The sequence below is a fragment of the Streptomyces sp. NPDC056169 genome, assembly GCF_042268445.1.
Classification (GTDB): Bacteria; Actinomycetota; Actinomycetes; order Streptomycetales; family Streptomycetaceae; genus Streptomyces.
Map to the genome: position 1 here is coordinate 55,554 of NZ_JBHJUO010000017.1, position 57,671 is coordinate 113,224.

General features: G+C 71.7%; 44 protein-coding genes (2 of these 44 cut by a window edge). 21 read left to right on the top strand and 23 right to left on the bottom strand.

All coding sequences use genetic code 11. The annotated features are described in order from the left end of the window. Both ACFC0G_RS27330 and ACFC0G_RS27335 read right to left on the bottom strand, forming a co-directional pair. A protein-coding gene (locus ACFC0G_RS27330; RefSeq protein WP_376407719.1) for an aminotransferase class I/II-fold pyridoxal phosphate-dependent enzyme crosses the window boundary here: on the bottom strand, window positions 1–97 show its start. Its footprint begins 1,139 nt before the window's first position; 97 of the gene's 1,236 nt are visible here — the first part of the coding sequence; it begins with the start codon at window positions 95–97; its stop codon lies off the left edge, out of view. Between the two features lie 82 nt (window positions 98–179). Continuing rightward, window positions 180–1,409, bottom strand: a complete 1,230-nt coding sequence (locus tag ACFC0G_RS27335) for a sulfite oxidase (RefSeq protein ID WP_376407721.1) — start codon at window positions 1,407–1,409, stop codon at window positions 180–182. Between the two features lie 184 nt (window positions 1,410–1,593). On the opposite strand from ACFC0G_RS27335, the gene ACFC0G_RS27340 reads away from it, so the two are divergent. After that, on the top strand, window positions 1,594–2,166 hold the full coding sequence (locus ACFC0G_RS27340; protein ID WP_376407723.1) for a GNAT family N-acetyltransferase: 573 nt from the start codon (window positions 1,594–1,596) through the stop codon (window positions 2,164–2,166). A 90-nt stretch (window positions 2,167–2,256) separates the two neighbouring features. Continuing rightward, window positions 2,257–3,093, top strand: a complete 837-nt coding sequence (locus tag ACFC0G_RS27345; protein ID WP_376407725.1) for a methyltransferase domain-containing protein — start codon at window positions 2,257–2,259, stop codon at window positions 3,091–3,093. An 81-nt stretch (window positions 3,094–3,174) separates the two neighbouring features. Here the strand turns inward: ACFC0G_RS27345 and ACFC0G_RS27350 are convergent, their stop codons facing one another. Continuing rightward, complete coding sequence (locus ACFC0G_RS27350; protein ID WP_376407727.1) at window positions 3,175–5,154, bottom strand: DUF5107 domain-containing protein; 1,980 nt, start codon at window positions 5,152–5,154, stop codon at window positions 3,175–3,177. Between the two features lie 168 nt (window positions 5,155–5,322). On the opposite strand from ACFC0G_RS27350, the gene ACFC0G_RS27355 reads away from it, so the two are divergent. Then, window positions 5,323–5,655 carry a DUF6204 family protein gene (locus ACFC0G_RS27355; RefSeq protein WP_376407729.1) on the top strand — a complete coding sequence of 111 codons (333 nt, stop codon included), beginning with the start codon at window positions 5,323–5,325 and terminating at the stop codon, window positions 5,653–5,655. 22 nt (window positions 5,656–5,677) lie between these two features. On the opposite strand, the gene ACFC0G_RS27360 is transcribed toward ACFC0G_RS27355, so the two are convergent. From ACFC0G_RS27360 to ACFC0G_RS27370, 3 genes are all read right to left on the bottom strand, one after another. Next, window positions 5,678–6,244: a GNAT family N-acetyltransferase gene (locus ACFC0G_RS27360; protein ID WP_376407731.1), complete on the bottom strand. Its 567-nt coding sequence runs from the start codon at window positions 6,242–6,244 to the stop codon at window positions 5,678–5,680. Window positions 6,245–6,408: 164 nt separating this feature from the next. Next, the gene (locus ACFC0G_RS27365; protein WP_376407733.1) at window positions 6,409–6,759 is read right to left on the bottom strand and encodes a hypothetical protein; all 351 of its coding nucleotides are present in this window, start codon (window positions 6,757–6,759) and stop codon (window positions 6,409–6,411) included. After that, a complete protein-coding gene (locus tag ACFC0G_RS27370) occupies window positions 6,756–7,010 on the bottom strand; it encodes a DUF1049 domain-containing protein (protein ID WP_376407735.1) in 255 nt (84 codons plus the stop codon). The genes ACFC0G_RS27365 and ACFC0G_RS27370 overlap by 4 nt, the downstream gene beginning before the upstream one ends. A 213-nt stretch (window positions 7,011–7,223) precedes the next feature. Between ACFC0G_RS27370 and ACFC0G_RS27375 the strand changes: the two genes are divergently transcribed. Continuing rightward, window positions 7,224–7,997: a GntR family transcriptional regulator gene (locus ACFC0G_RS27375; RefSeq protein ID WP_376407737.1), complete on the top strand. Its 774-nt coding sequence runs from the start codon at window positions 7,224–7,226 to the stop codon at window positions 7,995–7,997. Between the two features lie 192 nt (window positions 7,998–8,189). Next, entirely contained in the window at window positions 8,190–9,278 is a 1,089-nt protein-coding gene (locus ACFC0G_RS27380) for an adenosine deaminase (RefSeq protein WP_376407739.1), read from the top strand. A gap of 19 nt (window positions 9,279–9,297) precedes the next feature. On the opposite strand, the gene ACFC0G_RS27385 is transcribed toward ACFC0G_RS27380, so the two are convergent. The 5 genes from ACFC0G_RS27385 to ACFC0G_RS27405 all read right to left on the bottom strand — a co-directional run bounded on the left by ACFC0G_RS27385 (window position 9,298) and on the right by ACFC0G_RS27405 (window position 16,387). After that, complete coding sequence (locus ACFC0G_RS27385) at window positions 9,298–11,046, bottom strand: CocE/NonD family hydrolase (protein ID WP_376408014.1); 1,749 nt, start codon at window positions 11,044–11,046, stop codon at window positions 9,298–9,300. Between the two features lie 186 nt (window positions 11,047–11,232). Further along, on the bottom strand, window positions 11,233–12,186 hold the full coding sequence (locus ACFC0G_RS27390) for an LD-carboxypeptidase (protein ID WP_376407741.1): 954 nt from the start codon (window positions 12,184–12,186) through the stop codon (window positions 11,233–11,235). Further along, complete coding sequence (locus ACFC0G_RS27395; RefSeq protein ID WP_376407743.1) at window positions 12,183–14,204, bottom strand: prolyl oligopeptidase family serine peptidase; 2,022 nt, start codon at window positions 14,202–14,204, stop codon at window positions 12,183–12,185. Before ACFC0G_RS27395 ends, ACFC0G_RS27390 begins: the two co-directional genes overlap by 4 nt. 22 nt (window positions 14,205–14,226) lie before the next feature. Beyond that, window positions 14,227–15,561, bottom strand: a complete 1,335-nt coding sequence (locus ACFC0G_RS27400; protein ID WP_376407745.1) for a M20/M25/M40 family metallo-hydrolase — start codon at window positions 15,559–15,561, stop codon at window positions 14,227–14,229. Next, entirely contained in the window at window positions 15,554–16,387 is an 834-nt protein-coding gene (locus tag ACFC0G_RS27405; RefSeq protein ID WP_376407747.1) for a M55 family metallopeptidase, read from the bottom strand. Before ACFC0G_RS27405 ends, ACFC0G_RS27400 begins: the two co-directional genes overlap by 8 nt. 273 nt (window positions 16,388–16,660) lie before the next feature. Here ACFC0G_RS27405 and ACFC0G_RS27410 point away from each other — a divergent pair, with 273 nt between their 5' ends. Next, a complete protein-coding gene (locus ACFC0G_RS27410) occupies window positions 16,661–17,890 on the top strand; it encodes a hypothetical protein (RefSeq protein WP_376407749.1) in 1,230 nt (409 codons plus the stop codon). Window positions 17,891–18,027: 137 nt separating this feature from the next. Here ACFC0G_RS27410 and ACFC0G_RS27415 read toward each other — a convergent pair whose 3' ends face one another. Together ACFC0G_RS27415 and ACFC0G_RS27420 are read right to left on the bottom strand one after the other, a co-directional pair. Next, the gene (locus ACFC0G_RS27415) at window positions 18,028–18,654 is read right to left on the bottom strand and encodes a hypothetical protein (protein ID WP_376407751.1); all 627 of its coding nucleotides are present in this window, start codon (window positions 18,652–18,654) and stop codon (window positions 18,028–18,030) included. A 9-nt stretch (window positions 18,655–18,663) separates the two neighbouring features. After that, window positions 18,664–26,664, bottom strand: a complete 8,001-nt coding sequence (locus ACFC0G_RS27420; protein WP_376407753.1) for a ricin-type beta-trefoil lectin domain protein — start codon at window positions 26,662–26,664, stop codon at window positions 18,664–18,666. Between the two features lie 599 nt (window positions 26,665–27,263). On the opposite strand from ACFC0G_RS27420, the gene ACFC0G_RS27425 reads away from it, so the two are divergent. Next, complete coding sequence (locus ACFC0G_RS27425) at window positions 27,264–30,443, top strand: hypothetical protein (RefSeq protein ID WP_376407755.1); 3,180 nt, start codon at window positions 27,264–27,266, stop codon at window positions 30,441–30,443. A 97-nt stretch (window positions 30,444–30,540) separates the two neighbouring features. On the opposite strand, the gene ACFC0G_RS27430 is transcribed toward ACFC0G_RS27425, so the two are convergent. Together ACFC0G_RS27430 and ACFC0G_RS27435 are read right to left on the bottom strand one after the other, a co-directional pair. Beyond that, window positions 30,541–33,075, bottom strand: a complete 2,535-nt coding sequence (locus ACFC0G_RS27430) for an MFS transporter (protein WP_376408016.1) — start codon at window positions 33,073–33,075, stop codon at window positions 30,541–30,543. 264 nt (window positions 33,076–33,339) lie between these two features. Further along, the gene (locus ACFC0G_RS27435) at window positions 33,340–33,783 is read right to left on the bottom strand and encodes an SRPBCC family protein (RefSeq protein WP_376407757.1); all 444 of its coding nucleotides are present in this window, start codon (window positions 33,781–33,783) and stop codon (window positions 33,340–33,342) included. 158 nt (window positions 33,784–33,941) lie between these two features. Here ACFC0G_RS27435 and ACFC0G_RS27440 point away from each other — a divergent pair, with 158 nt between their 5' ends. The 3 genes from ACFC0G_RS27440 (at window position 33,942) to ACFC0G_RS27450 (ending at window position 37,316) form a co-directional block, all read left to right on the top strand. Next, a complete protein-coding gene (locus ACFC0G_RS27440) occupies window positions 33,942–34,973 on the top strand; it encodes an Rv2578c family radical SAM protein (RefSeq protein ID WP_376407759.1) in 1,032 nt (343 codons plus the stop codon). Window positions 34,974–35,104: 131 nt separating this feature from the next. Beyond that, window positions 35,105–36,793 (top strand): alpha/beta fold hydrolase, encoded by a 1,689-nt coding sequence (locus ACFC0G_RS27445; RefSeq protein WP_376407761.1) that lies wholly within the window; start codon window positions 35,105–35,107, stop codon window positions 36,791–36,793. A 79-nt stretch (window positions 36,794–36,872) separates the two neighbouring features. Further along, a complete protein-coding gene (locus ACFC0G_RS27450; protein ID WP_376407763.1) occupies window positions 36,873–37,316 on the top strand; it encodes a RidA family protein in 444 nt (147 codons plus the stop codon). 24 nt (window positions 37,317–37,340) lie between these two features. On the opposite strand, the gene ACFC0G_RS27455 is transcribed toward ACFC0G_RS27450, so the two are convergent. Further along, a complete protein-coding gene (locus ACFC0G_RS27455) occupies window positions 37,341–37,943 on the bottom strand; it encodes a HEAT repeat domain-containing protein (protein ID WP_376407765.1) in 603 nt (200 codons plus the stop codon). A 311-nt stretch (window positions 37,944–38,254) separates the two neighbouring features. On the opposite strand from ACFC0G_RS27455, the gene ACFC0G_RS27460 reads away from it, so the two are divergent. The 9 genes from ACFC0G_RS27460 (at window position 38,255) to pssA (ending at window position 49,169) form a co-directional block, all read left to right on the top strand. Next, window positions 38,255–40,036, top strand: coding sequence for a 3-hydroxyacyl-CoA dehydrogenase family protein (locus tag ACFC0G_RS27460; protein ID WP_376407767.1), 1,782 nt, complete (start codon window positions 38,255–38,257; stop codon window positions 40,034–40,036). Window positions 40,037–40,151: 115 nt separating this feature from the next. Next, complete coding sequence (locus ACFC0G_RS27465; protein ID WP_376407769.1) at window positions 40,152–40,970, top strand: TetR family transcriptional regulator; 819 nt, start codon at window positions 40,152–40,154, stop codon at window positions 40,968–40,970. A 419-nt stretch (window positions 40,971–41,389) separates the two neighbouring features. Then, a complete protein-coding gene (gene ccrA, locus ACFC0G_RS27470) occupies window positions 41,390–42,727 on the top strand; it encodes a crotonyl-CoA carboxylase/reductase (protein ID WP_376407771.1) in 1,338 nt (445 codons plus the stop codon). Window positions 42,728–42,741: 14 nt separating this feature from the next. Continuing rightward, window positions 42,742–44,778: a protein meaA gene (locus ACFC0G_RS27475; RefSeq protein WP_376407773.1), complete on the top strand. Its 2,037-nt coding sequence runs from the start codon at window positions 42,742–42,744 to the stop codon at window positions 44,776–44,778. Further along, entirely contained in the window at window positions 44,775–45,740 is a 966-nt protein-coding gene (locus ACFC0G_RS27480) for an HpcH/HpaI aldolase/citrate lyase family protein (RefSeq protein WP_376407775.1), read from the top strand. The genes ACFC0G_RS27475 and ACFC0G_RS27480 overlap by 4 nt, the downstream gene beginning before the upstream one ends. Window positions 45,741–45,745: 5 nt before the next feature. Continuing rightward, window positions 45,746–46,270 carry a MaoC family dehydratase gene (locus ACFC0G_RS27485; protein WP_024759160.1) on the top strand — a complete coding sequence of 175 codons (525 nt, stop codon included), beginning with the start codon at window positions 45,746–45,748 and terminating at the stop codon, window positions 46,268–46,270. 2 nt (window positions 46,271–46,272) lie between these two features. After that, entirely contained in the window at window positions 46,273–47,478 is a 1,206-nt protein-coding gene (locus tag ACFC0G_RS27490; protein WP_356676067.1) for an acyl-CoA dehydrogenase family protein, read from the top strand. 169 nt (window positions 47,479–47,647) lie between these two features. After that, complete coding sequence (locus ACFC0G_RS27495; RefSeq protein WP_376407778.1) at window positions 47,648–48,304, top strand: phosphatidylserine decarboxylase; 657 nt, start codon at window positions 47,648–47,650, stop codon at window positions 48,302–48,304. Then, entirely contained in the window at window positions 48,297–49,169 is an 873-nt protein-coding gene (pssA, locus tag ACFC0G_RS27500) for a CDP-diacylglycerol--serine O-phosphatidyltransferase (protein WP_376408019.1), read from the top strand. The genes ACFC0G_RS27495 and pssA overlap by 8 nt, the downstream gene beginning before the upstream one ends. Window positions 49,170–49,241: 72 nt before the next feature. Here pssA and ACFC0G_RS27505 read toward each other — a convergent pair whose 3' ends face one another. Further along, window positions 49,242–50,252 carry a GNAT family N-acetyltransferase gene (locus ACFC0G_RS27505; RefSeq protein WP_376407780.1) on the bottom strand — a complete coding sequence of 337 codons (1,011 nt, stop codon included), beginning with the start codon at window positions 50,250–50,252 and terminating at the stop codon, window positions 49,242–49,244. Window positions 50,253–50,311: 59 nt separating this feature from the next. On the opposite strand from ACFC0G_RS27505, the gene ACFC0G_RS27510 reads away from it, so the two are divergent. Then, window positions 50,312–51,163: an NAD-dependent epimerase/dehydratase family protein gene (locus tag ACFC0G_RS27510; protein WP_376407782.1), complete on the top strand. Its 852-nt coding sequence runs from the start codon at window positions 50,312–50,314 to the stop codon at window positions 51,161–51,163. Here ACFC0G_RS27510 and ACFC0G_RS27515 read toward each other — a convergent pair. Genes ACFC0G_RS27515 through ACFC0G_RS27535 form a run of 5 tightly spaced genes read right to left on the bottom strand, consistent with a single transcriptional unit; the run spans window position 51,151 to window position 56,026 of the window. Then, a complete protein-coding gene (locus tag ACFC0G_RS27515) occupies window positions 51,151–52,416 on the bottom strand; it encodes an ABC transporter substrate-binding protein (RefSeq protein WP_376407784.1) in 1,266 nt (421 codons plus the stop codon). The genes ACFC0G_RS27510 and ACFC0G_RS27515 overlap by 13 nt on opposite strands. Beyond that, window positions 52,413–53,522 (bottom strand): branched-chain amino acid ABC transporter permease, encoded by a 1,110-nt coding sequence (locus tag ACFC0G_RS27520; RefSeq protein WP_376407786.1) that lies wholly within the window; start codon window positions 53,520–53,522, stop codon window positions 52,413–52,415. The genes ACFC0G_RS27515 and ACFC0G_RS27520 overlap by 4 nt, the downstream gene beginning before the upstream one ends. Beyond that, window positions 53,515–54,405, bottom strand: coding sequence for a branched-chain amino acid ABC transporter permease (locus ACFC0G_RS27525; protein ID WP_376407788.1), 891 nt, complete (start codon window positions 54,403–54,405; stop codon window positions 53,515–53,517). The genes ACFC0G_RS27520 and ACFC0G_RS27525 overlap by 8 nt, the downstream gene beginning before the upstream one ends. Next, entirely contained in the window at window positions 54,402–55,211 is an 810-nt protein-coding gene (locus tag ACFC0G_RS27530; RefSeq protein WP_376407790.1) for an ABC transporter ATP-binding protein, read from the bottom strand. The genes ACFC0G_RS27525 and ACFC0G_RS27530 overlap by 4 nt, the downstream gene beginning before the upstream one ends. Beyond that, complete coding sequence (locus tag ACFC0G_RS27535; protein ID WP_376407792.1) at window positions 55,208–56,026, bottom strand: ABC transporter ATP-binding protein; 819 nt, start codon at window positions 56,024–56,026, stop codon at window positions 55,208–55,210. Before ACFC0G_RS27535 ends, ACFC0G_RS27530 begins: the two co-directional genes overlap by 4 nt. A 205-nt stretch (window positions 56,027–56,231) precedes the next feature. Here ACFC0G_RS27535 and ACFC0G_RS27540 point away from each other — a divergent pair, with 205 nt between their 5' ends. Beyond that, window positions 56,232–57,431 (top strand): PucR family transcriptional regulator, encoded by a 1,200-nt coding sequence (locus ACFC0G_RS27540; protein ID WP_376407794.1) that lies wholly within the window; start codon window positions 56,232–56,234, stop codon window positions 57,429–57,431. Window positions 57,432–57,510: 79 nt separating this feature from the next. On the opposite strand, the gene ACFC0G_RS27545 is transcribed toward ACFC0G_RS27540, so the two are convergent. Continuing rightward, window positions 57,511–57,671, bottom strand: the final stretch of a protein-coding gene (locus ACFC0G_RS27545) for a glycerate kinase (protein WP_376407796.1). The gene runs 991 nt beyond the window's last position; only the last 161 of its 1,152 coding nucleotides appear in the window; its start codon lies off the right edge, out of view; its stop codon occupies window positions 57,511–57,513.

Sequence of the window (57,671 nt, forward strand, 5' to 3'; positions counted from 1 at the left end):
GGAGGGCGGCGAGCCCGGGGAGGACGGGCAGTCCCGCGTCGGGCGCGGGAGGGCCGTAGCGCACCGGGCCTCGGCCTTCCGGAGCCGTGTGGCGCATGTCCCGTACCTCCTGAGCGCACGGGGGCGCCGGGCAGGCACCCCCGTGCCCTTTATACGAAGGTTCGGGCGGTTCCGCCGCTTCAGGCGACGGTGATCGGGTGACGTACGACCGCGTTGAAGAGGTACCCCTGGGTGTTGTGGACGGCCCGGTCGGGCTGGGTGTTCCCGGCGGCGTCGGTGGTACGGGAGAGCAGGGTGACGGGGCCGGTGGTGTGCGGGCGCCACGGCACGGTCCAGCGGACCCAGCCGCCCCGCTTCGGGGCGTCGAGGAGCCGGGCGTGCCGCCAGTGCGCGCCGCCGTCGGTGGAGACCTCGACGGTCCGCACGGGCGCGAGGGCGGACCAGGCGCGTCCGGTGAGCCGGTGGACGCGGCCGGACTCCAGGGTGGCGCCGAAGGGCAGTTGGTAGGCGGACTTGATGGTCTGGCGGCTGATCGGCTCGCTGCCGCCGGCCGGGTGCGCGGCGCCGAAGAGGCGGTACCAGTCGGTGGACCAGGGCGAACTCAGCGGGCGGGTGGAGACCTCGATGTCGCCGAGCCACTTGATGGACGCGATGCCGACCCAGTTGGGCACCACGAGCCGGACGGGGTGACCGTGGTCGTACGGGAGCGGCTCGCCGTTCATCTCGTACGCGAGGATCACGTCGTCGAAGGCCTTGGCGACCGGCAGCGGGCGGCGGACCCGGCCGTAGTCGACGCCGCCGGAGACGTACGGGTCGTCGAGGCCGCGCGGCTGGAGGTCGACGGCGTCGTGGGCGATCCCGGCGCGTCGCAGCACGTCGGAGAGGCGGACGCCGCGCCAGCGGGCGGCGCCGACGGCGCCGAGCGTCCAGGAGGTGCCCGTGACCGGCTCGCCCTGCTGGCTCGTGTAGAGGCTGCGGCCGTTTCCGGCGCACTCGATCAGGGCCGTTCGGGTGACGGAGGGCAGGTCGCGCAGCTGTCCGTAGGTGAAGTGGACGGGGCTGCGGCCGTGGAGTCCGTCGCCCCAGAGCGTGAGGCGCCAGTCGGCGGCGTCGAGGACGGGGGTGGAGGTGTGGTTGCGGACGAAGAAGCGGTCGTTGGGGGTGAGGAGACCGGTGTCCGCGAAGGAGTCGAACCGGGCCTCGGCGTTGGTGCCCCGGACGGTGAACCACTCGGGCGGGAGTGCCTTGACGATCCCGGGCGCGGCGGCCCCGGCCGTGGTCGCGGCCCCGCCCGCGGGTGCCGCGAGCGCGGGTGCGGCGGCGGCGAGCCCACCGAGGGCGGAGACCGCGGGGGCCGCCGCGAGCAGCTTCAGGAGGGAGCGGCGGTCGGGCGCGGGCGAGTACGGCACGGGACTCCTCGGCAAGGGATGCGAGCGCGCCACCGGGCGGCGGCGGGCCGATCCTAGGGGCGGGGAGGCGGCCCGGACGGTCCGTTCACGGTGCTGTCACACACGAATCCGTCAGGTCGGAACGGGCCGGGTATTACCGCGTAATACAGGAGCGGCCCACGGCCCTCCGGGCCGAGAATGCGGCATGTCGATACGTGAAGCGATTCCCGAGGACGCGGCGGCGCTCGCCGCCGTGCACGTCCTGTCCTGGCGGTCCGCCTACCGCGACCTGCTTCCGGGGCCGTACCTGGACGCCCTGGACCCGGAGGAGCGGGCCGCCGTGTGGCGCGACCGCCTGGCGGCGCCGGACCGGCCCTCGGTGCTCCTGGCGACGGAGGCCGACGGGCGGGTGGTGGCCTTCTCCTGCTTCCGGGCCTGGACCGACACGAATTCCGCCGGGGATTCCGCCGGGGATTCCGAGGACGCCGACGGGGATTCCGGCGCGCTCGACCCCGCCACCACGGCCGAACTGGCCGCGCTGTACGCCCTGCCTGAGGTGTGGGGCGCCGGTGTGGGGCGGGCTCTGCTCGCCGCGTCCACCGAGGCCCTCGTGGCAGCCGGGTTCCGTACCGCCGCCCTGTGGGTCTTCGCGGGGAACGCGCGGGGCCGGCGGTTCTACGAGGCGGCGGGCTGGCGGCCCGACGGCGCGACCGTCCGGGACGTCACGGGCGGTCGGGAGCTGGAGGAACTCCGTTACCGGCGGGAGCTGTTCGACTGACCTTGCGTCCACATCCCAAGACGCCGGTCTCACCATGCGGCGGGAATGCGTACGGTGAGGGAACGCACCCACACCGAGGGAGTCGCTTCCATGACGCATGCCCCCGCCCCGTCCGCGGCCCACGAGACCGCCGTCTACACCCACGGCCACCACGAGTCCGTCCTGCGCTCCCACAGCTGGCGGACCGCCGCCAACTCCGCGGCCTACCTGCTGCCCGAGCTGCGCGCGGGACTGGACGTCCTGGACGTGGGCTGCGGCCCCGGCACGATCACCGCCGATCTGGCCGCGCTGGTGGCGCCCGGCCGGGTGACCGCGGTCGACGCCGCCGAGGACGTCCTGGAGAAGGGCCGGGCGGTGGCCGCCGAACGAGGTCTGGACAACGTCGAGTTCGCCGTCGCCGACGTCCACGCCCTGGACTTCCCCGACGACTCCTTCGACGTCGTCCACGCCCACCAGGTGCTGCAGCACGTCGGCGACCCGGTCCAGGCACTGCGCGAGATGCAGCGGGTGTGCCGCCCCGGCGGGGTCGTCGCGGCCCGCGACAGCGACTACGGGGCCTTCGCCTGGTTCCCCGAACGCCCCGCGCTGGACGGCTGGCTGGACCTGTACCACCGGGTCGCGCGGGCCAACGGCGGCGAACCCGACGCCGGGCGGCGCCTGTTCTCCTGGGCGCGACAGGCCGGCTTCACCGACGTCACGACGACCGCCGGCACCTGGTGTTTCGCCACTCCGGAGGAGCGGGCCTGGTGGAGCGGCCTGTGGGCGGACCGGACGACCGCCTCGGTCTACGCGGAGCTGGCCGTGCGGGGCGGCCACGCGACCGCCGCCGAGCTGACGGCGATCGGGGAGGCCTGGCGGGAGTGGGGCGAGCAGGAGGACGCCTGGTTCATGGTCCCGCACGGCGAGATCCTGTGCCGGGTGTCCTGACCGCGACGCGCCCCTGAACGGGGCCGCCCCGGCCGGAGGCGACGCGCCCTTGGACGAGGCCGCCCCGGCCGGACCCTCCCGTCAGCTCGGCCGCATCCTGAACTCGTAGGCGTACGGCAGTGGTTCGTCGGTGAGCTCCGACCAGATCTCGCCGAGGATCTCGGCGCCCTCGCGCAGGTCCGCGACCTCGAAGCCCGCGTCGAAGACGGCGCGGGCCTCGTCCGTCCTGCCCTCGGCGAGCAGCAGCCTGGCCTCCAGGAGCCGGAAGGCACCTCTCCCCCGGGCCTCTTCGGGGATCCGCTGCCACAACTCCCGGGCGCGGCCGGTCCGTCCGGCGGCGAGCAGTGCGACGACGGCCTCGCGACCGAGGGCGGCGGCCACCGCCTCGTCCTCGGCCGCGCGGTCGGCGTGGTCGGCGTGGTCGGCGTGGTCGGCGTGGTCGGCGAAGGCCTCGGCGAACCGTTCGGCGGCGCGGGCCGGGTGTCCGTCCTCCCGGTCGGCGACGGCGAGGCAGTGGAGCAGCGGCCAGCGCACGGCGGCCTCGCGCAGGCCGCGTTCCCAGCTCCGTACCGCCTGGGCGCGGTCTCCGGCGTGCCACTGGGCGATGCCGAGGTGGTACTCGGTGGAGGGGTCAGCCGGGGCGGTCTCCAGCATGTCCCGCCAGGGCGCCGAGACCAGCGGCGCGCCGGGCGGGGTGCCCTTCTCGGGGGCCGGCAGGACTCCGGTGTGCAGGAGCGCGCGCCAGGGTTCCTGCTCCGGCCCGAGCGTCGACTCGGGGAACGGAGTCCCGGGCAACTCGTAGTTTCCGCGCAGGACTTCGAGGGCGCCCCAGCCGGAGCCGACGGCGAGGACGGTCTCCGGTGCGGCGTCGGCGGACCGCTCCCGCCAGGCCGTGTACGCCTCCTCGACCCCGGCGGGCGGCAGCGCCGACGCGAGGCCGCTCTCGACCGCGGCGCGGGCCGCGTCCCAGTCGTCGCCGAGGGCCGCGGCGGGGTCGGCGGTGAGCGGTCCGTACGCCTCCAGCCAGCTGAACTCCCCGCCGCCCGGCAGCTCCAGGTGCTCCAGTTGGGTGCGGGCGAGGCCGGCCTGGATCTCGGCGTAGCCGGGGGTGCCGGGTTCGGTGAGCCACTCCTGCCAGCGCCGGCCGCCGCGCTCCCGGCCCCACACGAAGAGTTTGCGGCCGCGCAGCGTGTCGGTGGAGGTCTGGACGAGGCCGGTGCCGTCCGCGTCGAGGGAGGCGATCCAGCGGCGCTGCCCGTCGGGCAGGTCGTAGAACCAGTCGGCGGCGTGGTCGGAGCCGAGCGGGTACGAGCGGTCGACGCCGCCCTCGGCGACGGGGACGGGGACGCGGCGCAGCCCGCGCTCGTAGCCGTGGTGCCAGGCCGCGTCGGCGGGGGCGATGACGCGCCGGTCCTCGGGTACGGCGGTGTTGGACCACCAGTAGACGGGGGCGGGCCGCTCGTGGGGGTTGCGGACGCGGACGCCGACGTGGAGGAACTCGGAGCCTTCCGGGAGCCAGAGGTCGACCTGGAAGGGCAGGTCCCGCAGGCGCTCCCATTCCCACAGGCGGAGCATCGGGCCGCCGTCGGGCGCGCGGACGACCGCCGCGTGCAGGGGCGAGCAGGAGAGGGTGGTGTGGCCGGTGGCTCCGATGTTCCACTCGATGCCGCCGGAGAACCAGGCGCCGTTGAGGGCGAAGGCCGCCGGCTGGAACACCGGGTTGCGGTAGAGGAGTTCGCGTCCGGTGGGCTTGTGGTGCAGGGAGTGGACGCGGCCGCCGAGGCCGGGGAGCACGGTCGCCCGGAGCAGGTCGTTCTCGATCACGACCGCGTCGAGGTCGGTGGGTGTGCGTGCGCGCCCGTAGCCGTCCCGTACGGGCGCGGGCAGCAGGCTGCGCAGGGGCGCGTGTCCGATGCCCCGGGCCATGTCGCGCGGGAGTTCCGCGAGGGTCTGTTCGTCGACCGCGTGCGTCCCGTGATGGGTGCGCAGGGCGGGCAGGGGGTTGTCCGGGCCCAACGGGGCCGCGGGCAGCGTCAGTACGGCACGTCGTACGGTCGTCATCCACCCATGGAACACGCCGGGGCCCGTCCTGACCAGGGGCTCTCGCGCCGTAGTGTGGAAGGCCGGTGCCGGTGCCGTTATCGGTGCCGGTGCCGTCGTCGTCGGCGGCAGCGGCAGCGGCAGCGGCAGCGGCAGCGAACAGCGGGACGGGGAGGACGAGGAATGGGCATGGGTACGCAGCACACCTACCGGGTCATCGTGCGCGGCACGTTCGACGGTCTGTCGGAGGAGAGCCGGACCCGGCTTCTCGCCGAGGTGGACGCGCACGGGCTGACCGCGATGCGGTTCACGGAGGAGGGCTCGCTCTCGTACGACCGGACGCTGAAGCACTTCTCGTACCGTGTGGTCGTCGTCTCCGACGCGGCGGACGGCGACGAGATGGCGGGCGCGCTGGCGGAGGACCGGGTGGAGACCGCGCTCAAGGAGCTCGGCCACGGGTACAAGGGGCTGCGCTCGACCGTGACGGACCTCGACACCATGAAGATCAACTACAAGCGCTGACACCCGGACCCGACGGCCGCGGCTACGGGCTCTCAGGGCTCACCGGGGCGGTGATCGCCCAGCGCTCGTGGTCCCGCCAGGCTCCGTCGATGAACAGCATCGCGGGCGAGAAGCCCTCCAGGCGGAAGCCCGCGCGGCGGACGAGCGCGCGGGAGGCGGTGTTGCCGGGCTGGATGTTCGCCTCCAGGCGGTGCAGCTCCAGCGGCCCGAAGGCGTACGCCAGGAGCAGGCCGAGGGCCTCGCCGAGCAGTCCGCGTCCGGCGGCGTGCGCGAAGGCTCCGTAGCCGAGGGCGCCGCTGCGGAAGGCGCCGCGGACGATGTTGTTGATGTTGACGAAGCCGGCGATCCGGTCGTCCTCCGCGCGCTCGGCGTGTTCGCACACGAGGAATCCGGCGCGCGCGGGGTCCTCGACGAGCACGCTCGCGTAGCCGGCGTACGCCTCGGGCGTGCACGGCGGGAACAGCCAGGGCCGGTGGAGCTCGCGGCTCTCGCGGGCGCGGGCGGTGAACTCGTCCGCGTCGTCCGGGGAGAAGGGGCGCAGGCCCACACGGGGTCCGGCGGCGAGAAAGCGTCCAAGATCGTCGGGCATGGACCCAGGGTAGGACCCGCCCGGGACGGAGGCCTCTCGCCCGACGCGCACGAGGCTTACGGCGCGCACGAGGCTTGCGGGACGTACGAGGCTTGCGGGGCGTACGAGGCATACGACGCGCCCGCCGGTCAGCGGCGGGCGCGCGGTCAGCGAGGGACGGGCGGTCAGCGACGGGCGGTGCGGACGCGGGGCGGGCAGGTCTCGCCCTTGCGTACGACCCCGATCGTGACCGCCGTCCGCCGGTCGAGGTCCGCCTCCGCCGCGGGGTACTGCGTGCACACCCGCCAGTTCGGCGGCCACAGCACCCGCCGGTCCCGTCCGCTCGCGTCGTGGACGTCGAGCCGGGTCCGGCGGTCGAGCCGGGTGAAGACCCGCCACAGCGGTACGCCCAGGAGGTCCGGCATGGGCCGGGTCCCGGCGCCTTCGCCCGGCAGGGCGGGTTCCTCGGCCGAGGAGACGGCGACGGCCGCGAGTGCGAGGACGGCGGTCGCGCCCACGACGGCGGCCCGCCTCACTTCTGCCTCCGGGCCGCGGCGTAGTAGCCGCAGGCCGCGCCGAGGAGGGCGGTCGAGAGGAGCGCCAGGTAGAGCGGCATGGACACCTCCGGGATCAGGATCCGGATCCTGACCTCGCGGGTGTTCTCGAAGATGAAGACCAGAGTGAGGACCGCGACCGCCGTCATCGCGATCCGGCCCGGGGTGAAGGCTCCGCTGAACCGGGACGTGCCGCCCGCGCGGGGCGCCCCCGACGTCTCCTTGGGACTCATGCCCGGCCCTCTCCTCCGTCGTGCCGTCGGTCGTGCCGCCGGTGGTGCCCGTCGGCCGTACCCGGCCCGCGCCGCGGGCAGGCCGTGGGTCCAGAATGGGGCGAGTCGAGCCTCACCGTGACGGTGGGAAGAGCCGTACGGGTGACTTGTCAGACAACGTGGGCCGACTACGGTGGTGCCGGACACCGGCGGGGACCAGACGAGGAGGCGGCCGTGGCGGTCAGCGGACAGCGGCGGCGGCCGGTCGTGGCGCTGTACGAACGGATCGCGGACGCCGTCCACGACGGCACCTACCCGCCGGGCTCGACACTCCCCTCCGAGCCGAAGCTCGCCACCGAACTGGGCGTGAGCCGGCCCGCCCTGCGCGAGGCGCTGCTGCTGCTCCAGGAGGACGGGCTGCTCACCGTGCGCCGCGGGGTCGGCCGGACCGTCAACGACCGTCCGCCGCGCCGGGGCTTCGAGCACATCCAGCCGCTGGAGGAGCTGATCGGCGCGGGGGATCCGCTGCGCGTGCGGGCGCTGCTGCGGACGGTGGAGGAGCCCACCGACTTCACGACGCAGCACCTGCTCGCCCCGGCCCGCGCCGAGCTGCGGTTCTGGGAGTCCGTGCTCACCGGGGAGGGCACGGCGGCGGCGCTGAGCCACGAGTGGGCGGCGGCCGACGACGTGCTGGACCGGGTGCACCCGGAGTTCGCCCGCGCCCTGCGGGCCACGGATCCGGACGCCCCCGCGAGGGGCGGTCCCGCCCCGGCCGCCTCGATGCTCGCGGTCCTCGTCACCGCCTCGCGCGAGACGGCCCTGAGCGCGCACAGCGGCATCACGGCGACGCTGCTCGGGCGGCGGCGCGGCGACCAGCTGGGCCGCGCGGCGGACACCCCGGCCGTCCTCGTGACGCAAGTCGTACGCGTCGGGGAGACCCCGGTCCTGGCCGCCAAGCACATGCTGCCGACGGGCGCCCCCGCACTGCCGGTGCTCCAGTCGCACTGAGCGGTACGGAGACGGGTCCGCGCCCCGCACCGAACGGGCCCACACCCCCGTCGGGCCGCCCACAGTCCACCCACCGGCACGCCGCCGGAGGCCCGCCCTCACCCCGTCGAAGCCCCGCCGGCACCCCCTCGAACGCCACCCCTTCACGGCCGTCGCCGCACGCCCCTCGGCCGTGGCGTACACTTCCCCGCCATGCACTTGTCTGACAACCCTGCCACGCCTGCCGCCGCCACCGTCTCCGAGTGGATCCGCCGGGCCCCCAAGGCCGTTCTCCACGACCACCTCGACGGCGGGCTGCGCCCCGCGACGATCGTCGAGCTGGCGCGGGAGCACGGCTACACCGCGCTGCCGACCGAGGACCCGGCCGAGCTCGCGGTCTGGTTCCGGGACGCCGCCGACTCCGGCTCGCTGGAGCGGTACCTGGAGACCTTCGCCCACACCTGCGCGGTGATGCAGACCCGCGAGGCGCTGACCCGCATCGCGGCCGAGTGCGCCGAGGACCTGGCGGCGGACGGTGTCGTCTACGCCGAGATCCGATACGCCCCCGAGCAGCACCTGGAGGGCGGGCTGACCCTCGACGAGGTCGTCGAGGCGGTCAACGACGGCTTCCGCGAGGGCGAGCGCCGCTCCGGCGGGCGGATCACCGTCCGTACGCTCCTCACCGGCATGCGGCACACGGACCGCTCCCTGGAGATCGCGCGGCTGACGGTCGCCCACCGGGAGAACGGCGTGGCGGGCTTCGACATAGCCGGCGGCGAGATCGGCAACCCGCCGGCCCGCCACCTCCCCGCCTTCCAGCACCTGAAGCGGGAGAACTGCCACTTCACGATCCACGCGGGCGAGGCCGTCGGCGCGGAGTCGATCCACGAGGCCGTGCAGGTCTGCGGCACCGAGCGGATCGGCCACGGCGTGCGGATCACGGACGACATCGCCGAGGACGGCACCCTGGGCCGGCTCGCCGCGTACGTCCGGGACAACCGCATCGCCCTGGAGGTCTGCCCCACCTCGAACCTCCAGACCGGTGCCGCCAAGGACTACGCCTCGCACCCGATCGACGAGCTGCGCCGCCTCGGCTTCCGCATCACGCTCAACACCGACAACCGGCTGGTCTCCGGCACCACCATGAGCGAGGAGTTCCAGCACATGGTGGACGCCTTCGGCTACGGCCCTGAGGTGTTCGAGGAGTTCACGGTCGCCGCCCTGGACGCCGCCTTCCTGCCGCTGCCGGAGCGGCAGCGGCTGATCGACGAGGTCGTCCGTCCCGGGTACGCCGCGCTCTAGCGGGAGCCTTGGGAGGGTGCTAGCCGACCCTTCCGCCGACGATGGGCAGCTCCAGCGTCCCCGTGTCCTCGGGGGCGCTGGTGACGATCACGGGCTTGATGCCCCGGTTGCCGAAGTAGGCCGAGTCGCTGGCCGCGATCACGAACTCCATCCGGTGGCCGGTCTCGTAGCGGTGCACGATGCCCGGCAGCTCCACGGTGAACGGGCGCCGCACGTCCGGCACCCGGACCGGCGCGACGAGCTTGTTGACCAGGGTCTTCTTGCCGTCCGGCGCGATGTCGTAGACCTTGGCGAAGAGCACCAGCTTGTCGGCCGCGTCGCCGGAGCCCTGGACGAGCTCGGTGCTCGGCGAGACGACCTTGAGGGTGGCCTTCGGGGAGCCGACGACGTCGACCGGGGCGCTCAGCGGGGCGCTGGTCCAGCCGAGGTAGGTGCCTTCGGTGTCGGAGAGCGGGGCGTCGGGGAGTCCGATCAGACCGGCCAGCGAGACCTCGGAGTGGCTCGTCGGGATGAGCCAGTTGCTGTAGGCGCGTGCGCCGAGGGTGACCTTGGACCGGTTGTCGACGAGCTTGCCGTCGCCGGAGAGGTAGAGCTTCTGGCTGAGCGCGGGGACGGCGGTGGCGGTGCCGTAGCCGCTCTGCCAGGAGCGGTAGTAGGCGAACTCGGCGCCCGTGTCCGCGTTCCGGTTGCCGAGCAGGTAGCGGTCGAACCAGGCGAGGATGCGCTGTCCGACGTAGCTCGTCTCCAGATTGCCCTGCGCGAGGTTCAGTTCGCCCTCGCCGGGGTTCATGAGGCCGCCGCTGTGGCCCCAGGACTGCCAGATCATCTTGGTCTCGACCCCGTGGGACTCGAGCTTCTCGTAGGTGTCCTGGGCTTCGTTGAGGTTGAAGAGGCTGTCGGTCTGCCCCTGGATGAGCAGGGTCGGCGCCTTGACCCGGTCCAGGTACGAGGCCGGGGAGACGCTCCGGGCGTAGTCGAGCATCTTCTTCGTGCCGGCCGCCGGGAAGTCGCCGGAGTTCAGCAGTCGGACGGTGTCACAGGCGTCCGTGACGAAGTGCAGGCAGCGGAGCGAGTTGATCCGGCTCGGGTCGAGCGAGGGCGAGAGCAGCATCTGCCCCTCCCCCATCAGGTAGAAGCCGTTGGACCACTGCCACTTGAAGACGCCGGGGGTGGCGCGGTCGGCCCCGTTGGGGGCCAGGGCGTAGGCGAGGTCGTTCCAGGTGATGAGGGGGACGAGGGCGTCGAGCCGGGGGTCGACGGAGGCGGCGGCGAGCTGGACGGCCCCGCCGTAGGAGCCGCCGATCATGCCGACCCGGGGGTCGCCCGCCCCGTCCTTGGTGACGTAGTCGACGCGGGTGCCGTCGTCGGCGGCGCGGGTGCCCGCGAGGAAGTCGACGAGCCGGGCCGCGGCCTGGCCGTCGACGGCCGGGTCGTCGAGGGAGATCAGGCAGCCGGACTTGCCGAAGCCGAGCCCGGAGTAGACGAGTCCGACGTAGCCGCGGGCGGCCAAGGCCTTGCCGAGGACGTCGGTCTGGCCGTCCGCCTTGCTGCCGCCGAAGCCGTTGGTGGCCATGACGGCGGGTGCCGGACGCGTGGCGTCGACCCCGGCCGGCCGGTAGAGATCGGCCTCGACGGTGCAGGTGCGACCGCCGGCGTCGACGGTGAACGTGAGCGGGGTGACGGTGTACGCGCCGGGTTCGGCGGCGCTCACCGGGCCGGCGAGGGCGAGCGGTGCCGCCATCGCCGTACCGGCCAACAGGGCGAGCATCTTGCGGGATCCGGGCAGAGCACGGGACACGGGGGGCCTCCACGACAGGGACGCATGATGAGCCCCACCAACCGCTTACCTACCGGTAAGTAAGGGGGGCCGCGCCCATGTTGTGACACGTGTAAGCGCAGCGTCAATACGGGCGACAAGGCTTGCTGACGAAGATTCGGTGAAGGAGTCCGGCCGTCAGATCAGCGCGGGCACGTCCAGCTTCAGCGCGCACGCCTCGGCGTCCAGCACCCCGGGCACTCCCAGGGGGACCGTCAGCGCCGTGCCGCTGTGGCCGAAGCCCAGCTCCTCCACCACGGGTATGCCGAGACCGCCGAGCCGGTCGACGAGGACGGCCCGCACCTCCTCGTACGGGCCGCACTCCTCCCACGAGCCCAGGCCGACGCCCGCGACGCCGTCCAGCCAGCCGGAGCGCAGCAGTTGAGTGAGGATCCGGTCGAGCCGGTACGGCTCCTCCCCCACGTCCTCCAGGAGCAGCAGCCCGCCGCGCGCCGAGGGCCTGCCGTGCGGGGTGCCGAGGTCGGCGGCGAGCAGGCTGACGCAGCCGCCGAGCGTGACCCCGCGGGCGCGGCCGGGGACCAGCGGCCGCGCCGTCGCCAGGCCGAGCGTCCGCACCGTCTCCGGCTCGAACAGCGTGGCCCGCAGGGACTCCTGGGTGTCCGGGTCCGACAGGAACGTGGCCGCGGCGACCATCGGTCCGTGCAGCGTGGCCAGGCCCAGCCGGACGGCGACGGCCTCGTGCAGGGCGGTGACGTCGCTGTAGCCGACGAACGCCTTGGGTCCGGCGGCCCGGATCGCCGCCCAGTCGACGAGGTCCACCATGCGCTGCACCCCGTAGCCGCCGCGCGCGCAGATCACGGCGGAGACGGAGGGGTCGCACCAGGCCTCGGTCAGGTCGCGAGCCCTCGCCCGGTCCGCGCCCGCGAGGTAGCCGAGCGTGGGGTGGGTGTCGAGGACGTGCGGGGCGACCACCGGCTCCAGGTCCCAGCCGCGCAGGATGTCGAGCCCGGCTCGGAGCCGCTCCTCGGGTACGGGTCCGCTGGGGGCGACGACGGCGACCCGCGCCCCGGGCCGGAGGCGCGCGGCCCGGGTCAGGGGTGCGACGGCGGGGTGCGGGGCCTTCGGGGTCACGAGCGGAGCTCCAGGTCGGGGACGTCGGTACGGGTGAGGCCGAAGGTCCCCGCGTACAGGGCGAGTTCGGCCTCCAGGGCGCGGACCATCGTGTCGGCTCTGCGGAAGCCGTGTCCTTCTCCCTCGAAGGCGAGGTAGGCGTGGGGGACGCCCCGGCCGGCCATCCGGGCGAGGAAGCGCTCGGCCTGCGCGGGCGGGCAGATGACGTCGTCGAGGCCCTGGAGCAGCAGGAAGGGGGTCGTCACCCGGTCGACGTGCTCGATCGGCGAGCGTTCCTCGTAGCGGGCGGGGACCTCGTCGAGCGGTCCGATGAGGCCGTCGAGGTACCGGGACTCGAAGTCGTGGGTCTCGTCGGTGGCCCAGCCCCGCAGGTCGAGGATGGGATAGATGATCGTGCCGCAGGCGTACACGTCGGTGGCGACGAGGGAGGCCGCGGTCGTCCAGCCGCCCGCGCTGCCGCCGCGTACCGCGAGCCGGTCGGGGTCGGCGGTGCCCTCGGCGGCGAGCGCGGTGGCGACGGCCGCGCAGTCCTCGACGTCGACGACGCCCCACTGCTCGCGCAGCCGCTCCCGGTACTCCCGGCCGTAGCCGGTCGATCCGCCGTAGTTGACCTCGGCGACGCCGATCCCGCGGGAGGTGAAGTAGGCGATCTCCAGGTCGAGGACGAGCGGGGCGTGACCGGTGGGCCCGCCGTGGGCCCAGATCACGTAGGGCGGCAGTTCGCCGGCGGGGCCGGTGAATCCGGGGTGGTGCGGCGGGTACACCTGGGCGTGGATCTCGCGTCCGCCGGGGCCGGTGAAGGTGCGGATCAGCGGATCGGGGTAGTACGCGGGGTCGACGGCGTCCGTGTGCGCGGCGCCGACGACGCGGGTGCGGCCGGTGCGGGTGTCGAGCTCGACGAGCTCGTAGGCGCTGCGCGGTCCCGCGGCGACACCGACGACGCGGGTGCCGTGCGGGGCGAGGGTGGCGGCCCATTCGGTCCAGGGGCCGGCGGCGTCGGCGAGGGTGCCGGTGTCGGGGTCGAGTATCCCGAGGGCGGTGGTCCCCTTGCCGTGGACCACGGCGATCAGGCCGTTCTCCAGGGGCGTGAACCAGGTCAGCCCGATCTTCCAGAGCGGTCCGGCGAACTCCTCGTCGCGGGGGCAGAGCGCCACCGGTGCGCGGAGGCCGCCGTCCGCGGCGGTCTCCGCCCGGTAGAGGTTCCACCAGCCGGTGCGGTCGCTCGCGAAGAGCAGTCGCCCGGCCGCGTCCCAGGCGACCTGGGGGATCGACTCGGCGGGGCCGCCGGCGACGGTCCGGGCGCCGCGGAAGGTGCCGTCGGGGGCGACCTCGGCGAGCTGGAGCTCGGTGCCGTCCCAGGGCATGCGGGGGTGGTCCCAGGCGATCCAGGCCGCCCGGCGCCCGTCCGGGGAGAGCCGGGGGCCCGTCACGAACCGGTGGCGCCCGTCGGAGAGTTCGCGCACGGCGCTCCGGTCCCCGGCGGCCGATCCGTCCAGCGGGACGGCGGCGAGGACCCGGCGTACGTCGGTCGGCGCGGGCCCGGTGGACTCCTCAAGGACGCACCACACCTCGCCGCGCTCCGGGTGGAGCACCGGGTCCACCCAGCGCGGTCCCTCGCCGGCGTCGGCGAGGGGGGTGAGCGGCCGGGGCGCGGCGTCGGGTCCGGCCTCCGGCTCGTACGCGTACAGCCGCTGGTCGGGGAAGTGGCTGAAGACGACGAGCGGTCCGCCGGTGGGGCGCGCGAGCGCGGCCCAGGGCTGTCCGCCGTACTCGATGACGCGGCTGCGGACGTTCCACGGAGCGGGGAGGACGCTCTCCTCGGTGCCGTCGGCGCGCCGCCGGACGAGGGCGCGCCGGCCGCCCTCGGCGGGGCGCGGCGCGGTCCACCACAGCTCGTCGCCGACGGTGCCCGCGTACTCGGGCCGCCCGTCGTGGGCGGCGGCGAGCGCGGCGCCGACGGGCGACGGCCAGGTGCCGTGGGCGGCCGTGGTCGTGGTCGTCGTCTCGGTGGTGGCCATCTCGACTCCCCCTGTCGCTGTCCTACGCGGACTTCAGATAGTGGTCCAGCACCCGGACACCGAAGTGCAGGGCGTCGACCGGGACGCGTTCGTCGACGCCGTGGAAGAGCGCCCCGTAGTCGAGCTCAGGGGGCAGCCGGAGCGGAGAGAAGCCGTAGCCGGTGATGCCGAGCCGGGAGAACTGCTTGGCGTCGGTGCCGCCGGACATGGTGAACGGCACGACGTGTCCTGCCGGGTCGAAGCGCTCGACGGCGGCCCGCAGCTTCGCGAAGGTCGGCGAGTCGACCGGGGCCTCCAGGGACACCTCGCGGTGGTGGAACTCCCACTCCACGTCGGGCCCGGTGAGCGCGTCCATGGTCGTGGCGAACTCCTCCTCGCCGCCGGGCAGCGTCCGGCCGTCGATGTACGCGACGGCCTGGCCCGGGATGACGTTGACCTTGTAACCGGCCTTCAGCATCGTCGGGTTGGCGCTGTTGCGGACGGTCGGCGCGACGAGCGCGGCGGCGGGTCCGAGCTTGTCGAGGAGGAGGTCGACGTCGAGGTCGGGTGCGCTGGTGTCGACGTCGATGCCGTACAGCGCGGCGAGTTCGGCGAGGGCGGCGCGGACGGTGGTGGTGAGGCGGACGGGCCAGGTGTGCGCGCCGATCCGGGCGACGGCGGAGGCGAGGCGGGTGACGGCGTTGGCCGTGTTCACCTTGGAGCCGTGGCCCGCCCGGCCGTGGGCGGTCAGCTTGAGCCAGGCGGTGCCCCGCTCCCCCGCCGCGATCGGGTAGAGGGTCGTGCCGGGGTTCGGGTGGAAGCTGAAGGCCCCGGACTCGCTGATGCCTTCCGTGCAGCCCTCGAAGAGCGCGGCGTGCCGGTCGGCCAGGAAGCCGGAGCCGTCGTCGGCGCTGGCCTCCTCGTCGGCGGTGTACGCGAGGACGATGTCGCGGCGCGGCCGGATGCCCTGCCGGGCCCAGGAGCGGACGACGGCCAGGACCATCGCGTCCATGTTCTTCATGTCGACGGCGCCGCGCCCCCACACGACCCCGTCGCGGACCTCCCCGGAGAACGGGTCCACGGTCCATTCGGCGGGGTCGGCGGGGACGACGTCGAGGTGGCCGTGGACGAGGAGCGCGTCGGCCGAGGGGTCGGTGCCGGGGATGCGCGCCACGACGTTGGTGCGGCCCGGGGTCCGCTCCAGGAGGGTGGGCGCGATCCCGGCGGCTGCGAGCCGCTCGGCGACGTACTCGGCGGCGGGGCGCTCGCGGCAGTCGCCGTCGCCCCGGTTGGTGGTGTCGATGCGGATGAGCTCGGAGGTGAAGGTGACCACCTCGTCGAGCGCCGTCGTGTCCGGGCCCCGGACCTCCTCAGCCATACTGCTCCTCCACTGCGGCCGAGACGATGGTCGTGACCGCCTTGAACGTGCGAATTGCCTCGTACATCGTCTCCCCCGTGTAGGAGACGCGCCGCTCGCCGCTCCGCGCCACGCCGGGAACCACCGTGGCGGCGGCGCCCAGGTGGTCGGCGTCGAACTCCAGCTCCACCGTGAACGGGCCTCCGCGGACCGGTTCGTACCGGACGGCGAGCGCGGTCGCGTCCTTCGCCGCCGCTCTGATGTCGGCGGCGGTCCTGGCCGGGGTGCGGCACACCGCCGCGTACCGCGAGACGTGGTCCTTGACGGCGACCTTGCGGGCCTCCGGCGCGTATCCGAGGGCGTCCTCGCAGGTCAGGTCGTCACCGGTGACGAGGACGACCGGGACGCCGTACTCCGCGACCACATGGGCGTTGAGCAGGCCCTCGCCGGCCCGCTCGCCGTTGAGCCAGACGCCCGTGATCGAGTTGGCCAGGTAGGTGTGGGCGAGGACGCCTTCGGTGCCCGCGCCCGTGTGGTAGCCGACGAAGGCGATGCCGTCGACGTCCCCGTGCTGCACGCCCTCGACCATCGACAGCGACTTGTGCCGGCCGGTGAGCATCTCGGCGCGCTCGTCGAGCCGCTCCAGGAGCAGGTTCCGCATGCTCCAGTGCGCCTCGTTGATCAGGACCTCGTCGGCGCCGCCGTCGAAGAAGCCCAGCACGGCCGCGTTCACATCGGACGTGAACATCGAGCGGCAGCGCTCCCACTGGGGCGTACCGGGCAGCACGTCGGCGGGCCAGGTCACACCGGTCGCGCCCTCCATGTCGGCGCTGATGAGGATCTTCATGTCTGGCACCGTACGCGCCGCCCGGCGGCCCTACCACCCCTGTGGATAACCGCCGTTGGAGTGGACCACTGGCGGTCCCCCGAGGGTCACCGGGACGGCGGTACGATCACCGGCGCGGTTCCGGATCCCCGGCGGGTCCCTTGCGGATCCGCCGGGGATCCGCGGGGGATCGTTCTCGTCGCCACGATGGCTCGAATAGGGCGAAATATCGCCAAGGTGTGCGTATAGGCTGTCGGCCGCAGTTGTCGCACCCGACCTTCCGGAGAGCTCTCGGTGACCATCGCCATCACCCCGTCCGACATGTCCGCCGAAGAGCGCGAGGCCGCCCCCGCGGCGATCTCGGAGCCCGAGTTCTGGGTGCCCTCGGCCCCTGAGCCGCAGGCCTCGGAGCAGAACACCCCTGACGAGACCGCGCTCGAGTCCGAGGCGGACCGTCCCGAGGCGGACGAGCCCCAGGCGGACGAGCCCGAGGCTGACGAGTCCGAGGCTGACGAGCCGGTGTCGCCCGACGCGCACGACCCCGTCGTCGTCCGCGACGCCCAGGACTTCGGGATCTACGCGCGGACCGGTGGCTGGGCCTTCGCGCTGAAGGTCGCGCGGAGCGTGCGCCCCGGCGGTCAGCCCGCCGAGGGCACGGCCGCCGCGAAGGTCTCGGCGAAGGCCTTCGCCGCGCTCGCGGGGTGCTCGCCCGACCGGGTCATGCGGTACTACAAGGCCTGGGACATGGCGGCCGACGACGGCCTGGTCCCGCAGTTCGAGGTCCTGGTGCCCGGCGAGGACGTCGAGCTGCCCGACGCGGACGTCTGGCTCTCGTACTACACCTCCCGCAACAGCGCGTCCTCCGTGCGCGGCCAGGCGATCAGCGCGGCGGCCGAGGCGGAGGGCATCCGTCCGACGAAGGCCCTGGAGGTCGCCGAGAACCCGACGGCGCTGCGGGCCGCGATCCTCGCCGACCCCGGGACGGCGGAGGCGGCGCGCGGCGCGCTGCTCGACCGCATGAAGGAGGACCCGGCCCTCCAGACGGAGATGGCCCGCGCCTTCGCCCGCACCGACGACCTGAAGAAGGCGGTGGCGAGCGAGGCGAAGGCGGCCGACCGCATCGGGTACGTGCGGCAGATCGTCGAGAACGGCCAGATCAAGACCCCGGCCGGGCAGACCGTGGAAGCGCCCGCCGAGCTGCGTGCCGAGGCCGAGCGCCACCTGTCGCTGATCGACGAGCTCGACGACTCCGAGGAGGCGGGCGAGTGGGCCGGTGAGGCGTACGACGCGGTGAAGGGCCTGGTCGCCAGGGCGGTCGAGGAGGACCCGACGCTGCGCGTCCAGGAGCGGCGGACGAAGTTCTACAACAGCCTGCAGAAGGCGACGAAGGTCTTCGAGGAGCTGACCCTGGACGAGGTGATGGAGGAGGACATCTACGAGGCCGACATGCTCCAGCGCCTGGAAGCCCTCCAGGAGGCGATCGGCACCTGCATCAGCGCGCTGCGCAAGGCGTCGGATTCCTGACCCGGGACTGAGAACTCGATCACCTGAGGTACGAGAACAACGAAACGGAGGGTCGCCCCCGGCACGAAGCCGGGGACGACCCTCCGTCATGTCTACCGGATGCTGTCAGTCCGACGGGACCTTGATCCCGCGACTGATCAGCTCCAGTTGTTCGCCTCGGAGAATTCCTCCAGAGACGGTGTCACATCGTTCGAGAACGCCTCCGCGAGGTCGCGCAACTCGGTCAGGGTCGATTCCGCACCCTGACGTTCGCCTGCCTCGCTTCGCTCCCTCAGCAGGATTGCGAGCGCTCGATCCTCGGCATCCCTCTCCCCCTGGACCAGTGGCCCAGGAGCCGGCCGAGGCTCACCGCTTCGCGTGATCACGGGCTTCTCTCCGGAGAGCTTGAAATCAACCATGGAGAAAAGCGTTCGCATCGTTTTGTAACCGGTTTCGATGCGATCGACGGACGGCCTCAGGGAAACGGCCAGCGCTTCCCCGACGAGACCGACAGCCATCTCCGCGTAGAACCCGGGAGACGCGGTGGGATCCGCGTCTTCGAATTCACCCTCGTCATCTTCGACCAGGGAATCGAGGAAGGCTGCGCACTCGTCCGCGCCGTCGTGACCAGCGGCCATACGCCACGCGAGTTCCAGACCGGAATCGATCCAGTCCTGCTGCTCCTCGGATCCCAACACCCGGCAGAAGGCTGCCGACCGCTCCGCTGTTGCCGCAGCGAGGAGTTTCAGCTCGGTATCCGACGGGCTAGGAAGGTTCTCAATCACGACGTCCCGCTAATCTTCGCTCGAAATCCAGAAGTACCTGAAGGGGGAATACTTGATGGTTCCGTGCCCACCCATGAGGTTCACATCTCTCGTGTCCACCAGGGGGAGGCAGTGTTCGTTGCAGAAGTTGGTCGACGCCGCACCGAAGATCGCGTGCTCATTCGACGCCAGGTTACCGAGGATGGCTTCCTCGGCATGACCTGCGGCTTGGACGAACTCCTCGCCGTCGCGGAGCGCCCAGGCCGGCGGCTGCGCGGCCCCACCACTGATCCCGATGCGAATCGTAACGCTCCGGGTGTCGGAGTTGTAGACGCCGATCACCGCGGTGACCCCCCTGTAGTTGGCGCCGGGGAAGTCGTCTCGGGTGGACTGCAGCTCCAGCGCCCGGTCGTGCGCGAGGCGGGCATCGTCCTCGGTCGCGACACCACAGTTGTGAACCAGGACGGGTGTCGCCCCGGCCAGCACGTAGTACGTGTGGGTGTCCGAGACGGTCAGGTTGTGGACCGTCTCGCTCGGGGCCGTCCATCGCTGGACCGCGGTGACCTGGACGGAGACACCGGCACTGGTCCTGAGCCACTCGCGCGGCTGCAGGTCCGTGGCGCTGATCCACTCGCCCAGTTCGGGGACCCAGAAGGGGTGACCGTCGGTCGCGGTGACCTCGGCCGTCTTCGTGCCCTTCGGGCCGTCCGTGTCGATGGTGACCTTGACCAGGCGCTTGAGGCCCTGGCCCTTGATCTCCGCCGTGACCGTCTCGGTCCGGGTCTCCCCGGTCTTCGGGTCTGTGGCGACGATCTTGTCACCCGTTCTGACGTCCTCGATGGCCTTGACGGAGCCGTCGGCCATGAGCACCTTCGTGCCCTGCACGAAGCTGTTGTCCGCCGTCTTGCAGGACCCGCCGCTGGACCCGCCGTTGTTACGGGAGGAACCACCGGAGCTTCCGCCCGGCTTCGACGTGCTGGCCTTGCCGCCGCTGCCGCCCTTGCCGCCGCCCTTGCCGCCACCGGACACGGACGAGGACTTCGGGGCCGCCTTGGCCTGAGCCCGCTTCTGGACCGGGTTACCGGTCTTCTTCTTGGCGGCCGCCGCAGCGTCGGCCTTCCGTTTCGCGGCCTCGGCTGCCTTCTTCTTGGCCCGTTGCGCGGCCTCCTTCTTCGCCTTCTCGATGGCGGCCTTCTTGGCTCTCAGAGCCGCCGCCTCGGCCGCCTTGGCCGCCTTGAGGACCGCTTCCGCGGCCGCCTTCGCCTTCTTGAACGCCTGGATGGCGTTGATCGTGCGGTCGACCGCCCTCAGGACGGAGGGGATCTTGCCCAGCTTGGTCCACGGGATCGCCCCGATGATCATGCTGCCGCAGGACCACATGTCACCGCCGAAGCAGGCCATGGCGTCACTGAGTCCGATGAAGTCGCTCAGGACGCTCCATGCGGCGGCGAGGATCACCGAGGTGAGGGACTTGCCCGAGGTGGCCTGCGCCTGCGCGACCTGCGCCGCGGACAGGCCCGCGCCCACAAGGGCCGCCGCCTTCTCCGAGGCGGTCAGGGTGATCGCCAGACCGGTCGGGTCCGCGTAGGTGACCGGGTTGTTGTGCGCGTAGACGTATCCGTTGGCCTGCAGAGGATCGTTCAGGTCCATCTGCGGGTCGGCGGAGAGGAAACGTCCGACCACGGGGTCGTACAGACGGGCACCGAGCAGAGTGAAGCCGGAGGAGTCGTCCCTCGTCTTCCCCAGGAAGCCCGTGTGTGCCTGCAGGTTGACGCCGCTCGTGCCCGCTCCGCGCTGATTGCCGAACGCGTCCTGCTTGCGGATCCGCACGTCCATCCCGCCACCCAGCAGGACCTCGGTGTAGGTCGAGCCCTGGTGGTCCGTGGTCAGCGCGACCAGCTGGTCCGCGGCCGTGCCGTTGGCGTAGCGCATGACCGCGCCGGCGGGGGTCGTGTAGGTGCGCTGCGAGTTGACCAGGACGCCGCCCTGCTGGACGGCGACCTCCGTGTCACCCAGGTTCAGCGTGGCCGTCTTGCCCTTGATGGTGAGCAGGCGCTCGCCGGTGGGACCGTAGATGTGACGGGTGTCGTTCTGCGGCGCCCAGAGCTGCGCGGCGGAGGCTCCGTCGCACGTGGCCAGGACGATCGCCGTGCTGTTGGCCGAGTTGCCGCTCTGCACCGCGAGGCACAGGTTGGAAGCGACGTGCGTCAGCTGGCCGGCCGCGTTGCGCTTCAGCTCCTGCGCCGTCGCCGCCGCGGCGGTGGCGGCGCACTTCTGGATCTGCACCGCGGACCCGGCCGTGTTGGCGGCCGGCTGGAGGCACCAGTCGTCGTACACCGACATCGCGCCCCGGTTGGGGTCGGTCTGCGGAGTCGTCGGGGTGCTTGGGGTGGGCGTGAACTTCCAGCTCTGCGCCAGGGTGGCGTTGCAGCTGTAGAGCTGGATCGGCTGCGACGCGACCGCGAGACCGCTCTTGAGGTCGAGGCACTTGTCGGCGAGGCCCACGTAGGGGGTCTTGCCGCCGGTGCCCGCGCCGGTGATCCGGTCGATCTTGCCGTCCGGCGTCCAGGTCAGCGTCTGCTTGTCACCGTTGTCGAGCGAGGTGACGGACTTCGTCTCGCCCGTCAGCTCGTACAGGCGCTCGGCCTCGGCCTTGACCTGCGCACCCGCGGGGGTGGAGTAGGTCTTCGAGACCTTGGTGAGCGTGTGCGGCTGACTCTTGGCCGCGCCCACACCGTACTGGTACGTGGTGGTCGCGTCCTTGGCCGTGGCGCCGGTCAGGTCCTTCTCGACCAGCTTGGTGCGGTTGCCGAGGAGGTCGTACTCGTACTCCTGCCAGTAGCCGGAGTTGTCCTTGCCCGCGGCGACGTTGATCGTGCCGTCCGGGTTCTTCGGCGCGGTGCAGTTCTCCTGGTCCTTCGAGGTCCAGGCGTTCTTCAGCTGGCCCAGCGGGTCGTACGTGAAGCACTGCCGCTCCTCGATCCCGGTGGCGTGCTCACGGATGCCCGTGACATTGCCGGCCGGGTCGTAGGCGTACTCGCGCTTCGAGACCAGATTTCCCTCGACCGGACCGGCACCACCGGTCTGCTCGCGGTAGACCATCTGGTTCTGGAGCTCACCGGTGGACTCGTCGAACGAGTTCTGTGCCCACACCCGGTACGGCACCGCGCCGAGGGTCGAGCGCAGGACCTGGCCGTAGGGCGAGTACAGCGTCTCGGAGCCGTACCAGTCCTTGCCGGAGATCGAGAGCGGGTTGCCCTCCTTGTTGTAGCGGATGACCAGCTTCTCCGCGTCGAACTTGCCGGCCTTCGGCAGGTTCGTCTCCTCCAGCATGCCGTTGTCGGAGAACTTGTAGTCGTACTGGTAGTCCGCGGGGATGCCCCACGTGGTGGCCAGCGACGGGGGAAGGGACAGCGTCGTCGACGTCGGCTGGTAGTCCTTCGTGTAGCCGTTGACCTTCTGGGTGTACGCCAGGCCGTCGGTGTACCGGGTGGCGGAGGCGGGCATGCCCTTTCCACCGGCGACGGTGTCGTACGCGAGCGAGGCGAGCAGTGTGCCCGTCGAGCCGCCCAGACGCTGCTCCTTGGGCCGGGACAGCTCGTCGTACGAGTTCCAGGTCGTGATGCCGCGCGCGTTGGTCGTCGTCAGCGGCCGGTCGCGGTGGTCGTACGTCACCCGGGTGGTGCCCGCGTCCGGGTCGGTCGCGGTCTCGAGCCGGCCGCGCCGGTCGAACGTCCACGACCACGGGTGCGTCGGGTCGGTCGAGCTGGTCGCCTTGATCAGCTGACCACGGCTGTCGTACGCGTAGCGCGTCGACGTGTAGCCGCCGGGCGCCGCCGGGGTGAAGGTGTCCGTGCGGACGGTGCGGCCGAGAGCGTCGGTGAAGACCTGGTAGGACGAGTCGCCCTGCGGGTGGATCACCTTCGACCAGTCGGCACCGTACGCGTAGCGGGTCGCCTTCTCGGGCACCTCCTGGGAGATGGCCTCGGTGGTCCCGGGGGCCTTCACCTTGAGGACCGGCATCTCCTCGAGCACGCGGCCGAGGCCGTCGTACTTGTACCGGGTGATGTTCGGGACCGTGGTGTCGGCGCGCGGGGTGAACAGCTCGCCGTTCGGAGCGTCCTCGTTGAGGTAGGCGTTGTTGGTCTGGTAGACCTCACCGGCGCTGTTGTACAGCGTGTCGGTGATCAGACGGCCACCGCCGTCCGCCTCCTCCTGCGACTGGCGCTCACGGCCGAGACCGTCGTAGATCGTGACGGACTTTTCGATCCGGTTCTCGTAGCCACGGCTGTAGGTCGTGATGTACGGGGGCTTGCGGAGCTTTCCGCCGTCCGGGTCGTTCGGGTCGGGCTGGTCGCCCGGGGTCACGTACTCGGCCCTGAAGTCCGGGACCGCGTTCGGCGACGGGGTCCGGCCGGGGGACCATGCCTCGGCGAGACGGCCCAGCGGGTCGAACGTCGCCTCGCTGACGTGGCCGTTGACGTCGGTGGTCTTCAGCGAGACGCCGCGGCCCGGCTCGACCTCCTGGACCTGGGTGTGGCCCAGCGGATTCGTCTGGGTGATCTTGAAGACCTGACCCGTCGGCGGGTCGAAGGTGGTCGTGTACTCCTTCTTGTCGACGTCGATCTGCTTGGTGACCCGGCCGAGGGCGTCGAAGGCGACGGTGCCGCCGGTCTGCCAGCCGGTGCCGCTCTCGTTGATGGACCACGTCTCGGTGGCCAGACCGAGGGTGGTGTCGGCGAGCGCCGTGCCGTACGCGGTGTTGTCGTAGGACGTCCGGCCACCGGCGCTCAGCTTCGTGAGGTCGGACCAGTCCGCGGCGGCACACGACGTGGACGAGACGAGGACCTGCTTGGTCAGACCGATGATGTTCTTGGTCGTGTTGTGCAGGTACTCGAGCTTGGTGCAGGACTCGTCACCGGTCTTGCCGGGGTCGGTGTCGCCGAACGACTCCACCATGGTGGGCAGACCGTGGACGCTGTCGAACGTCGTCCTGGTGCGGACGCTCCGCAGGGTGCGGGCGTCGTCGCCCGTGCCCGACGACTTCGTGTACGCGATCTCCTCGGGCTCGGTGACCCGCCACGCCTTGAGCGGGTCGAGGCCGTCGCCGCGGACGCGGCTGGCGAGCTCGGTGGCCTCGGGGACGGTGAGGCTGCGGGTGAGCCAGTCGGTGTCGGCGTCGTTCGCGTCGGAGTAGCTGAACTCCTCGGCTATTCGGCCGGCGAAGGCCTCACGGTCGTAGACCGTCGCGCCCTCGTGGGTGAGCGTGGCACCCGTGATGGTCTTCATCGGGACGGTGTCGCCCATGCCCCGGTAGAAGCGGGTGACCGCCTTGGTCTTCGGTCCCTCTGTGCCCGGCGTGTCCTCGCCCGGGGTGGAACCCTCGCCGTTGTCGGCGACGACCTTCCGCTCGCCCGTGACGACGGACGTCTGCTCGAAGCCCGCGAACTGCGAGTACGTGCGCGTGGACTTCTTGCTGAACTCCGCCTCGGCGAGCTTCCAGCCGGCGTTCTTGTAGTCGTACGCCGTCCGCGTGGAGTACGAGCCGTCGACGTTCGGCAGCTCCTCGATCGAGTCGACCACGTACTTGTGGAACCAGTCGATGTCCTCGACCTCGGCGTCCGGGTGCCAGAACATCGGGTAGCACAGACGCGTGTTGGCCTTCAGAGCGGCCGTGTCCGTCTTGCCGGGCAGGCCCGTCCTGCTGGCGCAGCCGTCCGCGGCGTCACCCCAGGTCGGCATCTTGTAGGAGACGACGGTCTCGCCGCCGTACTCGTTGATGACGCGGCCGATGCGCAGCCTGGCGAAGCCGGGGCGCGGGTCGATCGGCGCGCCCATGTCCGTCCCGGACGTCTTCCGCAGGAGGACGCGGTTCGGCATCTCCTCCTCGTTGGACTCGAACCGGATCGGGTTGAGCGTGACCGCGGCGTCCGTCGAGCCCTTGCGGGCGTAGCCGGTGCGCTGGATGGACTCCAGCCACAGGGCCGTGTTCGGGCCGGTCTTGAGGACGGGGAAGTTCTGCTTGAGCTGGTACTGGTCGACGTCCTGGCGCGCGGTGGTGTCGGTGCGGCGCTGGGCCGAGGTGGTGATCTTGTCCAGGCGCTTGGTGGACCAGAAGGTCGGGCCGGCGTTCCAGCACTTCTTCTTGTCCGTCGAGGTGACCGCCTGGCACCGCAGGTCGGCGGGGGTGTCGTACCAGATGCGGTACTTGCCCGGGTCGCTCGACGTGAAGTTCTCGTCGCTGCAGGTCAGCGTACCCTCGGTGAAGCAGCGCTCGGCGACGTCGAAGCGCACGCGGGCCGGGGCCGTGGCGCTGAAGACGGTGTCCTTGCGCTGGCCGTAGTCGATGCGCTTCAGGTAGCCGCCGCGGTGGTACTCGACCGGGCCCTTGAAGTAGAAGTTCTTCGCGTAGTAGTTCTTCTCGCGCTCCCACCACAGCGACATGGCGTTGCCGTGGACGTCCTCGACGTAGTCGAGGTTCCACTGCCAGGCCTGGTTGCAGGCGGAGGACTTCCAGTCGGTGGTCGTCGAGCCCTTGTAGCAGGGCTCGTCCGCGTGGTTGCCGTAGACCGGCACCGCGAGCACGGAGTCGGTGTACGGGTCGTCGGCGGCGGTGCCGTTGTCCGACCAGCCCGGGAGCTTGTTCAGGCCGAAGTGGTACTTCGTGCCGTCCCTGGTGGTGACGACCCAGTACTCGCCGTCGGCGTCCTTCATGCCCGAACGCGGGTCCTTGGACGTGTCCTTGAACCGCTCGATCTTCGAGCCGTCACCGTTGGCGCTGAACCACTTCTGCTTGGCCTCGTCCCACACCAGCTCGGTGGTCATGCCGCCCAGGGAGAGGGTGGCGTTCTCCGAGCCCCAGCACAGGTCGGCGGTCTTGTGGGTCGCGTTGTTCGACCCGGCCTTCTTGGAGTCCTGACGGCAGTTGACGTACGTCCGGCTGATGGAGCCCGGGTTGTAGTCCCAGCCGTCACCGATCCAGGAGGCCTGGTTGTTCGACGCCGAGGTACGGCCGTCGACCGTCTGCGACGAGTAGCCAAGGCTGACCTTCGGGGTCAGACCGCCGGCGGCCTCCGGGACCTGCACCTGGTAGCCGTAGGTGAAGGCACCGTTCGACGAGCCCGCGGCCCAGGAGCCGGCGGACAGCAGCGGCGAGGCGGTGAAGTCGCCGTTCGCCGAGGCGCCGGTGTCCATCGCACCGACGACCTGGCGGCCGGAGGTGTCGACAGCCGGGAGGGCGACCTGCCGGGCCGAGACGCCGGAGACGGACGAGCGGGCGGCGCCGTCCTCGAGCAGGTTCGCGACCGGCACCGATCCGGAGAGGATCGTGCGGATGGGCGCGTTCTTCTTGAGCTTGACCTTGGTGGGGGCCTTGGCGGCCGGCACCTCCTTGACCGTGGACCGCAGCCGCTCGATCTCGTCGGCGACCTCGGTCCTGCCGGACATGGTCTCCACGCCGGTGTCCGGGGCGCAGTCACCGGAGTCCGGGGAGTCGATGACGCAGTTCGGCAGCAGGACCAGGCCGAAGCGCTGGGCGGCCTGGGGGCCGTAGCGGTCGGCGAAGCCGGTGGTGTCGACCTCGAGCGTGACCTGCGCGGCCGGATCGGCGTCCGCCGGCGGAATGACCTCGAGGATCATGCCGGGGACGCCGGTGTCCTCCGAGGTGGTGGTCGACTTGACCGCGACCTGCCAGTCACCGTCGACCTTCGTCGGGTCCTGACCGACCGGTACGCCGACCGCGACCGGCAGTCCGACCGACGTGGTCTCGTTCACCACGGGGACCGTGGTGCCGGGCTGGGTCTGCGCCGTCAGCGGCGCCTTGCCGGCGTCCTCCGCCCACGGGTCGACTTTCTTCGGCGCGTAGGGGACGACCTGCTGCTCGTCCCCGAGGCTCAGCGCCTTGTCGGCGCTGGCGTCGTCGGCGAGCGCGGTGCTCTCGGGGATGTCCGGCAGATCGACCTGAGAGGTCGTCTGCTCACGGCTCATGCCGTCGCCGGGAACGGCCAGGGCCTGCCCGCCGAGACTCGTCACCGTCAATACCGATGACAAAAGAAGGACGGTCGCCGTGCGGCTTCGCCGACGGCGCCGTCGTTGTGACTCTGTCATGGCTAGGCGATTCCGCCCCACCCATGACAGTGGTTCTGAAGCACGCATCACGCGTCGACTCCCACCCAAACGAACAAGACAACGGAGGAGGTGCGGAAACACCAAAGAGCACGCGCCTGGATCAGGCGCGTGCGTGCGCACTCTGTGTCATGCGCGCTGCATATTCAAGATCGGCCAAGCGGTCGAAGCGCATCGACAGTGAGATTCGCCACGGTGCAGTCGCAAACAGAAGCTCACACTGTCGATGTTCGCGATAAATCGGACACTCAGCGCAATTGCGATCTAAGGCGCCATCAGAACGGTTCGAACCAGACCTGAATGACACTCTGTCAAGCTGACACCAGGAATCTGTAACATCTTCATAAAGTCTTCAGAAATGGACGTCACGTGCGGGACGTGTGATCGTGTGCGCGCCTTGTGCCCCGTGGACGGTCCGTCGGGGCCGTCTGTGCTGTCCGAAAATCCCTCTGGTCCCACGGGAGTAGACCGCCGTGCCCGCGCCGCCTCGTCTTCTCAGCCCGTTCGTGCGCACGCGCACACGGCTGACACTCACCCTCGGCCTCGTCCTGGCCGCACTCACCGCCGCGCTCCTGCCCTGGTGGCAGCCGAGCACGCCTTCGACCGCCAGCTCCCCCAGCTCGCCCAACGCCCCCCGCACGGACGCCAAGCAGGCGTCGACCGGGCCGAAGGACGAGGCCGCCGCGTCGGCCGAGGCCAAGCGCACCGGCAAGAAGGTGCTCGTCGACACGGCGACCACCGCCACCGAGCTGATCTGGGCGCTGCCGAACGGGCAGATGCGCGCCCAGATCCACGCGCTGCCCCAGCGGGCGAAGAACGCCCGGGGCAAGTGGGCGCCCATCGACAACACCCTGCACCGGACGGAGAGCGCCGACGCTCTGACGGTCCGCCCGGCCAACCCGGCCGTGCCGGTCCGCTTCTCCGGGGGCACCTCCGGCGAAGACCGCGCAGGCCGCTCGTACGCCCGGGTGCCGCTCGCCGAGGGCGTCGGCGACGCGTCCGTCCTCGCCGAGGTCGACCTCAACGGCCACACCATCGCCTACACCTGGCCCGGCGCCCTGCCGAAGCCGGTGCTCGACGGCCCGCGCGCCCTCTACCCCGAGGTGCTTCCCGGCGTCGACCTGCTCCTCGTGGTGCGTGAGGAGGGCGGCTTCGGCCAGCTCCTGATCGTCAAGAACCGCGAGGCCGCACAGAACAAGGACCTCGCGACCGTCTCGTACGGTCTGCGGTCGACGACCGCGGTCTTCCGGCAGGACGCGAAGGCCAACCGGATCCAGGTCCTGGACAAGAGCGGCACGGAGGTCGGCACGATCCCGACCCCCTTCGCCTGGGACTCCAGCGGCCGGGACCCCGAGCTCAAGCCGGGCACCCCCCGGCGCACCTCGGTCGCCGCCCCCGCCGACGTGCTGAAGCTGTCGGGTCTGACGGGCATCGAGCCGGGCGCGCGCTCCGCGCAGCTCCCGATCGCGCTCGACGGCGACGACACCGGTACGGCCACCCTGAACCTGGGCCTGGGCCGGACCGGCCTCCTCGCCCACCCGGACACGAAGTACCCGGTCTTCATCGACCCGCCGCTCAACAGCGGCTGGGCGGCCTGGACGACCGCGTACAAGAAGTACCCGAGCTCCAGCTTCTGGAACGGCACGAACTTCTCCTCCGGCACCTCGGACGCCCGCGTCGGCTACGAGAGCGACACCGGCGGCCTCGGCCGCTCCTTCTGGCGGATGAAGTTCTCGACCGGCTACAAGGGCGCGAAGTTCACCCGGGCCACCTTCAAGGTCAAGAACAACCACTCCTGGTCCTGCACCGCGCGGGAGTTCCAGTTCTGGCAGACGGGGTCCATCTCGTCCGGTACGACCTGGAACGCGCAGCCGAGCTGGTCCACGAAGCTGGACTGGCAGTCCTTCGCCCACGGCTGGTCCTCGACCGGCTGCCCGGACGCGTACGAGGCGTTCAACGTGCTGGCCGGAGTCCAGAAGAGCGCGGACGCCGGCGCCGAGACCCTCACCTTCGGCATGCGTGCCACCAGCGAGGGCGACACCCAGACCTGGCGCAAGTTCCTCGCGACCTCCGCCGTGGTGGAGGGCGACTTCAACCGTGCCCCGTCCCAGCCGACCAACGGCACGTCCTCCCCGGGCGGCGCGTGTGTTCCCGGACCGACCGCCAGCGCCACCATCGGCCGGACGACCATCACGCTGAAGGCCAAGGGCTACGACGCGGACAACACCATTCCCAAGCTGCGGTTCCGTTTCTGGAAGTCCGGCGCGACCACCAAGACCGAGTACGTCGCCACCGCGGACTCCACCGGCTACGGCCAGATGGTCATCCAGGCCGACAACCCGCTGCTGACGGGCCTCACGGGCAACACCCTCTTCTCGTGGGACGTGCGCTCCGAGGACGCGGCCGGTGAGGTCTCCTCGTTCTTCCCGAACGGCACGGAGCCGTGCCGGCTCACCGTGGACCCGACCGCTCCTCCGCAGCCGGACATCACCAGCACCGTGTTCACCGAGGCCACGCCCGACGGCAAGACCTGGGCCAAGGTCAAGTACGGCACCCCCGGTGACTTCACCTTCAGCGCCGCCGGCGCGACCAAGTTCAAGTACGCCTTCGAAGGCGAGGCTCTCATCGAGACCCCGCCTCCCGTGAACGGCAAGATCACCCTCCCCAACGTCTCGCCCAGGCACGCGGGTCCGACCGCCCTGTACGTCTACGCCTACGACGTCAACGGCAATCAGAGCCTCAAGGGCGACTACTCCTTCTACCTGCCGCCCCGCGACCGGGCCGACGGTCCGATGGACACCGGTGGCGACGACATCGCCGACCTGCTGGTGCTCTACCCGGACGGCAAGCTGAAGAACTGCGTGGGCGCCCCCGCCGACCCGGCGGTCCCCGGCACCGGCGGTGAGCTGTACAGCTGCCTCGCCGCGTCGTACGTGACCAAGGACAAGCAGGTCGACCCGCCGAACCACTGGATCGACGCGGCGGGCACCGCCTCGCTGATCGCGCACTACAACGACACGTACCCGGGCGACGGCTCGACCGACATGTTCGCGGTCACCCCGGACAAGAAGTTCTGGCTCTACCCGGGCGACGGCTACGGCAGCTTCAACGTCGACGAGCGGATCGAGATCCGCCTGCCGGCCAACGCCCCCGCGCCGTCCACCTGGACGCAGCTGAAGGCGATCGGCGACATCACCGGCGACAAGCTGCCCGATCTGACCCTGCGGGCCGGACCGGCGTTCTGGGTGCTGTCCGGCTACACCGGCGCCACCTTCCAGACCGCGACGCTGATGGAGGGCACCGCCTGGGCCCGACGCGACATCGTCAACATCGCGGACATGAACAAGGACAGCACGCCCGACCTGCTGTGGCGCAACCTCGACAACGGCAACATGTACGTCCGCCACGGCAAGCCCGGTACGGGCGGCGGCGTCGACCTGGAGTCGATCAAGGTGGCGGTCAACTCGCTCAATGGTGACGTCGCGTTCGGCACGACCTGGACCGAGACCAACGTCACGACCGCGATCGGCATCCCCGATGTCAACAACGACGGCGTGCCCGACATCTGGGCCCGCTTCGGTGACACCGGCAACATGAAGCTGTACTACCCCTCCACCACCAACACCAACGCGCCCGTCAGGACCGTCCTGGGTGTCGACTGGCGGGGCATCCGCGCGCTGGGCTGACCCCCGCCCCGTCCGCTGATCCCGAGCCCCGGTCGCCTGCCTCGCAGCAGGCGACCGGGGCTCGGCCGTTCCGCGGCCCTACGCCTCCACGAGCCGGTCAGTCCTGGTGGCCGAGCTGGAGGTCGCGCTCGGTGCGGCCCCCGCCGGCCATCTGGAGGACGGTGGCGACGGGCGGGTAGCCGGCCGCGATGACCGTGTACTCGCCGGAGGACAGGTCCACGAAGCGGAAGGTGCCGTCGGCCCCGGTGGTGAGGGTGTCCATGACGTTGCCCGCGGCGTCGAGGAGGGTGACGCGGGCGTCCTCGACGGGGCGCCCGCCACCGGCCCGCACCGTGCCGCGCAGCACCGCCCCGCCGGCCAGCTCGATGTCCTGGCGGGTCTCGCGGGACGACTGGACGCTCACCGGGAGCGCGGCGGGCCGGAAGGCGGGGGCGCTGGCCGCGAGCGTGTACTCGCCGGCGACCAGCTCGGTGATGACGTACCCGCCCTCGCGTCCGCTGCGGGTGGAGGCGACGACCTCCCCGCGTACGTCGGTGAGGGTGACGGCGGCGTCCCGGACGGGCGTCCCGTCGGCGGTGACGACGCTGCCCGCGAGCCGCCCGGCGCCGCCGAGGACGACGTCGAGCTCCACGGGCCGGTCGCCGACGGTGACGGAGACGGCCTGCGGCTGGTGTCCGCCGGCCGCCGCGATGAGGACGTAGGCGCCCCGGTCGGGCACGCTCAGCGCGTACCGCCCGTCCTCGCCGCTCGCGCCGCGCCCGACCTGCCGGCCCTGGACGTCGATGAGGGTGAGGGCGGCCCGGGGCACGCGGCTGCCGTCGTGGTGCTGGACGGTGCCGCAGACGGGTACACCGGAGTGGGCGGGGACCCCCGAGTGGGTGGGGACCCCGGAGTGGGCGGGTGCCTCGTAGGAAGGGGCCGGGGCCGCGTGCCGGGCCTGCGGGACCCCCTGGGTGCCGCCGAAGTCGGTGGCCTCGGTGGCCTCGGTGAGCGGGCTGTGGTGGGACACCAGCGGTTTCTCCTTGAGGAAGAAGGCGAGCACGAGGCCGAGCACGAGGACCGGCACGAGGTAGAGGAAGATGCGCGGCATCGCGTCCGCGTACGCCTGGATGTAGGCGTCGCGCAGGGCGGGCGGCAGGGTGTGCACCGACTGCGGGGTGATCGACTCGGCCGGTGGCAGGGACACCGTGGCGGCTCCCTGGCTGACGGCCGCGAGCCGGTCGCCGAGGGCGTCGTCGAGCCGGGAGGCGAAGAGGGTGCCGAAGATCGCGGCGCCGACGCTGCCGCCGATCTGGCGGAAGTAGTTGTGGGCGCTGGTGGCGGTGCCGAGGTCGGCGGGGCGTACGGAGTTCTGCACGGCGAGCACGAGGACCGGCATGACGAGGCCGATGCCGGTGCCGAGGACGGCCTGCCAGAGGCTGTGCTGGAGGCGCGGGGTCTCGGCGTCCATGCGGGAGAGCAGCCACATGCCGAGGACGGAGACGGCCCCGCCGACCACCGGGTAGATCTTGTAGTGGCCGGTGCGGCTGATGAGCTGGCCGGAGACGACGGAGGCGATGACGATCCCGCCCATGAGCGGCAGCATCAGGAGGCCGGACTCGGTGGCGGTGGCGCCCTCGACCATCTGGAGGAAGCTGGGGAGGTAGCTGGCGGCGCCGAAGAGCGCGATGCCGACGACGGCCCCGACGAGGGCGGTGACGGTGAAGACGGAGTCGCGGAAGAGCCGGAGCGGGATGAGGGGTTCGGGCGCGAAGTGCTCGACGACCAGGAAGAGCAGGGTCGTTCCGGCGGCGCCGCAGGCGAGGGCGAGGACGACGCGGGAGTCCCAGGCGTACTCGGTGCCGCCCCAACTGGTCAGCAGGACCAGGCAGGTGGAGGCGGCGGCGAGGAGCAGCGCCCCGAGGACGTCGAAGCGCGCGCGTGCCGTGGGCTTGGGGAGATCGAGGACGACGGCGACGACGGCGAGGGTGACGAGCCCGAAGGGCACGTTGAAGTAGAAGCACCAGCGCCAGGAGACGTGGTCGGTGAAGAAGCCGCCGAGCAGGGGCCCGGCGACGGAGGCGAGGCCGAACGCGGCGCCGATCAGGCCCATGTACCGGCCGCGTTCCCGGGCGGGGACGATGTCGGCGATGATCGCCTGGACGCCGATCATCAGGCCTCCGGCGCCGGCGCCCTGGATCGCGCGGAAGGCGATCAGCTCGTCCATGCTCCGGGACCAGCCGGCCAGGCCGGAGCCGATGACGAAGACGACGATGGCGAAGAGGAAGACGCTCTTGCGGCCGAGGAGGTCGCCGAGCTTCCCGTAGATCGGCAGGCCGATGGTGGAGGTCAGCAGGTAGGCGGTGATGGCCCAGGACATCCGGTCCAGGCCCTGGAGTTCGCCGACGATCTTCGGCAGGGCGGTGGCCACGATCATCTGCTCCAGCGCGGCGAGGAGCAGCGCGAGCATGAGGCCGCAGAAGACGAGCCGGACGCGGCGGGGGTCGAGGGGGGCCGGTCCGGGGTCGGGCGGTGGGGCGAGGCCGGGGGGCGGTCCGCCCGCGTCGAGGGGTGCCGCGCCGGCGGTGGCCGCGGCGGCCGCGCCGCCCTCCGCGCTCTCCGTGTCCGCCGTGCCCTCTGCGGACTTCACCATCGCGATCGCACCCACGTACCTGCTCCCCTCGACACGGCGTCTGCGCCGCGCCATTCTTCGCATTGGGTGCGAAGCGGGAGCAAGTCGGGCGGTACGGAGGGCCGGTGGCGATCAGGGGTGCCCCGGGCGGCGAACAGCCCTGCGGTACGGCGCACTTGGGGCGCTCATCAGCGCGTTTACGAGGAAGCCCGCGCCCCCTCGGTGCGCGGGGGCTCCGGTACGGGGGCGCGGGCGAACCACTCGAATCGGTGAACGCCCAGGGCGTTACTTCTCGACCTCGTCGGCCAGCTTGGCGAGCACGGCGTCGTAGATCCGGGCGAGGCCCTTGGGCGCGAAGGTCCTCTCGAAGAAGCCCCCGACGCCGCCGGCGCCGTTCCAGACGGAGGTGACGACGGCGCGCGACTTGCCCTCGCCGGCGGGGGTCACGGTCCAGGTGGTGACCATGGACGAGTTGCGGTCCTTCTCGACGAGCTGCCCGTCGGTGGGCTCGGTGACCTCCAGGAGGCAGTCGCGGACGCGCTTGCTGGTGGCCTGGAGCTTCCAGTGGACGAGGGTGCCCTCGCCGTCGCCGCCCTCCCGCACCTCGTACTCGCTGAAGTGCTCGGGGAGCACCTTCGCGCGCGTGCCGCTGTAGTCCGCCAGCGCGTCGAACACCGTCTCGGCGTCCGCGGCGATGATCCGTTCCGTCGTGGCCTCGACCTGCGCCATTGACTGCCTCCAGCTTGTGGTTCCTCGGGGGTGTGGGCCAAGCGAACCACGCGGGCTCCGGGGCGCGAAATCCGGGTTGCGGTGATCAAGGGAACAGGTGTTCTATTCTGGGCGCAGGGTGGAGTCAGAGGCGAGGCAGAGCTACCGAGGAGGCGTCCGTGCGCTGGGACAATCTGGGCGACGGTCCGACCGCGCCCGCCGGCATCGGCCTGTTCGATGCGGACGCGGTGACCACGCGGACCTTCGACACCCCGGAGTTCCGGGGCATCACCTTCCACGAGGTGCGGGCCCGCTCGATCCTCAACCGGGTCCCCGGCGCCTCCCGGATGCCGTTCGAGTGGACGGTCAACCCGTACCGGGGCTGCACGCACGCGTGCGTGTACTGCTTCGCCCGCAAGACCCACAGCTATCTGGACCTCGACACCGGGCTCGGCTTCGACTCCCAGATCGTCGTCAAGATCAACGCCCCGGAGGTGCTGGCCCGCCAGCTCACCTCCGCCCGCTGGCAGGGCGCCCACGTCGCCATGGGCACCAACGTCGACTGTTACCAGCGGGCGGAAGGCCGCTACCGCCTCATGCCGGGCATCCTCACCGCCCTGCGCGACCGGGCCAACCCCTTCTCGATCCTCACCAAGGGCACCCTGATCCTGCGCGACCTGGAGCTCCTCACCCAGGCCGCCCGGGTCACCGAGGTCGGCATCTCCGTCTCCGTCGGCTTCACCGACCGGGAGCTGTGGCGGACGATCGAGCCCGGCACCCCGTCCCCGGAGCGCCGCCTCGACGTGGTCCGCACCCTCGGCGAGCACGGCATCGACTGCGGGGTCCTGATGGCCCCCGTCGTGCCCTTCCTCGGCGACCGGCCCGAGCAGCTGCGCGCGACGGTCCGCGCGATCGCCGAGGCCGGGGCGAGTTCGGTCACCCCGCTCGTCCTGCACCTGCGGCCGGGCGCCCGCGAGTGGTTCATGCAGTGGCTGCGGCAACACCACCCCGGCCTGGTGGGGCGGTACGAGCGGATGTACGCGGACGGGGCCTACGCGCCGACCTGGTACCAGCGCCGGATCACCCGTCAGGTCCACGAGCTGGCCGCCGAGTTCGGCATCGGCCCCGCCGACCGGCGAGCGGCGCGCCGGACACCCGTACCGGAGGAACCGGCGCTCGCGGCCGCCCCCGAACAGCTCACGCTCCTCTGACCCGCCCCCTTGATCATCTTTCTCCGATCATCGGACCGGTTCACCTGACACGCCGTCGGATCCTCCTCTGTTCGGGTCAACTCTCGGCGAAACAGGTCCTTCCACGGTCCGTTCGGGGCACGGACGGACCTATGACCCCACGCGCAGGAATGCTGATCGCCGCAGGAGCGCTGGTCGCCGGGACGGTCACCGTCCTGCCCGCCACCCCCGCAGGCGCCGGTGAACCGACCCCCCGGCCGTTCCCCAGGCTCGCCTGGACCGGCTGCGCCACCCAGGCGTACCCGAAGCTCCAGTGCGGCACCCTGAAGGTGCCGCTCAACCACGACGACCCGGCCGGGCGGAGCATCACGCTCGCGCTCACCCGGGTCCCGCACACCGCGAAGACCTTCCAGGGCCCGCTGCTCGTGAACCCGGGCGGACCCGGCGGCAGCGGACGCACGATGGCCGGGTACGTGGCGGCCTCGCTGCCCCCGAAGGTGGCCGCCGAGTACGACGTGATCGGCTTCGACCCGCGCGGGGTGGGCCGGAGCGAACCCGCGCTCGACTGCCGGCCGGGCCACTTCGCGCCGGTGCGCCCCGACTCGGTGCCGCGCGGCGCCGACGCCGAGAAGGCGGCGGTCGAGCGGGCCCAGGCCTTCGCCGAGGCCTGCGGCGAGAAGTACGCCGACGTGCTGCCGTACATCGACACCGTGAGCACCGCCCGGGACCTCGACGCGATCCGTGACGCACTCGGCGCGCCGAAGGTCAACTACCTCGGCTACTCGTACGGCACCTACCTGGGCGCGGTGTACGCCCGGCTGTATCCGGACCGGGTGCGGCGCATGGCGCTCGACTCCGTCGTCAATCCGCACGGGGTCTGGTACGAGGACAACATCGCTCAGGACTACGCCTTCGACACCCGCCACAAGGACTTCATGGCCTGGGTGGCCCGGCAGAACGCGGTGTACAAGCTGGGCACGGACCCGGCGGCGGTCGAGGCCGCCTGGTACCGGATGCGCGACGCGGTGCGCGAGGCCCCGGCCGGCGGGAAGGTCGGTCCGGGCGAGCTGGAGGACACCTTCCTGCCCGGCGGGTACTACAACGGCTACTGGCCCCGCCTCGCGAGCGCGTTCTCGTCCTACGTGAACGACGGCGACGCGGCCCCCCTGACGGCGGCGTACGAGAAGTACGGGGAGGCCGACGCCTCCGCCGACAACGGCTACTCGGTCTACACGAGCGTGCAGTGCCGGGACGCGGCCTGGCCCCGGGACTGGAACGTCTGGCGCAAGGACAGCTGGGACATCCACGCCAAGGCGCCCTTCTCGACCTGGAACAACGCCTGGTACAACGCTCCCTGCGCCTTCTGGCCCGTGCCGGCCCTGACCCCGCCGGACGTCACCAACGACCAGCTGCCGCCGGTGCTCATCCTCCAGGCGACGGAGGACGCGGCGACCCCGTACGAGGGCGGCGTGGCGCTGCACCGGCTGGTGCGCGGCTCCAGCCTGGTCGTCGAGGAGGGCGGCGGGAACCACGGGGTGACCCTCGGCGGCAACGACTGCCTGGACGACCACCTCGCCGCCTACCTCGCCACCGGCACGGTGCCGCGCGGCAAGGACGGGGCCGAGGTCGACGCGGTCTGCGAGGCGCTCCCGGAGCCGGAGCCCGAGCCGATGGCCCCGGCCGAGAAGAAGGCGACGGAGAAGTCGACGGGGACGGCACCCGAGCAGGCGGCGGAGAAGTCGGCCGGGACGGCACCCGGGAAGTCGGGCAACCGGGTCGGCGCGCTCCGGACGGAGGCGACCGGCATCACGCTCCACGGGCTCCTCGGCCACGTCCGCTGACGACGACCGCACGCCGCTGACGAGGCCCGCGCCCCCAGGGGTGCGGGCACTGTCAGTGGCGTGCGCGAGGATGTGGGGCATGACGAGCCACCTGACCCACGTTCCCGCACCCGACGGCCTCGCGCCCAGTCCCCAGTACAGCCACGTCGTCTGGGGGACGGGCCGGTTCGTCGCGATATCCGGGCAGTGCGCGCTGGACGCCGCCGGCGCGGTGGTCGGCGCCGGCGACGCGGTCGCCCAGGCCCATCAGGTCTTCGCCAATCTGGAGCGCTGCCTCGCCGCCGTCGGCGCGGGCTTCGGGGACGTGGTGAAGCTGACCTACTTCGTCACGGACGTGGCCCACCTCCCGGCGGTGCGGGACGCCCGGGACGCCTACTTCGCGGGGGCGCCGCTCCCGGCGAGCTCGGCGGTGCAGGTGTCGGCGCTGGTCCGGCCGGAACTCCTCGTGGAGATCGAGGCCTTCGCACTCGTCCCCGAGCGCGAGGCCGGCGATGCCGAGGCGGAGCTCCGGTTGGTGCGTTGACGCCCGCGTGACCGCCGTCAGCCGTCAGCCGTGCGGACGGAGCCGCGTCAGTGAGTCCTCCGCCGCACGTCCGAGCCGGGGGTGCGGAAGCGCGGCCTCCAGGGCGGGGCGGGCTTGGGGGTCGCCCAGGGCACCGAGGCCCTCGACACAGGCGAGTCCGACCCGCCAGTGGGGGTCGTCGGCCGGAAGGCGTCGCCGGAGGACGGTGATCAGGGCCGGTACGGATTCGGGGGCGCGGAGTTCGGCGAGCAGCCGGACCGGCAGGAGGGCGTAGGCGACCCGGAGTTCGTTGGTGGCGAGGGCGGCGGCCGCGCGGGCGGTCCGCGGGTCGCCGAGCCGGACCAGGGCGTGGGCGGCGGTGACGCAGCGCTCGGGGTCGCGGTGGTTGAGGAGGAGGACGAGCGCCTCGAAGGAGCGCGGGTCGCCCGCGAGTCCGAGCTTGTAGGCGGCGATCTCCCGGGCCCAGAGGGGCTGTCCGGGTGCGGTGAGGACCCGGTGGAGTTCTTCCGGATCGTCGGTTCCGGCGAGTTCTCCGAATGCCGCCGGGACTTCTCCGGAGTCATTCTCGATCTCGGCCCGCAATCGATCGATCATCGAGCAGAATTCCGGATCCTCGGCGCTTTCCATGATTCCGAGCCTATCCGCGATCCAGATCACACTTTCTCAACTTGCCGGGACTGGCGCGCTCGTTACCGGCCGGTTAGTCTCAGGTGAGCGGGTCACCACCCGCACTCCTCACAACGGCCTGGTGACGCAGCCGTTGTGAGTGCTTCGTCGGTTCGGCAGTTTCGATGCGACTCCGGGACAGAGTCCGTCGCCTTCTTTTCTTCAGGGCATCGCCCTTCCTTCCAGGGCCTCGCCCTCGTTCTTTCCCGCGCCCTTTCCCTGTCGCGCGCGCACTGCCCTCAGTCGTCACTCTTCCTCCCTGGAGTCCCCTGATGGACACCCCTCTCTCCACCATCGCCGTCGTCGGTCTCGGCACCATGGGCACCGGCATCGCCGACGTCCTCGCCCGGGCCGGCCGCGAGGTCATCGGCATCGACATCGACGACACCGCCGCCGCCCGGGCCGTCGCCGCCCTGGAGGCGTCCACCGCCCGCGCGGTGGCCCGTGAGCGGATCACCGAGGAGGAGCGGCAGGACGTCCTGGCCCGCTTCCGCACCTTCTCCGACCTCCAGGCGGCCGCCGAGGCCGACCTCGTGATCGAGGTCGTGCCCGAGTCGTACGAGGCGAAGCAGGAGGTCTTCCGGGCGCTGGACGGGATCGTCCGGACCGACGCGATCCTGGCCACCGGCACCAACGCGCTCTCCGTCACCCGGCTCGCCGCCGACTCGGCCCACCCCGAGCGGGTGCTCGGCCTGCACTTCTTCGCCCCCGTGCAGGCGATGAAGCTGGTCGAGGTGGTCTCGTCCGTGCTGACCGACCCTCGGGCCGTCGACGCCGTCACCCGGCTCGCGGAGGAGCTCGGCAAGGAGCCCGTGGCGGTCGGCGACCGGGCCGGATTCATCGCGGACGGGCTGCTCTTCGGCTACCTGAACCAGGCCGCCGCCATGTACGAGGCCAAGTACGCCTCCCGCGAGGACATCGACGCGGCGATGAAGCTGGGCTGCGGCCTGCCGATGGGGCCGCTGGCGCTGCTCGACCTGATCGGCGTCGACACGGCCCGTACGGTCCTGGAGGCCATGTACGCGTCCTCGCACGACCGGCTGCACGCCCCCGCCCCGATCCTCAAGCAGCTCAGCGAGGCCGGTCTGACCGGCCGCAAGGCGGGCCGCGGCTTCTACACGTACGAGGCGCCGGGCTCCGCCGAGGTCGTCCGGGACGCGCTCACCCCGCTGACCTCCGCCGACGCCGCCGGCGGCCGCGAGGTCCGCTCGGTCGGCGTCGCCGGCTCGGGCACCATGGCCTCCGGCATCGCCGAGGTCTTCGCCAAGGCCGGGTACGAGGTCGTCCTCGCCGCCCGTTCCCAGGAGAAGGCGGACACGGCCAAGGCGCGGATCGCCAAGTCGCTGGCCCGCTCGGTCGACAAGGGCCGGATGACCGCCGAGGCGCGCGACACGACGCTGGCCCTGATCACCGCGGCGGGCACGCTCGACGCGTTCGCCGAGGTCGACCTGGCCGTCGAGGCGGTCGCCGAGGACCTGGGGATCAAGCAGGAGCTGTTCGCGCGGCTCGACAAGATCTGCAAGCCGGGCGCGGTGCTCGCCACCACGACCTCCTCGCTGCCGGTCGTGGCCTGCGCCCGGGCCACCTCGCGCCCGCAGGACGTCATCGGGATGCACTTCTTCAACCCGGCGCCGGCGATGAAGCTGGTCGAGATCGTCCGTACGGTCCTGACGGCCGACGACGTCCACGCCACCGTCCGCGAGGTCACGGCGAAGATCCGCAAGCACCCGGTGGACTGCGGCGACCGCGCCGGATTCATCGTGAACGCGCTGCTCTTCCCGTACCTGAACAACGCGATCAAGATGGTCCAGGAGCACTACGCGACCCTCGACGACATCGACGCCGCGATGAAGCTGGGCGGCGGCTACCCGATGGGCCCGTTCGAGCTGCTCGACGTGGTCGGTCTGGACGTCTCGCTCGCGATCGAGCAGGTGCTGCACCGCGAGTTCCGCGACCCGGGCCTCGCCCCGGCCCCGCTCCTCGAGCACCTGGTGGCGGCCGGCTGCCTCGGCCGCAAGACGGGACGCGGCTTCCGCGAATATGCCCGCCGCTGAGCCGCCCACCGCGGGCTGGGGCGGCCTGCTGAGCTCCCCGGGCACCTCCGGTGCCCCGGGGAGCTCCCCGCCCCCACCTGGGCACACGCCCACTCCGATGCAGTACGTTCGGACCATGCCCAAGGCCGCGAAGACACCCCGTGCCACGTCCACGTCCGACGCTCCGGAGAGCGCGGCGGGCACCCGTGCCGCCGCCCAGCGGCTCAAGATGCGCCGGGAGCTGGCGACGGCGGCGATGGAGCTCTTCGCCACCAAGGGGTACGAGGCGACCACGGTCGACGAGATCGCGGCCACGGCCGGGGTCGCCCGGCGGACCTTCTTCCGCCACTTCCGCTCCAAGGAAGAGGCGATCTTCCCGGACCACGACGACACGCTGGTGCGGGCGGAGGCGGTGCTGAACGCCGCTCCGCCGCACGAGCACCCGCTCGACACCGTGTGCCGGGGCATCAAGGAAGTCATGAAGATGTACGCGGGCTCCCCCGCGGTCTCCGTGGAGCGCTACCGGCTGACCCGTGAGGTGCCGACCCTGCGGGAGCGCGAGATCGCCTCGGTGGCCCGCTACGAGCGGCTCTTCACCCGCTATCTCCTCGGCCACTTCGACGAGCGCGACCACCACGACGGCAACGACGACCCGCTGCTCGCGGAGGTGGCCGCCTCGGCGGTCGTCACCGCCCACAACCACGTCCTGCGCCGCTGGCTGCGGGCCGGCGGTCAGGGCGACGTGGAGGCCCAGCTCGACCACGCCTTCGCGATCGTCCGGGACACCTTCGGCACCGGCATAGGCGCGGGCCGGCCGGCCCCGTCCCCCCAGGCCGAGCAGGCGCCCGCCGTACGCGCCTCCACCACCGGCGACGTGGTGGTCGCCGTGGCCCGTACGGACGCCCCGCTCGACGAGGTCATGCGCACGATCCAGCAGGCACTCCAGAACCCCTGAGGAGCCCTTGAGGACCCCTCAAGACCGCTTCACGACGATGGCCGCCCCCGGTTTCCGGGGGCGGCCATCGTCGTATCGTCCCAGTTCAGAGCAGTTTTCGATCGATCATCGCTCATCCGTGACCGACAGATTGCATCTGAGTGAAATTGTTGGCACGCAGTGCCTTGTGCGGTGACACGGCGTGCCATACGTTGAAGGTGTCCGGGCGGCCGGCGAGCAGAGAACACCTCGTTCGCCGGCTGTCCCCACAAGCCGACGGCTCGTGCGCCCGGACGCCTGCGTCACAGGCACCCTCGCGCCACCAGCGCCGCGCCACCGCACCACCCGAGCCGAACCGACGGCACACCTCCACAGCAACAGCACTCCCCGCCGTAACCCTCAGGCGTCCTCCCCCGGACGCTCACCGCCGGAGGCAACCCGTGAAGGAAATCCTGGCCGCGATCCAGTCGCAGGACGCCACGTCCGCCGACTTCGCGAACATCCCGCTCCCCGAGTCGTACCGGGGCATCACCGTCCACAAGGACGAGGCCGAGATGTTCGCCGGACTCGCCAGCCGCGACAAGGACCCGCGCAAGTCGCTGCACCTCGACGACGTGGCCCTGCCCGAGCTCGGCCCGGGCGAGGCCCTGGTCGCCGTCATGGCCAGCTCGGTCAACTACAACTCGGTCTGGACCTCGATCTTCGAGCCGGTGTCGACCTTCGGCTTCCTGGAGCGCTACGGCCGTCTCAGCGACCTCAGCAAGCGCCACGACCTCCCGTACCACGTCATCGGCTCCGACCTCGCCGGCGTCGTGCTGCGCACCGGCCCCGGCGTGAACTCGTGGAAGCCCGGCGACGAGGTCGTCGCCCACTGCCTCTCGGTCGAGCTGGAGTCCTCCGACGGCCACAACGACACGATGCTCGACCCCGAGCAGCGCATCTGGGGCTTCGAGACCAACTTCGGCGGCCTCGCGGAGATCGCCCTCGTCAAGTCCAACCAGCTGATGCCGAAGCCCGGCCACCTCAGCTGGGAGGAGGCGGCCTCCCCCGGCCTCGTCAACTCCACCGCCTACCGCCAGCTGGTCTCCCGCAACGGCGCCGGCATGAAGCAGGGCGACAACGTCCTCATCTGGGGCGCGAGCGGCGGCCTCGGCTCGTACGCCACGCAGTTCGCCCTCGCCGGCGGCGCCAACCCGATCTGTGTCGTCTCCTCCCCGGAGAAGGCCGACATCTGCCGCGCGATGGGCGCCGAGGCGGTCATCGACCGCAACGCCGAGGGCTACAAGTTCTGGAAGGACGAGCACACCCAGGACCCGAAGGAGTGGAAGCGCTTCGGCAAGCGCATCCGCGAGCTCACGGGCGGCGAGGACATCGACATCGTCTTCGAGCACCCGGGCCGCGAGACCTTCGGCGCCTCCGTGTACGTCACGCGCAAGGGCGGCACCATCACCACCTGCGCCTCCACCTCGGGCTACATGCACGAGTACGACAACCGCTACCTGTGGATGTCGCTGAAGCGGATCATCGGCTCGCACTTCGCGAACTACCGCGAGGCGTGGGAGGCGAACCGCCTGATCGCCAAGGGCAAGATCCACCCGACCCTGTCGAAAGTCTACTCCCTGGAGGAGACCGGCCAGGCCGCCTACGACGTCCACCGCAACCTGCACCAGGGCAAGGTCGGCGTCCTCGCGCTCGCTCCGCAGGAGGGCCTGGGCGTCAGCAACCCGGAGCTGCGCGAGAAGCACATCGACGCCATCAACCGTTTCCGTAACATCTGAGCCGGGGACCATAGATGACTGAGCGCCAGAAGGACCGGCCGTGGCTCATGCGGACCTACGCCGGTCACTCGACCGCCGAGGCGTCCAACGAGCTGTACCGGCGCAACCTCGCCAAGGGTCAGACCGGCCTCTCGGTCGCGTTCGACCTGCCGACGCAGACGGGCTACGACCCCGACCACATCCTCGCCCGCGGCGAGGTCGGCCGGGTCGGTGTCCCCGTCTCGCACCTCGGTGACATGCGGCGGCTGTTCCAGGACATCCCCCTGGAGCAGATGAACACCTCGATGACCATCAACGCCACGGCGATGTGGCTCCTGGCGCTCTACCAGGTGGCCGCCGAGGAGCAGGGTGCGGACATCACCAAGCTCCAGGGCACCACCCAGAACGACATCGTGAAGGAGTACCTGTCGCGCGGGACGCACGTCTTCCCGCCCGGCCCCTCCCTCCGTCTCACGACGGACATGATCTGCTACACGGTCAACAACATCCCGAAGTGGAACCCGATCAACATCTGCAGCTACCACCTGCAGGAGGCGGGGGCCACTCCGGTCCAGGAGATCTCGTACGCGATGGCCACCGCGATCGCGGTGCTCGACTCGGTCCGCGACTCCGGCCAGATCCCCGAGGACCGGTTCGGCGATGTCGTCGCCCGCATCTCCTTCTTCGTGAACGCGGGCGTCCGCTTCATCGAGGAGATGTGCAAGATGCGCGCCTTCGGCCGCATCTGGGACAAGATCACCCGTGAGCGGTACGGCATCGAGAACGAGAAGCAGCGCCGGTTCCGCTACGGCGTACAGGTCAACTCGCTCGGCCTGACCGAGGCCCAGCCGGAGAACAACGTCCAGCGGATCGTCCTGGAGATGCTGGCCGTCACGCTCTCCAAGGACGCCCGCGCCCGCGCCGTCCAGCTCCCCGCCTGGAACGAGGCCCTCGGCCTCCCCCGGCCCTGGGACCAGCAGTGGTCGCTCCGCATCCAGCAGGTGCTCGCCCACGAGTCCGACCTGCTGGAGTACGAGGACATCTTCGCCGGCTCGCACGTCATCGAGGCCAAGGTCGATTCGCTCGTCGCGGAGTGCCTGGCCGAGATCGACCGGATCCAGGAGATGGGCGGCGCGATGGCCGCCGTCGAGTCCGGCTACCTCAAGTCCCAGCTCGTCTCCTCGCACGCCGAGCGGCGCGCCCGGATCGAGGCCGGCGACGAGAAGATCATCGGCGTCAACATCTTCCAGTCGACCGAGGAGAACCCCCTCACCGCCGACCTGGACACCGCGATCATGACGGTCGACCCGGCGGTCGAGGCGCGGGTGGTCGGCTCGCTGAAGACCTGGCGGGACAACCGCTACCAGCCGCCGTTCAACCACCCGCGCCCCTGCAAGGCCCTCGAACGCCTCAAGGAGGCCGCCAAGGGCACCGGCAACCTCATGGAGGCCACGCTCGAGTGCGCCCGCGCCGGGGTCACGACCGGCGAGTGGACCGAGGCCCTGCGCGAGGTCTTCGGCGAGTTCCGGGCCCCCACCGGCGTCTCCTCGGCCCCGGTCGCGGTGACGGCCGAGGAGGGCACGCCGCTGGCTCTCGTACGGGAGAAGGTGGCGCGGACCGCCGACGAGCTCGGCTCCGGGCGGCTGCGGCTGCTCGTGGGCAAGCCGGGCCTGGACGGGCACTCCAACGGGGCCGAGCAGATCGCCGTCCGCGCGCGCGACGCCGGTTTCGAGGTGGTCTACCAGGGCATCCGGCTGACCCCCGAGCAGATCGTCAACGCGGCCCTCGCCGAGGACGTGCACTGCGTGGGTCTGTCGATCCTCTCCGGCTCGCACGCCGAGCTGGTCCCGGACGTCCTCGCCCGCCTCCGGGAGGCCGGCGCCACCGACATCCCGGTCATCGTCGGCGGGATCATCCCGAACGCCGACGCCGCAGACCTGAAGCGCGCGGGCGTGGCCGCCGTCTTCACACCGAAGGACTTCGGTATCACGGAGATCATCGGCCGTATCGTCGACGAGATCCGGAAAGCACACAAGCTCAGCCCCCTGGAAAGTACGGAGGTCCCCGCATGACCAGCCCCGTGAACCGTCTGCGTCCGCGCCGCTCCTGCCTCGCGGTACCCGGCTCCAACCCGCGGTTCCTCGAGAAGGCCCAGGGCCTCGCCGCGGACCAGGTCTTCCTGGACCTGGAGGACGCCTGCGCGCCGCTGGCCAAGCCCGAGGCCCGGCACACCATCGTGAAGTTCCTCAACGAGGGCGACTGGACCGGCAAGACCCGGGTCGTGCGGGTCAACGACTGGACGACCCACTGGACGTACCGCGACGTCGTCACGGTCGTCGAGGGCGCCGGCCAGAACCTCGACTGCATCATGCTGCCGAAGGTCCAGGACGCCCAGCAGATCGTCGCGCTCGACCTGCTGCTCACGCAGATCGAGAAGACGATGGGCTTCGAGGTCGGCAAGATCGGCATCGAGGCGCAGATCGAGAACGCCCAGGGCCTCACCAACGTCAACGCGATCGCGCAGGCCTCCCAGCGCGTCGAGACGATCATCTTCGGCCCGGCCGACTTCATGGCCTCGATCAACATGAAGTCGCTGGTCGTGGGCGAGCAGCCGCCGGGCTACCCGGCCGACGCCTACCACCACATCCTGATGAGCATCCTGATGGCCGCCCGCGCCAACAACCTCCAGGCGATCGACGGCCCCTACCTCCAGATCCGCAACCCGGAGGGCTACAAGGCCGTCGCGCAGCGCGCCGCCGCCCTGGGCTTCGACGGCAAGTGGGTGCTGCACCCGGACCAGGTCGCCGCCGCGAACGAGATCTTCTCGCCCGCGCAGGAGGACTTCGACCACGCCGAGCTGATCCTGGACGCGTACGACTACTACACGTCCGAGGCCGGCGGGAAGAAGGGCTCCGCGATGCTCGGCGACGAGATGATCGACGAGGCCTCCCGCAAGATGGCCCTGGTCATCTCGGGCAAGGGCCGCGCCGCCGGCATGCAGCGCACCACCAAGTTCGAGATCCCGGAGGCCTGAGCCCCATGCAGTTCGGCCGTACCTACGAAGAGTTCGAAGTCGGTGCCGTCTACAAGCACTGGCCCGGAAAGACGGTCACCGAGTACGACGACCATCTCTTCTGTCTGCTGACGATGAACCACCATCCGCTGCACATGGATGTGAATTACGCCGAGAACACGACGGACTTCGGCAAGAACGTCGTCGTGGGCAACTACATCTACTCGCTGCTGCTCGGCATGTCCGTGCCGGACGTCTCCGGCAAGGCCATCGCCAACCTGGAGATCGAGTCGCTGCGGCACGTGGCGCCGACCTTCCACGGCGACACGATCTACGGCGAGACGACGGTCCTCGACAAGACCCCGTCGAGGTCGAAGAACGACCGCGGCATCGTCTACGTCGAGACCAAGGGCTACAAGCAGGACGGCACGCTCGTGTGCGTCTTCCGCCGCAAGGTCATGGTGCCCACCGAGACGTACATCAAGGAGCGCGGCGGCGAGCAGCCCGGCCGCCCCGAGCTGATCGAGCCCGCCAAGAAGACGGAGAAGTAGCCATGGCCCGACTCGCCCAGACCGCCGGGCTCACGGACGTCCAGCAGGAGATCCTCAAGACCGTCCGGGAGTTCGTCGACAAGGAGATCATCCCGGTCGCCACCGAGCTGGAGCACCGCGACGAGTACCCCCAGCAGATCGTCGACGGGCTCAAGGAGCTCGGCCTCTTCGGTCTGATGATCCCCGAGGAGTACGGGGGCCTGGGCGAGTCGCTGCTCACCTACGCGCTGTGCGTGGAGGAGATCGCCCGTGGCTGGATGTCGGTCTCCGGCATCATCAACACGCACTTCATCGTCGCGTACATGCTGAAGCAGCACGGCACGCAGGAGCAGAAGGAGTACTTCCTTCCACGGATGGCGGCCGGCGAGACGCGTGGCGCGTTCTCGATGTCGGAGCCGGGCCTCGGCTCGGACGTGTCCGCCATCACGTCCAAGGCGGTCAAGGACGGCGACGAGTACGTCCTCAACGGTCAGAAGATGTGGCTGACGAACGGCGGAACGTCAACGCTGGTCGCCGTTCTCGTCCGAAGTGACGAAGGACACCCGGAGGGCACCGCCCCCCACAAGTCGATGACGACCTTCCTCGTCGAGAAGGAGCCCGGCTTCGGAGAGGTCCGCCCCGGCCTCACCATCCCCGGCAAGATCGACAAGATGGGTTACAAGGGCGTCGACACGACCGAGCTCATCATGGACGGACTGCGCATTCCGGCCAATCGGGTTCTCGGCGGCACGACGGGCCGAGGGTTTTACCAAATGATGGACGGCGTCGAGGTGGGCCGCGTGAACGTGGCGGCCCGTGGCTGTGGCGTCGCGCAGCGTGCTTTCGAACTGGGTGTCTCATATGCCCAGCAACGTCACACTTTCGGCAAGGCGATCGCCGAACACCAGGCGATTCAGTTCAAGCTTGCCGAGATGGCTACCAAGGTCGAGGCCGCTCATGCCATGATGGTGAACGCAGCACGCAAAAAGGACTCCGGGGAACGAAACGACCTCGAAGCAGGGATGGCGAAGTACCTCGCGTCCGAATACTGCAAGGAGGTCGTGGAGGATGCCTTCCGCATTCACGGCGGCTACGGGTTCTCGAAGGAGTACGAGATCGAGCGTCTCTACCGCGAGGCGCCGATGCTGCTCATCGGTGAAGGTACCGCCGAGATCCAGAAAATGATCATTGGTCGTCGGCTGCTCGAGGAGTACCGATTCCAGGGTTGATTGTCGCGTTTGAGTCGGTTCGGCCGCGAAGAAGATCACACCCTGTGTTCGTCTTCCGGCCGTCGACTCGGTTCCTGGCTTGCCCAGTTGCGCCCCGCAACCGATAGCATCGCCGGAAAGCCGCCGTCCCCCGTTGCCAGTGCGGCATCATCCGCTACGAAGGTCATCCATGCCCCACAGCCAAACCTCTGCACACCGCGACAGCCTCTCGGGCGTACGCCTCGCGCGCGGAGCATCGCCGTGGCTTCTGCCGACCGTCGCCACCGCGGCGCTCTCCCTCTTGCGCGCGCGCAAGTCGCGGCGAGCCGCGGCCATCGCCGTGCCGACCACCGCTCTCGCGGCCGGCATGCTGTGGTTCTTCCGCGACCCCGAGCGCGAGATCGCTCAGGGCCGGGTCATCTCCCCCGCCGACGGTGTGGTGCAGAGCATCATGCCGTGGAAGGACGGACGCACCCGGGTCGCCATCTTCATGAGCCCGCTGAACGTCCACGTCAACCGCGCGCCGCTGGCCGGCACGGTGACGTCCGTGGAGCACGTCCCCGGTGGGTTCGTCCCGGCGTTCAACAAGGAGAGCGAGAACAACGAGCGCGTTGTCTGGCACTTCGACACCGAGCTCGGCGACATCGAGATGGTGCAGATCGCGGGTGCCGTCGCACGACGCATCGTGCCGTACATCCCGCAGGGGACGAAGGTCGAGCAGGGTGACCGGATCGGCCTGATCCGCTTCGGCTCGCGGGTCGACATCTACCTCCCGGAGGGTGTCGAGGTCGCCGTCGAGGTCGGCCAGGCCACGACCGCGGGGGTGACTCGCATTGACCGTGATTGATCCCGACACACGGGCTGCCGAATGGGTTGCCGACGCCGAGGCGGACGCGGCCGACGAGGCCGAGGAGATGCCGCTGTCGTTGAGGCTGTCCATAGCGGACGCCCTCACGCTCGGTAACGCCACGTGCGGCTTCATGGCGGTCTACTTCACGACGACCGGCATCCTGATCCCGCACCTCACCGGCAGCACGGAGACCGGCATGGCGCGCAACAGCGCCGCCACCGCCGTGATCCTGATGCTGTGCGCGGCGATCTTCGACCTCTTCGACGGCATCGTGGCGCGCAAGCTCCGCAGCTCGCCGATGGGCGCCGAGCTCGACAACCTCTCGGACCTGATCAGCTTCGGTCTGGCCCCGGCCTACTTCGTGCTCGTGTACGGAATGGTCGCGGTCCCGGACGGTGCCCAGCAGAAGGTCTCGGCGGTGGCCGCGGTCGCGGTGCTCCTCGCCGTGGTGCTGCGCCTGGCGAGATTCTCGTGCGTGACGATGAAGGACGGCATGTTCCAGGGCATGCCGAGCCCCTTCGGCGCGCTGACGGTCGTCTCGATCGTGCTCCTTGAGCTGCCGTTCGTCCCGACGCTCCTCGCGATCATCGGGGTGGCCTGGCTGATGGTGAGCCGGGTCGAGTACCCCAAGCCGCGGGGTGTCCTCGCGGTGGCGATGCTCGCCTGGATCGTGGGCGCGATGGGCATGCTGGCGGCCTGGGCGTTCGACGCCCCGGGCGGCGCGTTCCTGCTGCAGACCGGCTGCGCGCTCCAGGTGGTGATGGGCGCCGTGATCCCCCTCTTCGCGACGGCCCGCCGGGTGAACACCTTCCGCGGCAACCGCCGGGAGAGCCGGGAGGCTCGCGCGGCGCAGCTGCGGTAGCGGATCGAGTGGTACGTGAAGGGCCCCGGGAGGCGAAAGCCTCCCGGGGCCCTTTCGCGTGCCCGGCTCCGTCTACCCCACGTGCTTGTAGTACAGCGTGGTGGGGCGGAGGGTGCCGGCCGGGTCGGCGGCGAAGTCCGGGATCGTTCCGGCGGCCGTCCAGCCCGCTCCCCGGTAGAGGCGCTCGGCCGGGCTGTCGGTCCGGGTGTCCAGGACGAGCAGGCGGAGGCCGGTGGCGGCGGCGTGGGCCTCGGCCGCGGCGAGCAGCCGGCGGCCGAGGCCGCCGCCCCGGGCGGAGCTGTGCACGAGGAGCCGGGCGATCTCCCCGCGGTGGCGACCGTTGGCCGTGCCGGTACGGACGAGGGTGACGACGCCGGTCAGGCTCCCGTCCGGGGCGTGGGCGGCCCAGACGTCCCGTACGCCCGCCGCGGCCTCCTCGGCGACGCCCGACCACCAGGAGGCCGCGTCGGTCGTCTCCAGGGGCGCCAGGAAGCCGACGGAGGCCCCGCCGTCCACGGCGTCCACGAGGAGCGCCGCGAGACCGGCGGGGGCGTGGGTCCGTACGGCGTCGGGGGTGAGGCGCTCGATCGCGTCCGGGGCGGGGAGCGGCTTCTCCAGGCAGACCAGGTCCGGCCGCTCGTCCCAGGACTCGACGGTCGCGAAGCCGAGGCTCCGGTAGAGGGCGAGCGGCTCCTCACGCCAGCCCCAGACCGTGAGGCGTACGGCGGGTGCTCCCGAGGCGGCGGCCCGGCGCAGGGCCTCGGCCATGAGGGCCTTGGCGTGGCCCTTCCGCCGGGCCTCGGGCGCGACCCACAGGCGCTTGATCTCGGGCGGGCGGCCGTCGCGGGGTGCCTTGAGGACGACGCAGCCCGAGGGGGCGTCGTCCCCGGGCGCGGTGACGAGCAGGACGGTGTCGGCGGCGAAGGCGGCGGCCGGGTCCTCGGCCTCGCCCCGGTATACGGCCGGGAGCTCGGCGACCGTCGTCACGGTCACCCCTTTCTCGGCCTGGTTGACCAGGTGGTAGGCGCCCAGCAGGTGAGGAAGGTGCGGGTGCGAGCGGTTCTCCTCGATTCGTACTGTCATGGGCCAGAGCTTCACACCGTGATGTTTCGGCGATGTGAAGATCTTCTACGCTGGGGCGCATGCGTGTACTGGTCGCGGGCGCCACGGGCGCCGTGGGTCGTCAGCTCGTCCCCCGTCTCGAAGCGGCGGGGCACGAGGTCGTGGGGATCTCCCGGCGCGGTCCGCGTCCGGTGGACGTCCTGGACGCCGGGGCGGTGCGCGGGGCGGTGGCCGAGGCCGCGCCGGACGCCGTGGTGCACCAGCTGACGGACCTGGGCGGGGCGGACGGTGCCGCGAACAACCGGGTACGGATCGAGGGCACCCGGAACCTCGTGGACGCGGCGCGGGCGGCGGGGGTCGGGCGGATCGTCGCGCAGTCGATCTCCTGGGCGTACGGCCCCGGGGACGCGCCCGCCGACGAGTCCGTACCGCTCGACGCGACGGAGGAGCTGCCGCGGGCGCGGATCGTCGCGGGGGTCCGCGCGCTGGAGTCCGCGGTGGCGGAGCTCCCGGAGGCCGTCGTCCTGCGGTACGGGATCCTCTACGGCCCCGGCACCTGGTACGCGCCCGGGGGCGCGGTGGCCGCCGCGCTCGCCGGGGACCCGGCGGCCCGGTTCCTGGGGAGCACGGCGGCCGACGGTTCGGTGAGCTCCTTCGTGCACGTCGCCGATGCCGCCGAGGCGGCCGTACGGGCCCTGACGTGGCCCCCGGGCGCGTACAACGTGGTGGACGACGAGCCCGCGCCCGGGCACGACTGGCTGCCGGTCCTGGCGGAGGCCCTGGGCGCCCCCGCCCCGGAGCGGAGCGCGGGCCGGGCGCCCTGGGCCCGGGGCGCGGTGAACGCCCGGGCCCGTGCGCTGGGCTGGGCCCCGGCCCGCCCGTCCTGGCGGACGGGCTTCGCGGACCAGGGCGAGCCGGGTTACGGCGTGTAGGACTTCGCCGCGTCGGCGACGAACGGCTGGCGGACGGTGCGCATGCCGCCGGGGACCGACTTGTCCGGCTGGATGATGACGGACTGGCGGGACGACGGCGCCTTCGGGTCGCCGAGGTCGTGGGTCATGCCGAAGCCGGCGTCGTGGGCCTTCATGGTCAGGAGCGCCTTGTCGACGCCCTCGCGCGTGAGGTCCTTCTCCGTGCAGGCCTTCTTCAGGGCCTCGCCGAAGACGCTCGCCGCGGTCCAGCCGGCGACGATGCCGTTGTCGAGGCTGTCGCCGGGGTAGGCGGCCTGGTAGTCGGCGACGAGCTTCTTCGCCGTCGGGGTGTCCGCGCCGATGGGCAGGCTCGGGGAGGCGAACCAGTACATCTTCTCCAGGGCAGGTCCGGCCTGGGTGCCGAGGAGCTGCGGCGCGAACGCCGAGTTGTTGCCGACGACCGGGATCTTGAGGCCGGTGGCGGCGGCGACGCCGACGAGGGAGGCGGCCTGGCGGGGGCCGGCGCTGATGACGACGGCCTTGACCCCGGCCTGCTTCAGCGCCGAGACCTGCGCCGACATGTCGTTGTCGGTTGGCTTGATCTTCTGCTCGACGACGGTCAGGCCGGCTTTCTCCGCCGCGTACTTCGAGCCCTTCAGGGCGTTCTCGCCGTAGTCGCCCTCGAAGTAGACGTGGCCGAGCTTGTCGCCGGACTTCAGGCCCTTCTCCTTGAGCAGGAAGTCGACGGCGTTGATCGTCTCGACGTCGTACGTGGCGCCGAGGACGCGGATGTACGGGGAGCCGAGCAGCGAGGCCGACCAGGCCTGGGGCAGGACGAGCCCCTTGTCCTTGCCGTCGACCTGGGGCTTGACCGCGGCGACGAACGGGGAGCCGATGAACTGGGTGTAGCCGACGACCTTCGGCTCCAGCTCGGTGTAGGCGGCGAGCGCCTTCTGCGGGTCGTAGCCGTGGTCGCGGACCGTGAGCTCCAGCTGCCGGCCGCAGATCCCGCCGGCGGCGTTGACCTGCTTCACGTACAGCTGCTGGGCCTGGGTGACGCTCTTGCCGAGGGTCGCGTACACGCCGGTCATGTCGGTGAGGGCGCCGAGCGCGATCGTCTTGTCGGTGACGCCCTCGCCGGTCTTCACCCCGCCCGCGCCGGTCTGCTTGCCGTCGTCGGTCTTGGCCTTGGAGCTGCATCCGGCGGCGGTGAGGGCGACCAGCGCGGCGAGCGCGGCGGCCAGGCCCCGCACGGCCTGTCTGCGGTGGGTCATCGTGTCTCCCCAGAGGGTTCGGTGGACGGGGTGTCGGTGGGTGTGGGGCTCTTGGGTTTCCGGGCGGCGAGGCGGACCAGGCCGCCGGGCAGGAACAGCACCACCGCGACGACGGCGGCGCCGTAGAGGTAGCGGGAGGCCTCCCCCGGGGCGATGCCGCCCGTCCCCGGCGCGGAGACCAGGGGCAGCGCGTCGCTGTACCGGGTGAGGAGCTGCGGCAGGAGGGTGACGAAGACGCCTCCGGCCACCGCGCCGGCGACCGAGCCGAGACCGCCGATGACGATCATGGCCAGGTATTCGAGGGAGAGCGCCATGCCGAAGTACTCCGGCACGGTCCGCTGGAAGACCAGGGCGAGCAGGACGCCCGCCAGGCCCGCGTACATGGAGGAGAGGACGAAGACGGCGGCGCGGTAGCGGGCGACGGGGATGCCCATGACCCCGGCGGCGATCCGGTGGTCCCGGATCGCGTTCATCGCGCGTCCCGGGCGGCCCCTGAGCACTCCCCTGGCGAACAGCGCCCCGCCGAGGAGCAGGATGAGCCCGAGGTACCAGAGCTTCTCGACGGCGCCGAACGGCACCTGGGCGACGAGGAGTTCGGTGTCGTCGAAGGTGAGGCCGAAGAGGCTGAGCGGGGGGACGGCGCGGCCGTTGTAACCGCCGGTGAGGTCATGGGCGTTGAAGAGCACGTGCTGCCCGATGAAGATCAGCGCGAGGGTCGCGATGCCGAGGTACGCGCCGCGCAGCCGGCCCGCGATGGGGCTGAACACCCCGCCCGCCAGGCCCGCGAGGGCCACCGCGAGGACGGCGGCGAGCCAGCCGGGCAGGCCGAGACCGGCGAGTCCGTCCGCGCCGTCGCCGGCGAAGAGGCAGTAGCCGTAGGCGCCGACGGCCAGGAAGAAGGCGTGTCCCATGGAGAGTTGGCCGGTGGCACCGGTCAACAGGTTGATGCCGAGGGCGCCGAGGGCGGCGGCCATGGCGAACAGGCCCGCCTGGAGCCAGAATCGGTCCAGGTAGAACGGGAGCGCGACGAGGAGGAGTCCGGCGGCGGCCCACCCGTACACCCCGGCACGGATGCGCACGCCGGGGCGGGCGAGGGTCTCAGACACGGGCGAGCTCCTTCGTGCCGAAGAGTCCGGCCGGGCGGATCAGCAGGACCGCGACCATGACGAGGTAGGGGGCGAGGTCGCCGATGCCCCGGCCGAGGAAGGCCAGATCGCTCTGGTAGCCGGTGGCGAGGGACTCGGTGATGCCGACGAGGAGTCCGCCGACGAGGGCGCCCGTGGTGGAGTCGAGGCCGCCGAGGATGGCGGCGGGGAAGGCCTTGAGGGCGGCGAGCGAGGTCGCCCGTTCCAGGCCGGGGGTCGGGAAGACGGTGAGGAAGAGCGCCGCGACGGCGGCGAGGGCGCCGGCGACCGCCCAGGCCCCGAGCGAGACGCGGCCGAGCCGGATGCCCATGAGGGCGGCGGTCTCCTGGTTCTCGGCGGCGGCCCGCATGGCGACGCCCCAGGAGGTGTACCGGAAGGCGAGCAGGAAGGCGGTGATGAGGAGGGCCGCGACGAGGAGGGCCGCGATCCGGGTCTGGGCGATGGTGACGGGGCCGACGGTGAGGACCGCGTCGCCCCACGGGTCGCCGAGGGCGAGGATGTCGGTGCCGATGCGGCGGGTCAGCTCGGTGGCGAGCAGGATGTCGACGCCGATGGTGACGATCGCGAGGACGCTGTGGTCGCCGCCCCGGTGGCGGCGCATGACGAAGAACTCGACGGCGGCGCCGACGACGGCGGCGCCCGTGATCCCGGCGAGCAGCGCGGGCCAGAAGCCGATCGTGTCGTGGAGGACGGCGGTGACGTAGCCGCCGGCCAGGAGGAGCGAGGCGTGGGCGAAGTTGACGACCTCGGTGGCGCGGAAGATGACCACGAAGCCGAGGGCGATGAGGGCGTAGATCGAGCCCAGTGAGACGCCGTTGATCAGGAACTCGGCGAAGGTGCTCACGCGGCGGTCTCCTCTCCGAGGTAGGCGCGGACGACCGCCGGGTCGTTCTGGACGTCGCCGGGGGCTCCGTCGGCGATGCGGCGGCCGAAGTCGAGGACGGTGACGGAGTCGGCGAGCCGCATCACCAGGCCCATGTCGTGCTCGACGAGGAGGACCGAGATGCCGAGGCCGTCGCGGACGCCCGCGATGACCGAGGCGGTACGGCGCCGCTCGTCGGCGGTCATGCCGGCGACGGGTTCGTCGAGGAGCAGCAGCTTCGGCTCCATGCAGAGGGCGCGGGCGAGTTCGGCGAGCTTCTGCTGCCCGTACGGGAGGGAGCCGGCGGGCTGGGCCAGCTGACGCTCCAGGCCGACGAAGGCGGCGATCTCCCGGACCCTGGCCCGGTGGCGGGCCTCCTCGCGGGCGGCGGAGGGGAGCCGGAGCCCGGCGGCGAGGAAGCCGGTGCGGGTGAGCCGGTGCCGGCCGAGCATCAGGCTGTCCTCGACGGTGGCGCGGGGCGGCAGGGCCAGGTTCTGGAAGATCCGGCCGACGCCGAGGTCCGCGATCCGGTGCGGGGGCAGGGCGGTCAGCTCGTGCGGGCCGAGGCGGACGGAGCCGGCCGTGGCCCGGTAGACGCCGGAGAGCACGTTGAAGCACGTGGACTTGCCGGCGCCGTTGGGGCCGATGAGGGCGTGGACGGTGCCGGGCCGGACGGTGAAGCCGATGCCGTCGAGGGCGGTGAGTCCGGCGAACCGTACGGTCAGGTCCTCGACGACGAGGGCGGGGACGTCGGCCGTGTTCTCGGGAGAGGGCGGTGCGTCGGTCATCGGGTCTCCTCCCAGCGGGACAGGACCGGGTGCGCGGCCCGGGCGCGGGCCGCGTCGGCGGCGGCGTCCTCGTCGACCACGCCCAGGTACCGGCGGCGCACCTCGTCGGAGGCCGCGAGCTCGGCCGCAGGACCGGAGAGGGTGACCTCGCCGACCTCCAGGACGTACGCGCGGGAGGCGAGGCGCAGCGCGAGCGCCGCGTTCTGCTCGACCAGGAGCACGGCCGTGCCTTGGGCGTTGATCTCGCGGACGGCGTCCGCGATCCGGGCGGCCATCAGCGGGGCGAGCCCCAGGGAGGGCTCGTCGAGGAGGAGCAGCCCCGGTGCGGCCATGAGGGCGCGGCCGACGGCGAGCATCTGCTGTTCGCCGCCGGAGAGCAGCCCGGCCTGCTGGCGGGCGCGGTCGGCGAGGACCGGGAAGAGCTCGTGGACGCGGCGCAGCGCGGCGGCCTTCGCGGCGCGGTCGCCGCGGCGGCCGAGGGCGCCCGCGCGCAGGTTGTCCTCGACCGTCATCCGGGCGAAGACCTGGCGGCCCTCCGGCACCTGGGAGACGCCGGCGGCGACGACCCGGTCGGGCGGCAGCCCGTCGAGCGGCCGGCCGTCGCGGCTCACCGTGCCGGAGACCACGGACCCGCCGTGGAACCGCAGGGTGCGCGAGACGGCCCGCAGCAGGGTCGACTTGCCGGCGCCGTTGCCGCCCAGGACGGTGACGACGGCGCCCGCCGGTACGGTCAGCGACACCTGGCGCAGCGCGCGCACCGGTCCGTATCCCGCCGTGAGGTCCTTGACCTCGAGGGCGGGTGCGGTTCCTCCCATGGATCCCCTTTCCCGGCCGCGCTGTCACCTGGCGTTTCCCGGCCGATTCGATGGCGCTCACCCCAGCACCGCGCCGGACCGCCCGTCCACGTCCCGCGGCCGAATCGCTGCCGGTGACCAGCGGGGACGGCGATGGGCTGTGCATGCGCACAACGCTGCGCGTCAGGGGTGTGCCGAGGGGCCCGGGGCGGTGGATCCTCCGGGCATGGGACGGCGCAGACGGCGGACCGGTGACGACTGGAAGGTGCTCGCGCAGGCGTGCACGGCGCTTCTGGAGCGGGTGCCGGAGCTGGTGGACGAGCATCTGAGGGAGCTCCACGCGTACGAGCCCGCCTACGGGCGGATCCTGCCGTACGACCAGCACTGGCAGGAGGCCCACGAGGCGATGCGGATCGGGATCGAGATGATCTCGGCGCCCCGCAACTCGCCCCGGCGGGATCTGGAGCAGGCGGAGTCGATGGGCCGCCGCAGGGCCGGACAGGGCATGCCCCTGGAGCTGGTCGTGCACGCGTACCGGCATGCCGGGCATCTCGTGTGGGACGCGCTGATCGAGGGCGCCGGGGAGGACACGGCGCAGCTGGCGGCGCTGATGCAGTCGGCGACGACGGTGTGGTCGGCGGTGGACGCGCAGGCGGACACGGCGTCGGAGGCGTACCGGTCGACGGAGGCGGAGCTGCGCCGCCGGACCGACGAGCAGCTCCAGGCGCTCCTGGACGCGCTGCTCCAGGGGCAGCGGTCGCCCGAGCTGGTGGCGCGGGCGGCGGCGGGCCTGGACCTGCCGGAGCAGGGGCGGTACGCGGTGGTGGTGCTGCGCTACGACCGGCGGGAGGAGCGGGAGCCGTTCCACCGGCAGGTGCAGGGCGAGGGCGTGCGGTTCCTGTGGCGGATGGGCGCGGACTGCGAGATCGGGGTGGTGGCGCTGGCCGAGGAGACCGGTCTGGACGCGTTGTCGGAGCTCCTCGACGGGCGGTGCCCGGGGCCCGGGGGGATCAGCCCGGTCGTGGTGGGGCTGACCGAGCTGGGCCGGGCGCGCCGCCTCGCGGAGCTGGCCCTGCGGACGTGCCCGCCGGGCAGCCGGCAGATCGTGCGGCTGGACCGCCGGATGGCGGGGGCGCTGGTGGTGGGCCAGCCGGAGATGGCGAGCCTGCTGGTCTCGGACGTCCTGGGCGGTCTGCTCGAACTGGACCCGGCGGACCGGGCGGTCCTCCTGGAGACGCTGGACGTGTGGCTCGACTGCGAGGGCTCGGCGGGGCGGGCGGCGGGCCGCCTGTACTGCCACCGGAACACGGTCTTCAACCGCCTGCGGCGGCTGGAACAGCTGACGTCACGGTCGCTGTCCCGGCCGCGGGACCTGACGGAGATGACGCTGGCGCTGGACGCGTTCCGGCTGACGGCACAGGGGTGAGGTACGGGGGGGTACGCGGGTCGGGTACGGGTACGGGGCGACGCCCGTACCCGTACCCGACCCGTAAGCCTGCGTACGGCTACGCCAGGAAGTCCCGGGCGATGTCCGCCGCCACGTCCTCCAGGAGCGGGCCGGCGTTCGCGATGCACTTCGCCGTGTCGGGCTCGATGGCCGTGAGCGGGTAGGCGCGGCGGATGCCGGCCGTGCCGAGGGCCTCCGGGGGCAGGGCCAGGCGGCCGC

Excerpts from the sequence above, each read along its gene's own strand:
- ACFC0G_RS27465 (WP_376407769.1), top strand. The coding sequence starts at position 40,152 with ATGCCCAAGGCCGCGAAGACACCCCGTGCCACGTCCACGTCCGACGCT.
- ACFC0G_RS27430 (WP_376408016.1), bottom strand. The coding sequence starts at position 33,075 with ATGGTGAAGTCCGCAGAGGGCACGGCGGACACGGAGAGCGCGGAGGGC.
- ACFC0G_RS27395 (WP_376407743.1), bottom strand. The coding sequence starts at position 14,204 with ATGGCCACCACCGAGACGACGACCACGACCACGGCCGCCCACGGCACC.
- ACFC0G_RS27355 (WP_376407729.1), top strand. The coding sequence starts at position 5,323 with ATGGGTACGCAGCACACCTACCGGGTCATCGTGCGCGGCACGTTCGAC.
- ACFC0G_RS27475 (WP_376407773.1), top strand. The coding sequence starts at position 42,742 with ATGACTGAGCGCCAGAAGGACCGGCCGTGGCTCATGCGGACCTACGCC.
- ACFC0G_RS27515 (WP_376407784.1), bottom strand. The coding sequence starts at position 52,416 with ATGACCCACCGCAGACAGGCCGTGCGGGGCCTGGCCGCCGCGCTCGCC.
- ACFC0G_RS27540 (WP_376407794.1), top strand. The coding sequence starts at position 56,232 with ATGGGACGGCGCAGACGGCGGACCGGTGACGACTGGAAGGTGCTCGCG.
- ACFC0G_RS27345 (WP_376407725.1), top strand. The coding sequence starts at position 2,257 with ATGACGCATGCCCCCGCCCCGTCCGCGGCCCACGAGACCGCCGTCTAC.
- ACFC0G_RS27530 (WP_376407790.1), bottom strand. The coding sequence starts at position 55,211 with ATGACCGACGCACCGCCCTCTCCCGAGAACACGGCCGACGTCCCCGCC.
- ACFC0G_RS27435 (WP_376407757.1), bottom strand. The coding sequence starts at position 33,783 with ATGGCGCAGGTCGAGGCCACGACGGAACGGATCATCGCCGCGGACGCC.
- ACFC0G_RS27445 (WP_376407761.1), top strand. The coding sequence starts at position 35,105 with ATGACCCCACGCGCAGGAATGCTGATCGCCGCAGGAGCGCTGGTCGCC.
- ACFC0G_RS27450 (WP_376407763.1), top strand. The coding sequence starts at position 36,873 with ATGACGAGCCACCTGACCCACGTTCCCGCACCCGACGGCCTCGCGCCC.
- ACFC0G_RS27490 (WP_356676067.1), top strand. The coding sequence starts at position 46,273 with ATGGCCCGACTCGCCCAGACCGCCGGGCTCACGGACGTCCAGCAGGAG.
- ACFC0G_RS27350 (WP_376407727.1), bottom strand. The coding sequence starts at position 5,154 with ATGACGACCGTACGACGTGCCGTACTGACGCTGCCCGCGGCCCCGTTG.
- ACFC0G_RS27495 (WP_376407778.1), top strand. The coding sequence starts at position 47,648 with ATGCCCCACAGCCAAACCTCTGCACACCGCGACAGCCTCTCGGGCGTA.
- ACFC0G_RS27385 (WP_376408014.1), bottom strand. The coding sequence starts at position 11,046 with ATGCTCGCCCTGTTGGCCGGTACGGCGATGGCGGCACCGCTCGCCCTC.
- ACFC0G_RS27400 (WP_376407745.1), bottom strand. The coding sequence starts at position 15,561 with ATGGCTGAGGAGGTCCGGGGCCCGGACACGACGGCGCTCGACGAGGTG.
- ACFC0G_RS27455 (WP_376407765.1), bottom strand. The coding sequence starts at position 37,943 with ATGGAAAGCGCCGAGGATCCGGAATTCTGCTCGATGATCGATCGATTG.
- ACFC0G_RS27460 (WP_376407767.1), top strand. The coding sequence starts at position 38,255 with ATGGACACCCCTCTCTCCACCATCGCCGTCGTCGGTCTCGGCACCATG.
- ACFC0G_RS27405 (WP_376407747.1), bottom strand. The coding sequence starts at position 16,387 with ATGAAGATCCTCATCAGCGCCGACATGGAGGGCGCGACCGGTGTGACC.
- ACFC0G_RS27360 (WP_376407731.1), bottom strand. The coding sequence starts at position 6,244 with ATGCCCGACGATCTTGGACGCTTTCTCGCCGCCGGACCCCGTGTGGGC.
- ACFC0G_RS27480 (WP_376407775.1), top strand. The coding sequence starts at position 44,775 with ATGACCAGCCCCGTGAACCGTCTGCGTCCGCGCCGCTCCTGCCTCGCG.
- ACFC0G_RS27380 (WP_376407739.1), top strand. The coding sequence starts at position 8,190 with ATGCACTTGTCTGACAACCCTGCCACGCCTGCCGCCGCCACCGTCTCC.
- ACFC0G_RS27505 (WP_376407780.1), bottom strand. The coding sequence starts at position 50,252 with ATGACAGTACGAATCGAGGAGAACCGCTCGCACCCGCACCTTCCTCAC.
- ACFC0G_RS27510 (WP_376407782.1), top strand. The coding sequence starts at position 50,312 with ATGCGTGTACTGGTCGCGGGCGCCACGGGCGCCGTGGGTCGTCAGCTC.
- ACFC0G_RS27370 (WP_376407735.1), bottom strand. The coding sequence starts at position 7,010 with ATGAGTCCCAAGGAGACGTCGGGGGCGCCCCGCGCGGGCGGCACGTCC.
- ACFC0G_RS27485 (WP_024759160.1), top strand. The coding sequence starts at position 45,746 with ATGCAGTTCGGCCGTACCTACGAAGAGTTCGAAGTCGGTGCCGTCTAC.
- ACFC0G_RS27340 (WP_376407723.1), top strand. The coding sequence starts at position 1,594 with ATGTCGATACGTGAAGCGATTCCCGAGGACGCGGCGGCGCTCGCCGCC.
- ACFC0G_RS27535 (WP_376407792.1), bottom strand. The coding sequence starts at position 56,026 with ATGGGAGGAACCGCACCCGCCCTCGAGGTCAAGGACCTCACGGCGGGA.